Source organism: Methylobacterium sp. CCH7-A2 (assembly GCF_001557075.1).
Lineage (GTDB): Bacteria > Pseudomonadota > Alphaproteobacteria > Rhizobiales > Beijerinckiaceae > Allobosea > Allobosea massiliensis.
This window is the reverse complement of the sequence record NZ_LSKN01000294.1, coordinates 1-54080: the sequence shown is the minus strand read 5'-3', so window position 1 is coordinate 54080 and position 54080 is coordinate 1. Positions and strand designations below refer to the sequence as shown.

General features: G+C 65.1%; 56 protein-coding genes and 1 pseudogene. 34 read left to right on the top strand and 23 right to left on the bottom strand.

Annotated elements, in window-relative coordinates; all coding sequences use genetic code 11:
* The 14 genes from AX750_RS22670 to AX750_RS22605 form a co-directional block, all read left to right on the top strand.
* Positions 1 to 652: TRAP transporter substrate-binding protein (locus AX750_RS22670; protein ID WP_197426587.1), on the top strand; the 652-nt coding region annotated here is incomplete at its 5' end.
* Positions 649 to 1218 carry a TRAP transporter small permease gene (locus tag AX750_RS22665; RefSeq protein WP_082735467.1) on the top strand — a complete coding sequence of 190 codons (570 nt, stop codon included), beginning with the start codon at positions 649 to 651 and terminating at the stop codon, positions 1216 to 1218. The genes AX750_RS22670 and AX750_RS22665, both read left to right, overlap by 4 nt.
* 4 nt (positions 1219 to 1222) lie before the next feature.
* Positions 1223 to 2518 carry a TRAP transporter large permease gene (locus tag AX750_RS22660; protein WP_066719840.1) on the top strand — a complete coding sequence of 432 codons (1296 nt, stop codon included), beginning with the start codon at positions 1223 to 1225 and terminating at the stop codon, positions 2516 to 2518.
* Positions 2519 to 2648: 130 nt separating this feature from the next.
* Positions 2649 to 3173 (top strand): hypothetical protein, encoded by a 525-nt coding sequence (locus AX750_RS22655; protein WP_066719838.1) that lies wholly within the window; start codon positions 2649 to 2651, stop codon positions 3171 to 3173.
* A gap of 113 nt (positions 3174 to 3286) precedes the next feature.
* Positions 3287 to 4774 (top strand): DUF87 domain-containing protein, encoded by a 1488-nt coding sequence (locus AX750_RS22650; protein ID WP_171019684.1) that lies wholly within the window; start codon positions 3287 to 3289, stop codon positions 4772 to 4774.
* A complete protein-coding gene (locus AX750_RS22645; RefSeq protein ID WP_066719834.1) occupies positions 4771 to 5604 on the top strand; it encodes a hypothetical protein in 834 nt (277 codons plus the stop codon). The genes AX750_RS22650 and AX750_RS22645 overlap by 4 nt, the downstream gene beginning before the upstream one ends.
* 190 nt (positions 5605 to 5794) lie before the next feature.
* Positions 5795 to 6181, top strand: a complete 387-nt coding sequence (locus AX750_RS22640; protein ID WP_066719826.1) for a hypothetical protein — start codon at positions 5795 to 5797, stop codon at positions 6179 to 6181.
* Between the two features lie 67 nt (positions 6182 to 6248).
* Positions 6249 to 6503: a hypothetical protein gene (locus AX750_RS22635; RefSeq protein WP_066719824.1), complete on the top strand. Its 255-nt coding sequence runs from the start codon at positions 6249 to 6251 to the stop codon at positions 6501 to 6503.
* A 2-nt stretch (positions 6504 to 6505) separates the two neighbouring features.
* Positions 6506 to 6700, top strand: coding sequence for a hypothetical protein (locus tag AX750_RS22630; protein ID WP_066719846.1), 195 nt, complete (start codon positions 6506 to 6508; stop codon positions 6698 to 6700).
* 102 nt (positions 6701 to 6802) lie between these two features.
* The gene (locus tag AX750_RS22625; RefSeq protein ID WP_066719822.1) at positions 6803 to 7417 is read left to right on the top strand and encodes a DUF1419 domain-containing protein; all 615 of its coding nucleotides are present in this window, start codon (positions 6803 to 6805) and stop codon (positions 7415 to 7417) included.
* 217 nt (positions 7418 to 7634) lie between these two features.
* Positions 7635 to 8036 (top strand): DUF3085 domain-containing protein, encoded by a 402-nt coding sequence (locus AX750_RS22620; protein WP_066719820.1) that lies wholly within the window; start codon positions 7635 to 7637, stop codon positions 8034 to 8036.
* Between the two features lie 75 nt (positions 8037 to 8111).
* A complete protein-coding gene (locus tag AX750_RS22615; RefSeq protein ID WP_066719816.1) occupies positions 8112 to 8522 on the top strand; it encodes a hypothetical protein in 411 nt (136 codons plus the stop codon).
* 67 nt (positions 8523 to 8589) lie between these two features.
* On the top strand, positions 8590 to 9666 hold the full coding sequence (locus AX750_RS22610) for a hypothetical protein (protein WP_066719813.1): 1077 nt from the start codon (positions 8590 to 8592) through the stop codon (positions 9664 to 9666).
* A 29-nt stretch (positions 9667 to 9695) separates the two neighbouring features.
* Complete coding sequence (locus tag AX750_RS22605) at positions 9696 to 9998, top strand: hypothetical protein (protein WP_066719810.1); 303 nt, start codon at positions 9696 to 9698, stop codon at positions 9996 to 9998.
* A 19-nt stretch (positions 9999 to 10017) separates the two neighbouring features.
* On the opposite strand, the pseudogene AX750_RS22600 reads toward AX750_RS22605, so the two are convergent.
* Positions 10018 to 11216: pseudogene (locus tag AX750_RS22600) on the bottom strand (DUF1173 domain-containing protein).
* Positions 11217 to 11469: 253 nt separating this feature from the next.
* Between AX750_RS22600 and AX750_RS22595 the strand changes: the two are divergent.
* Together AX750_RS22595 and AX750_RS22590 are read left to right on the top strand one after the other, a co-directional pair.
* Entirely contained in the window at positions 11470 to 12360 is an 891-nt protein-coding gene (locus tag AX750_RS22595; RefSeq protein WP_066719809.1) for a hypothetical protein, read from the top strand.
* A gap of 135 nt (positions 12361 to 12495) precedes the next feature.
* Entirely contained in the window at positions 12496 to 12894 is a 399-nt protein-coding gene (locus AX750_RS22590) for a hypothetical protein (protein ID WP_066719807.1), read from the top strand.
* Between the two features lie 60 nt (positions 12895 to 12954).
* Here the strand turns inward: AX750_RS22590 and AX750_RS22585 are convergent, their stop codons facing one another.
* Complete coding sequence (locus AX750_RS22585) at positions 12955 to 13236, bottom strand: type II toxin-antitoxin system RelE/ParE family toxin (RefSeq protein ID WP_066719804.1); 282 nt, start codon at positions 13234 to 13236, stop codon at positions 12955 to 12957.
* Positions 13226 to 13474, bottom strand: coding sequence for a plasmid stabilization protein (locus AX750_RS22580; protein WP_066719801.1), 249 nt, complete (start codon positions 13472 to 13474; stop codon positions 13226 to 13228). Before AX750_RS22580 ends, AX750_RS22585 begins: the two co-directional genes overlap by 11 nt.
* Before the next feature lie 178 nt (positions 13475 to 13652).
* Here AX750_RS22580 and AX750_RS22575 point away from each other — a divergent pair, with 178 nt between their 5' ends.
* The 7 genes from AX750_RS22575 to AX750_RS22545 all read left to right on the top strand — a co-directional run bounded on the left by AX750_RS22575 (position 13653) and on the right by AX750_RS22545 (position 20493).
* Complete coding sequence (locus AX750_RS22575; protein WP_082735465.1) at positions 13653 to 14450, top strand: hypothetical protein; 798 nt, start codon at positions 13653 to 13655, stop codon at positions 14448 to 14450.
* 196 nt (positions 14451 to 14646) lie between these two features.
* Positions 14647 to 15840: a hypothetical protein gene (locus AX750_RS22570; protein ID WP_066719798.1), complete on the top strand. Its 1194-nt coding sequence runs from the start codon at positions 14647 to 14649 to the stop codon at positions 15838 to 15840.
* Positions 15841 to 15992: 152 nt separating this feature from the next.
* Positions 15993 to 18161, top strand: a complete 2169-nt coding sequence (locus AX750_RS22565) for a chromosome partitioning protein ParB (protein ID WP_082735470.1) — start codon at positions 15993 to 15995, stop codon at positions 18159 to 18161.
* A gap of 99 nt (positions 18162 to 18260) precedes the next feature.
* Complete coding sequence (locus AX750_RS22560; RefSeq protein ID WP_066719792.1) at positions 18261 to 18734, top strand: hypothetical protein; 474 nt, start codon at positions 18261 to 18263, stop codon at positions 18732 to 18734.
* 274 nt (positions 18735 to 19008) lie between these two features.
* Positions 19009 to 19431: an antirestriction protein gene (locus AX750_RS22555; protein WP_066719789.1), complete on the top strand. Its 423-nt coding sequence runs from the start codon at positions 19009 to 19011 to the stop codon at positions 19429 to 19431.
* 141 nt (positions 19432 to 19572) lie between these two features.
* Positions 19573 to 20124 carry a hypothetical protein gene (locus AX750_RS26305; protein ID WP_156446508.1) on the top strand — a complete coding sequence of 184 codons (552 nt, stop codon included), beginning with the start codon at positions 19573 to 19575 and terminating at the stop codon, positions 20122 to 20124.
* Between the two features lie 108 nt (positions 20125 to 20232).
* Positions 20233 to 20493, top strand: coding sequence for a DUF6117 family protein (locus AX750_RS22545; RefSeq protein ID WP_066719783.1), 261 nt, complete (start codon positions 20233 to 20235; stop codon positions 20491 to 20493).
* On the opposite strand, the gene AX750_RS25710 is transcribed toward AX750_RS22545, so the two are convergent.
* Positions 20433 to 20681, bottom strand: coding sequence for a type II toxin-antitoxin system prevent-host-death family antitoxin (locus tag AX750_RS25710; RefSeq protein ID WP_245282497.1), 249 nt, complete (start codon positions 20679 to 20681; stop codon positions 20433 to 20435). The genes AX750_RS22545 and AX750_RS25710 overlap by 61 nt on opposite strands.
* A gap of 205 nt (positions 20682 to 20886) precedes the next feature.
* Here AX750_RS25710 and AX750_RS22540 point away from each other — a divergent pair, with 205 nt between their 5' ends.
* The 5 genes from AX750_RS22540 (at position 20887) to AX750_RS26645 (ending at position 29484) form a co-directional block, all read left to right on the top strand.
* On the top strand, positions 20887 to 25212 hold the full coding sequence (locus AX750_RS22540; protein WP_066719776.1) for a strawberry notch family protein: 4326 nt from the start codon (positions 20887 to 20889) through the stop codon (positions 25210 to 25212).
* An 89-nt stretch (positions 25213 to 25301) separates the two neighbouring features.
* On the top strand, positions 25302 to 26339 hold the full coding sequence (locus AX750_RS22535; protein ID WP_066719774.1) for a toprim domain-containing protein: 1038 nt from the start codon (positions 25302 to 25304) through the stop codon (positions 26337 to 26339).
* A 251-nt stretch (positions 26340 to 26590) separates the two neighbouring features.
* Complete coding sequence (locus tag AX750_RS22530; RefSeq protein ID WP_066719772.1) at positions 26591 to 27535, top strand: DUF2493 domain-containing protein; 945 nt, start codon at positions 26591 to 26593, stop codon at positions 27533 to 27535.
* 853 nt (positions 27536 to 28388) lie between these two features.
* The gene (locus tag AX750_RS22525; RefSeq protein ID WP_066719770.1) at positions 28389 to 28712 is read left to right on the top strand and encodes a DUF736 family protein; all 324 of its coding nucleotides are present in this window, start codon (positions 28389 to 28391) and stop codon (positions 28710 to 28712) included.
* Positions 28713 to 29319: 607 nt separating this feature from the next.
* Positions 29320 to 29484: a hypothetical protein gene (locus AX750_RS26645; RefSeq protein ID WP_171019669.1), complete on the top strand. Its 165-nt coding sequence runs from the start codon at positions 29320 to 29322 to the stop codon at positions 29482 to 29484.
* A gap of 35 nt (positions 29485 to 29519) precedes the next feature.
* Here the strand turns inward: AX750_RS26645 and AX750_RS22520 are convergent, their stop codons facing one another.
* On the bottom strand, positions 29520 to 29798 hold the full coding sequence (locus AX750_RS22520; protein ID WP_066719767.1) for an HU family DNA-binding protein: 279 nt from the start codon (positions 29796 to 29798) through the stop codon (positions 29520 to 29522).
* Between the two features lie 595 nt (positions 29799 to 30393).
* Here AX750_RS22520 and AX750_RS22515 point away from each other — a divergent pair.
* Positions 30394 to 30771 carry a hypothetical protein gene (locus AX750_RS22515; protein WP_066719763.1) on the top strand — a complete coding sequence of 126 codons (378 nt, stop codon included), beginning with the start codon at positions 30394 to 30396 and terminating at the stop codon, positions 30769 to 30771.
* Between the two features lie 646 nt (positions 30772 to 31417).
* Here the strand turns inward: AX750_RS22515 and AX750_RS22510 are convergent.
* The 4 genes from AX750_RS22510 to AX750_RS22495 form a co-directional block, all read right to left on the bottom strand.
* Positions 31418 to 31780, bottom strand: coding sequence for a transcriptional regulator (locus AX750_RS22510; protein WP_066719761.1), 363 nt, complete (start codon positions 31778 to 31780; stop codon positions 31418 to 31420).
* Between the two features lie 269 nt (positions 31781 to 32049).
* On the bottom strand, positions 32050 to 33246 hold the full coding sequence (locus AX750_RS22505; protein ID WP_066719758.1) for a DUF1173 domain-containing protein: 1197 nt from the start codon (positions 33244 to 33246) through the stop codon (positions 32050 to 32052).
* A gap of 44 nt (positions 33247 to 33290) precedes the next feature.
* Positions 33291 to 33674 carry a hypothetical protein gene (locus tag AX750_RS22500; protein ID WP_066719755.1) on the bottom strand — a complete coding sequence of 128 codons (384 nt, stop codon included), beginning with the start codon at positions 33672 to 33674 and terminating at the stop codon, positions 33291 to 33293.
* Positions 33671 to 34357 carry a ParA family protein gene (locus tag AX750_RS22495; RefSeq protein ID WP_066719744.1) on the bottom strand — a complete coding sequence of 229 codons (687 nt, stop codon included), beginning with the start codon at positions 34355 to 34357 and terminating at the stop codon, positions 33671 to 33673. Before AX750_RS22495 ends, AX750_RS22500 begins: the two co-directional genes overlap by 4 nt.
* 745 nt (positions 34358 to 35102) lie before the next feature.
* On the opposite strand from AX750_RS22495, the gene AX750_RS22490 reads away from it, so the two are divergent.
* The 3 genes from AX750_RS22490 (at position 35103) to AX750_RS22480 (ending at position 39246) form a co-directional block, all read left to right on the top strand.
* Positions 35103 to 35534, top strand: a complete 432-nt coding sequence (locus tag AX750_RS22490) for a hypothetical protein (protein ID WP_066719734.1) — start codon at positions 35103 to 35105, stop codon at positions 35532 to 35534.
* A gap of 11 nt (positions 35535 to 35545) precedes the next feature.
* Entirely contained in the window at positions 35546 to 37825 is a 2280-nt protein-coding gene (locus tag AX750_RS22485) for a relaxase/mobilization nuclease domain-containing protein (RefSeq protein ID WP_346360463.1), read from the top strand.
* A 170-nt stretch (positions 37826 to 37995) separates the two neighbouring features.
* The gene (locus tag AX750_RS22480; protein WP_066719731.1) at positions 37996 to 39246 is read left to right on the top strand and encodes an ATP-binding protein; all 1251 of its coding nucleotides are present in this window, start codon (positions 37996 to 37998) and stop codon (positions 39244 to 39246) included.
* 223 nt (positions 39247 to 39469) lie between these two features.
* Here AX750_RS22480 and AX750_RS22475 read toward each other — a convergent pair whose 3' ends face one another.
* The 14 genes from AX750_RS22475 to AX750_RS22405 form a co-directional block, all read right to left on the bottom strand.
* A complete protein-coding gene (locus AX750_RS22475; protein ID WP_066719729.1) occupies positions 39470 to 39718 on the bottom strand; it encodes a hypothetical protein in 249 nt (82 codons plus the stop codon).
* Positions 39719 to 39773: 55 nt separating this feature from the next.
* Entirely contained in the window at positions 39774 to 41936 is a 2163-nt protein-coding gene (locus AX750_RS22470; RefSeq protein ID WP_066719726.1) for a type IV secretory system conjugative DNA transfer family protein, read from the bottom strand.
* Complete coding sequence (gene virB11 / locus AX750_RS22465) at positions 41914 to 42972, bottom strand: P-type DNA transfer ATPase VirB11 (RefSeq protein ID WP_066719725.1); 1059 nt, start codon at positions 42970 to 42972, stop codon at positions 41914 to 41916. The genes AX750_RS22470 and virB11 overlap by 23 nt, the downstream gene beginning before the upstream one ends.
* Entirely contained in the window at positions 42932 to 44290 is a 1359-nt protein-coding gene (gene virB10 / locus AX750_RS22460; RefSeq protein WP_066719722.1) for a type IV secretion system protein VirB10, read from the bottom strand. The genes virB11 and virB10 overlap by 41 nt, the downstream gene beginning before the upstream one ends.
* A gap of 12 nt (positions 44291 to 44302) precedes the next feature.
* Positions 44303 to 45112, bottom strand: a complete 810-nt coding sequence (virB9, locus tag AX750_RS22455; protein WP_082735463.1) for a P-type conjugative transfer protein VirB9 — start codon at positions 45110 to 45112, stop codon at positions 44303 to 44305.
* Positions 45109 to 45831 carry a virB8 family protein gene (locus tag AX750_RS22450; protein ID WP_066719719.1) on the bottom strand — a complete coding sequence of 241 codons (723 nt, stop codon included), beginning with the start codon at positions 45829 to 45831 and terminating at the stop codon, positions 45109 to 45111. Before AX750_RS22450 ends, virB9 begins: the two co-directional genes overlap by 4 nt.
* On the bottom strand, positions 45828 to 46955 hold the full coding sequence (locus AX750_RS22445; RefSeq protein ID WP_066719716.1) for a type IV secretion system protein: 1128 nt from the start codon (positions 46953 to 46955) through the stop codon (positions 45828 to 45830). The genes AX750_RS22450 and AX750_RS22445 overlap by 4 nt, the downstream gene beginning before the upstream one ends.
* A gap of 197 nt (positions 46956 to 47152) precedes the next feature.
* On the bottom strand, positions 47153 to 47344 hold the full coding sequence (locus AX750_RS22435; RefSeq protein ID WP_066719713.1) for a hypothetical protein: 192 nt from the start codon (positions 47342 to 47344) through the stop codon (positions 47153 to 47155).
* A gap of 14 nt (positions 47345 to 47358) precedes the next feature.
* Positions 47359 to 48069 carry a type IV secretion system protein gene (locus AX750_RS22430; protein ID WP_066719710.1) on the bottom strand — a complete coding sequence of 237 codons (711 nt, stop codon included), beginning with the start codon at positions 48067 to 48069 and terminating at the stop codon, positions 47359 to 47361.
* Positions 48070 to 48078: 9 nt separating this feature from the next.
* The gene (locus AX750_RS22425; RefSeq protein WP_066719707.1) at positions 48079 to 49002 is read right to left on the bottom strand and encodes a hypothetical protein; all 924 of its coding nucleotides are present in this window, start codon (positions 49000 to 49002) and stop codon (positions 48079 to 48081) included.
* Positions 48999 to 51410 (bottom strand): VirB4 family type IV secretion system protein, encoded by a 2412-nt coding sequence (locus tag AX750_RS22420; protein ID WP_066719705.1) that lies wholly within the window; start codon positions 51408 to 51410, stop codon positions 48999 to 49001. The genes AX750_RS22425 and AX750_RS22420 overlap by 4 nt, the downstream gene beginning before the upstream one ends.
* 8 nt (positions 51411 to 51418) lie before the next feature.
* Positions 51419 to 51715 carry a VirB3 family type IV secretion system protein gene (locus AX750_RS22415; RefSeq protein WP_066719702.1) on the bottom strand — a complete coding sequence of 99 codons (297 nt, stop codon included), beginning with the start codon at positions 51713 to 51715 and terminating at the stop codon, positions 51419 to 51421.
* Positions 51712 to 52029: a TrbC/VirB2 family protein gene (locus AX750_RS22410; protein ID WP_171019670.1), complete on the bottom strand. Its 318-nt coding sequence runs from the start codon at positions 52027 to 52029 to the stop codon at positions 51712 to 51714. Before AX750_RS22410 ends, AX750_RS22415 begins: the two co-directional genes overlap by 4 nt.
* Positions 52026 to 52766 (bottom strand): lytic transglycosylase domain-containing protein, encoded by a 741-nt coding sequence (locus AX750_RS22405; protein WP_082735462.1) that lies wholly within the window; start codon positions 52764 to 52766, stop codon positions 52026 to 52028. The genes AX750_RS22410 and AX750_RS22405 overlap by 4 nt, the downstream gene beginning before the upstream one ends.
* Positions 52767 to 53245: 479 nt before the next feature.
* Here AX750_RS22405 and AX750_RS27090 point away from each other — a divergent pair, with 479 nt between their 5' ends.
* Entirely contained in the window at positions 53246 to 53380 is a 135-nt protein-coding gene (locus tag AX750_RS27090; protein ID WP_280939920.1) for a hypothetical protein, read from the top strand.
* A 50-nt stretch (positions 53381 to 53430) separates the two neighbouring features.
* The gene (locus AX750_RS22395) at positions 53431 to 53979 is read left to right on the top strand and encodes a thermonuclease family protein (RefSeq protein WP_245282496.1); all 549 of its coding nucleotides are present in this window, start codon (positions 53431 to 53433) and stop codon (positions 53977 to 53979) included.
* Positions 53980 to 54080 lie beyond the last annotated feature (101 nt).

Here is a 54080-nt window from a genome sequence, read left to right as displayed (position 1 = left end):
CTGGAAATTCTACGACGAGTCCGCCTGGCTCAAGGAGCAGTTCGCCAAGGCGCCGGCGAAGGGCTTCCGCTTCCTCGCCCCCTGGGAGGGCGGTTTCCGTGTCATGACGACGCGCGACCCGCTGAACGGTCCCGAAGACGCCAAAGGCAAGAAGCTGCGCAGCTTCGCCAACGAGATGATGCGCTGGTCGCTCGAAGCGATGGGGTTCGGCGTCCAGATCATGCCGCTGCCGGAGGTCTACATGGCGATCCAGCAGGGCGTCGTCGCGGGCCAGGAAAACCCAATCGACACCGTCAACGCCCAGAAATACTACGAGGTGGCGCCCCATGTGACGCTGACGAACCATGTCTACAGCCCGACCCCGGTCGTGATCGCCGAGAAGACCTGGCAGGGGCTCTCCGAAACGGATCGCGCGCTGATCCTGCGCGCGGCGCAGGAAGTGACCCCCTTCATGCGTGATCTCATCCGCACCCGCGATGCGGATTCGCTGAAGGAGATGGAAGCCAAGGGCGCCAAGGTCAATCGTACACCCCGGATCGACGCGTTTCGCCAATCCGTTGCCTCCGTCTACGACAGGGCGCGCGAGAAATATGGTGCCGACGCCGATGCCTTCATCAAGGAGGCCGAAGCGCTTCGGACGCAGCCGAAATGACGAATCCGCGACCGGCCCATGCTCCCGAGGCGCCCCAGTTCGGACGCGCCGAGCCTGTTGTTGCAGATAGTCGTCGGCTGCCGCTTCCCCTGGAATGGGTGAGCCGGATCGTCGATCTGGCGGTGATCATGATCGGCGCTTCACTGATCACGATCGTCCTGATCAATGTCGTGCTGCATTTGCTGGCGCACGATCTCGCCTGGGTGACCGAGCTCGGCGAGTTCATGATGGTCTGGGTCACCTTTCTGGGCGGCGTCGCCGCCGCCCGGCGCAATGTGCACATGTCGATCACCGAGCTGCTGGACAAGCTTCCGCCGGCCAGGCGCCGCTGGGCGGATGCGGCCGTTCAGACCTTCTGCCTCACGGTGCTCGCGCTGCTGCTGTTTTACGGCTGGCGCATGGTGGAGAGCAGCTGGGGCAGTGTTCTGACCACGCTCGATTGGCCGATGGCCTGGCAGTACATGCCACTGCCGCTGTCGTCCGCGCTGATGATCCTCTTCATCGGCTACGACCTGATCCTGATCCTCCGCGGCATTCCCCGCGACCAGCGTTATCAGGAGAACTGATGCCATGCTGGCCATCGTCATCTTCGGTGTCTTCTTCGCGCTCGCGATAGCGGGCATCCCGCTCATGTTCGCGATGCTCGCGACGACTCTGGGCATCATCGCGCTCTACGGCATGCAGCATCCCTTCGAGACGCTGCTCCTGTCCTTTGTCAGCGGCGTCGAGCCGTTCATGCTCATCGCGGTTCCGCTGTTCGTCTTCACCGGCGAACTCCTCGCCAGCGGAGGTGTCGGCCAGCGCATCGTCGCCTTTGCCTATGTCATGTTCGGCTGGCTTCCGGGCGGGCTGGGAGTCGTCACTGTCGTCTCCTGCCTGATGTTCGGCGGGATCTCCGGCTCGGCCATTGCGGATACGGCCGCGATCGGCTCGCTGATCATCCCGACGATGATCGCGCGCGGCTATTCACGCGGGTTCGCCGCTGCGCTGCTTTCGGTGGCGGGCACGCTGGCGTTGCTGATGCCGCTTTCGGTGCCATTCCTCGTCTATTCCTTCATTTCCGGCACTTCGATGCGGTCGCTGTCGATCGCGGGGCTGATACCGGCGCTCCTGAGCGCGGCGGCGATGATCGCGATCTGCATCTGGCACGGAAAATCGACGGCATGCGACCCCGGCGGCCCCCGCGCGCCGCTGCGCGAAGTTCTCACGGCGGCCTATGCCGCCGGACCGGCGCTACTCCTGCCGATTCTGATCGTCGGGGGTATCTGGAGCGGCTACTTCACCCCGACCGAGGCAGCGGCTGTGGCGGTCTTCTACGGGATCGTCATCTCGATGTTCCTCTACAAGGACCTGCGCTGGAGCCAGATCCCCGACCTCCTCCTCAAGGCCTTCATCACCAGCGCCACCGTGATGCTGGTGATCGGTGCGACGGGCGCTCTGGCCTGGCTGCTGACGGTCGAGCAAGTCGCCTTCCACATGTCGAACTGGGTCGCATCTGTCGCGCAGTCGCCATGGGTGTTCCTGCTCCTTCTGAACGTCGCGCTGCTCTTGCTCGGCCTGTTCATCGAGCCGCTGCCGGCACTGCTGATGGCCGGACCGCTGTTCATTCCCATGGCAGCGGCGTTCGGGATCAATCCCGTCCATCTCGGCGTGGTGATGACCGCCAACCTGGCGATCGCCTTGTATACCCCGCCGGTGGGAGGCACCCTGTTCGTCGCCGCCAAGCTCGCAAAGGCCAGCATCGCCGAAATCACCCGCCATCTCTGGCTGCTGATGGGCGCGACCTTCTTCGTCACGCTCTTGCTGACCTACTATCCGCCGCTCACGCAGTGGCTCCCGCAGCTGGTGATTTCGCTCACCAACTGAACCGGGGTCGGCAGCCGAGACGTCTGGCTGCCGACCTGCACATTCCTCGCTGTCGCGCCGGACGGCGAGCGACCCGGCGATGGCGAGGGTCGCGCAAGGACCGATGGCAAAGCCCCGAGGCGATGGACGAATGGGACGCACGGACATGGTCACGATATCCCTGCGTGGCGAGGACATTCTTCTCGACGGAGTTCCGACCTATCCAGGCAGGTTCTGGAAGGGGCAGCGCGTCGAAGGCCAACTCATATCGATGCGCATGGTCAATGCGATCTTCGATGACCTGAATCCGGAAACCCGGGCGCCCTGGATCTACCCGGACACGAGAACATGGGACCCCGAGCGGAACGTCACCGAGTTCCTCGGCATGCTGCTGGCCTACCGGCGGTTCGGCGTCCTGGGTGTCACGATCAATCTGCAGGGCGGATCGCCGGAAGGCTATTGCGAAATCCAGCCCTGGATCAACACGGCCTTTACGGCCTATGGCGAGTTGCGGGACGCCTATATGGATCGCTTCGATCGCGCGCTGAAGCGGCTCGATGAGCTCGGCATGATCGCGATCGTCGGTCTCTTCTACCACCTCCAGGATCTGCGGCTGGTCGCCAATGAAATGGTTATGCGACACTGGAGTCGATGGGCTCACGCTCCTTCGCCGTGAGGGCTCGCTCAGCCCCGATCGACCCGGGCGGCAGATGCAGCTTCGCAGGTCCAGCCTCGCCGAAACTCGCCACGGTTGGTGCGGAGCATTCCCGTTGCATCTCTTGCGCGCAGTTGGCTGGCGGGCGGCGGGTAGCGGGGCGCGGTGGAGAGGCAGAGGAGGGTGAGAGATCCGCGACGGGTCTGGAGGTCCGGCGGGAGATTCCGGTCCGCCCGTCACGGAGATGCCACCATGGCGAAGACCACGTTCAAGCCTCATCTCAATCCCTCGAAGAACAACCGCGTCGGCTCACCCACTGCGGGAGAGCCGTCATGACTTTCGGAGCAACGGTCACCGACCAGGAGTATTCTCGCCTCGCGCCCATCGAGCGGGAACTGGCGACGGCATTCGCCGCCGAACGTGGATACGCGCAGCCCACGGCCAAGCAGCCGGCATCAGAGCGCAGCGCCGTCGCCATCGACCTCGGACTATCCGATCTCGGTGGCATGATCCGTCTGGATCTCGAGAAGATCCTCGATGGCCGTCTGCTCGTCCAGGGCACATCCGGGGCCGGCAAGAGCTGGACATTGCGACGCATCCTCGAACAGACGCACGGCCACGTGCAGCAGATCGTGATCGATCCCGAGGGTGAGTTCGTCTCGCTGGCGCGGCGTTTCGACTTCCCCGTCCTCGACGGCGCTCGGCTCGACGCCGCAGCTCTTGCGATCGCCGCGACCCGCGCCCGGGAGCATCGCCTGTCGCTGTTGCTCGATCTCTCGCAGATCGACCGGGAAGCCCAGATGCAGCATGTCACGGCGTTCGTCGGTGCGCTGATCGCCGCACCGCGCGAACACTGGCACCCCCTGCTGATCGCAATCGACGAGGCTCATCTGTTCGCTCCATTCGGAGGTGCGGGACTGGCCGCGACCTCTGTCCGGCAAGCGGCGACGCAGACGATCACCGATCTAATGAGCCGCGGCCGCAAGCGCGGTCTCGCCAGCGTCCTTGCTACGCAACGTATCGCCCGGCTCGCGAAATCGGTCTCTTCGGAGGTCCTCAATTTCCTGATCGGCCTCAATACGCTCGACATCGATATTCGACGCGCCGCCGAAACCATCGGGTGGGATGCGAGCAAAGCGTTCGATCGGCTGCCATTGCTTCTGCCCGGCGATTTCGTGGCGTCCGGGCCGGCATTCTCTCGCGCGCCGGCGATGCTGCGCATCGGCCCTGTCGAAACCCGCCACATCGGAGCACGGCCGGAGATCGCGACGCCGTCGCCGATCAGCACCGAGGACGCCGTCCGCCTGCTCGACCTCGACGAACTCCAGGCGGTCTCCGAAGCTGACGGCGAGGCTCGATCCGACATGAGTTTGCCCGCCGGCGCGCGCTCGGTGCGTGCCTTCATCCGGGAGGCCGCTTTCGCCGACGCCGGCCGGGTCTGGGAGGTCCTAGCGCCGCTCGTACCGCAGGGCGCGGCGGTCGCTGACCTCGCCGATTATCTCGGCATCGATTCCGGCCGCGTCAGTGCCGCGCTCGCCCTGCTCGACACCTGCGGCGCCATCGACATCGACGATGTGCACGATGGCCGCGCCGTGCGGATCGCGAAAGGAATGGCGCCGTGAGCCTCAAACCCGTCTCCTTCGCAAAGCCCCGCCGCCACGAACCCCGTCTTTCCGTTCCCTACGTCCCGGGCAAGCGCGACAAGCGCTTCTGGACCGAGACGGAAAACGAAGTCCTCCGGCGCTATTTCCCCGATGGCGGGGCCGCAGCCTGCCTCGCCAGGCTCGCCGAGCACCGCACGCTTGCCGGCGTCTACGGGCAGGCACAGAAGCTCGGCCTGAAAGCGAGCACCTCGCCAGCGGCGCGGCAGCGCCACCGCACCAGTCCGGAACTCGATCAGCTGATCCGCGACGGATGGATCGACATGGATCCCAGCCGAAAGGGCGCCGTTTCGGATCTCGCCACCCGCCTCGATGTTCCCCGCTGGTGGCTGACCAAGCGCTTGACGATCCTCGGCTTGACCGTCCGGCATAAAAAAGAGCCGCGATGGACGGTAGCCGAGGATGCCCTGATGAGCAGTGTCCCGCTTCATCAGCCGGACAAGGCCGCGGCCATCTTCCGTGAGCACGGCTTCCGGCGCTCGCCGACGGCAATCGTCGTCCGGGCGAAGCGGCTTTCTCTCTCCCGGCGAGCGACCCGGCCCGAGCTCTCGGCAACGCAAGCCGCGGCGATCCTCGGCGTCGACGGCAAGTTCGTGACTGCGCGTATTCTCGCGGGCGATCTGCCGGCCGAAAAGCGAGGCGACAGGCGGCTTTCACAGCAGGGCGGCAGTTCCTGGGACATCGAGCCTGTCGCCCTTCGGCGATGGATCATCGACAACCTCGAGGTCGTCGATCTTCGGAAGGTCGACAAGATCCCTTTCGTCCTTCTGATCGCGGGCGAGTGCTCGTGAGACACGTCATCGAGCTGTTGGCCGAGCTCGGAGGCGACCATCGCTCTTCCTGGGCTCCTCGCGACGAACTTGTCCCCGCCCCGATCGCCGAAGGCAGCTCTGCCGCCTGACGTAACCCAACAATTCCTTCAACCCCCGCGCCCGGCATCGCTTCGCGATCGCCGGGCGCATCCGTTTCAGGGAGATCCCGATGTTCGACTGGACGAAATCCTGTTCCTACGACGACGCGCAAAAGCGGCGCTTCCATGCAACCGCCCGTTCGCGCGTGAAGCAGCTCGCCGCCGAGCTGGGCCTGCCCCCCGGCTCCTACGATATCCGCGCCAATAAGGGTGGCATCGCCGTCTCGGGCGAGATCACCCTCCATCATGACGCAGCCTATGTGCAGGTCGCGCAATACGGCCTGTCCTCAGGACACGGCATCCTGATCCGATCCTGCAAGGGCAGGCGCGATTTCATCGGTGGTCCCAACACCTTCGCGCCGCTCGCGCTGCTGGACGATATCCCGGCCCTCGCCGCCAGGGTTCGCAGCATCACCGGCGTCGGCAAGCCGACGCCGACCAACGCGCACGCGGCCTGACGCTTCATCGCGCCAAGGCCGGGCCTGTCCGGACCTTCCTCACCTTCACAAATTGCAAGAGGTCGTCATGCCCACCTATCGGCTTGGCTCCAATGAGCTCGTCCACGCTCCAGGCGTGATCGCCTGGGCCATCAATGGCTACGCCTTCGAACACGATCGAGCGGCTCTGCGCCGCGTCGTCGTCGACGGCTGGCCGGGCGTCCCCGCCGCGGCCGTCGATCAGCTCTTATCCAGGGCGGTTCCTCATAGGATCGACGGCGAAACCGTCGTCTTCACCGTTGCCGAGCCCGCACCACCTCCGTCTCCGGTCGAGGAGGCATGATCATGCTCGGCACCTATCGTCGGCTCAACCTCCACGTCCTCGCGCCGTGGCGCAACGTGGTGCGCGCCGCGCACAACAAGCTCGATCCCGCCTCGCGACGCGATCCCGACAGGCGCGAAGCTCGCAAGAGCTTCTATCGTCAGATGCTGAAGCATCACCGCGACGCACAGCAGATCGTTCATCGCTTTCGGCTCTGACGCCGCAGCACACCCGCCACCTCGCCGATCCAGCTCCATGCCCGCAAGGGCATGGACGGTCGGTGCGCGCCTGCGAGGCAGGCAGACATCCGAGGGCATGCCATGACGACCGATCGACCTTTTCGGAAGATTTTCCCGACTCCCACTGGCGCCCAGCAAATGTATCAGCTCTTGGGCCTTGGAGAGGATCCGCCTATCGAGCAACGCCTCTCCGATGACACCTGTTCAGCAGGGTGGTTCGAGGTAACGGAGGATTGCTACCAGTTCGCGCGCATGATCTGGGGGCCGCTCTTCTCGCGCCCGGGCATGTTCGCCGTCACCAAGCGCGGGACCATTGCCTCGATCTTCTTCGAAATCACCGTCCGCGGACGGCGCCGATGGTTCCACGGCTATTGCGATCTCTCCGACCCCCAGAGCCCGGAGCGCATGCGCGCCGCGATCATCGCCTTCGAGACGCGGGCTTTTGACAGCATGACGCGCGCCGAAAAGCTTGAGGCAATCTGGGCATGGGCACCCGACGATTTCAAAGGGATCGCCGGCGCTGTGGATCCCAAAGCCTGGCCCACTGAACATCTCGGCAAACGCACCATCCTGGTGAACGGTGGAGCCCTCGGCACGGTCCTGAAGCTGCTCGAGCAGCTGACCGACGCCGAAATCGAAGAGAAGCTGGCGCCCCAGGCGAGGTGGAACGCCTCGGATGACGATGCCCCGGCCTGAAGGCCGCAAGGGTCCACGCCTCGGCTGACACCACGAATGGCCCGAGCGTCATGGGTCTGGCGTGCAGGTCGGCTGCGGGCCGGCGTCGCGAGAGGCGGAGGTGGGCTGGGGAGGGGCGGGCGCTGGGCTGGAGAGCGCGCCACTGAGAGATCGTTCGCGATCCCGGCCTCCATGGGACTCCAGCCGAGTCCGACCACCCCAAAATCAGGAGAACTCCATGTTCACGTTCCCGCTTGCCGCGGTGCGCGCGGTCATCGCGCGTGGCGAATCGGATGCTGCCGCCAATGGCGGCTTTCGCGATCCCCATGGCGGTCTCGTGCCCGGAAAGGGCCTACGACCCGGCCTTTGGCTCGTCGGAGATCAGAGTGTGTATCTGATCTCGAATGGTCGTCTTCCGGACGATGGCAAAGCACTGGTCTGCTACGCCGATCAGTGCAATCCAAGCACCAATCCGGATTGGTTCGAATACAAGACTCGCTACTTCGGCGGGGATGACGGCGTCGAGTTCATCGCAGCCGAAGAAATCCTCCCCGTTGCCGATCAGCGAGACGCCGCCACCCATCTGCGCCTCGACCTAGACGAGAACAGCATCGGGATCAGCGTCATCGTCAAGCACTGACACCTTTCTTCAGCTCAATCCGCCGCCCCGCCTTCGCGCGGGGTTTTTGCGTTTTTTCGACCAGGAGAACCGATCATGCCGCACTTCACCATCGAAACCACCTATCTCCTGCCCGTTTACCGCCAGCGAAGCTACGAGGCGCCGAGCCTGGCCGAGGCCTGCCGGCTCTCCATCGAGGACGACGACTGGGACGGCTCGAAGCAGGATCACGAATCCGCCGGCGACACCTATGTCAGCGACATCTGGGCCGGCCCTGACGTCGCGGATCGCGGCGAGCCTGTTCCGATCCCGAGCCAATGCCGCGATACGGTTCAGCGCCAGGTCGAGCATTTCGGCGAGCTCCTGACCCAACTCGCCATTCCCGCGCAGCCCATGGGCATCTCAGCGGTCGACTTCCAGCGCTGGCTACCGAACGCACAGGCCGCCGTCGCCAAGGCCAGAGCCATTCTCGAGGGACGGCGCGATCCAGACGACGTCACCGCCTGAATCCACCTGCGATTGACCCCACAACGCCCGGCCCCGTGCCGGGCTTTCTCATTTTTGGGAGCCAGCCATGGCCGATTACAATTCCCCGACCGTCATCACGCCGACAATCCCCGTCTCAGACATGACGGAGCTCGAGCGCCTCATCCTGACGACCATGTTCGACCATGAATATGACGGGGACCGGATCTATTTTTTCAGCAACATCGGGCCAAGCGAGATCATCTCGATCGATCGCGATGACCTGCTCGGCGCTCTCGAGCGCTCGGTGACGACACCCGGCGGCACTGCTTTGAGCCTCGCGATCGCCGCGCTTCGCCGCGAAGATCGGGAGGTCGATGCGACCTATCTCGACATTGATGTGTCCGAGACGCCGTGGACGTCGATCCTTCACGACATCGTCTGGCGTTCTTCGCTGCTCGACGAGATCGTGGTGACGACCTGCTTCACCTGCACGCGGATGCGCTCGGACGGCTTTGGGGGTTCGGTGACGCGGATCACCCCCGAAGGAATCTCAAGCCGGTCCACCCTTGAGATGCTTGCGGCGTTGCGGGCCGACTGGGAACGCCACGGGGCCGAGAACGTGGCGCATTGCGACCATGACGCGCGCGCCCCTTGGCCCAGTCGCGATCCCATCACGCGCATGGTGCTGGCGATCGACGAGCAGGCGCGGAATCCCAATCCGTTCGCCACCTACCTCCTGGACCGCGGCGACACCAATTCCCTGGCCACGATCAGGCGTTTCGTCGCCTCTTTCCGCGACCCGCGCGATGCACTCCGCGTCGCGACTGGCGCTGAGCTCGAGGCGGCGCTTTGCGTCTGGGAGGCGATGCTGGAGCTGCGCCGCATCCATGAAGACGAGGCCAACCGCGATCCCGTTCATGAGAGCATCCACGAGATGCTGAACGTCTGGGATGCGATCGGCTCCCACCGGATGCGTCGTTTCGCACTCGACATCGCCGGCCTTGCGCTCCAGGTCTTCAGCGACCTCCAGCACGAAATCGCCGACACCGCCTGGGCCTTCGATTCCAACATCGTTCCGGCCGTTGTCGAAAATCTCGACTGGTCGTTCGATGGCCCGGAGCGCCGCGGTGAGCCGGAACTGTTTCTTCATGCCGTACTCGACACCCTTCGCAGAACACCATAGCGTCCGCTGAAGCAGTCAGGGAGCCGTCCATGAACGAGCCGACCCGCGCCGCCTTCGAGCGGCTGCTCAAGGTGGCGCGCAGCGACACGGGACAGGCCCACCGTGTCGCGGACTTCATCTTCGCCTGGTGGAATGCCGAGAGCCTCGGACGGTTCGATCTGGCAGACCTCTTCGCCGTCGACCTCGCCATCTCGCAGGATATGGCGACGGTCTTCTCCTATATGGCGAGCCGCTCCGTGGCCGAATATCCGGACCTCTACCGGGGAGAGATCGAGCAGTTGATCGCCCAATGGCGGCCGGAGATCTGGGCGAGGTCGAAGGAAGTCGCCTGACCGTACCGACGTCTGAGGGCTAGCGCGCCGGCAAGGCCGGCATGTCGCCATGTGCGGTCCGCCAGATCCAGCTGTCCATCTCGGGTCGGCTCGCGATCAGCTCCTCCAGCGCGGCGTCATAGGCGTCGTCGGCGCCGGCCGGCACGACGAACAGCGCCACCGGCCGTGGCCGATGCTGCATCAGGAGCGCGGCGACGATCGGCTGCTCGGCCGGTGCCGCGTAGCGTAATCCCTTGATGCTCTGTTCCCGGACCTTCGCCAGGGCCTCGACCAGGCGCTGCTCATGCGCGGATTCATAGGGAATCCAGTTCTCGGCCACAGCCATCAGCGCGATCTCCTCGACGATGGCGAGGCCGGCCGCGTTCATTCCGAACGTCGCGATCGCCATCAGATGCGAGGCGTCGTTCGCCGCCCACAGCGCGAGCTCGATCTCGAACCGAGTCTGCACCCGCTGCCAACTCTTCTCATCGAGGAGGAACGGGAATCCCGGCATGTGCTTCACGACGAGCCGGTGGCCGCCGCGTCCCGGCTGAAACTCCTTCACCTCGCCGACGACCAGCATCAGCTTGCGTGGCCCCGCCTTCTGCGGCTGGATCTCGCTCAGCTTCGCGGCGCGCCGCTGCTCGATCGCCTCCTTGTTCGCGGCGCGGAACGGCTCCGGCACCAGCAGCATGTCGCTCAGCGGGCCTCCCTTCACGATCATGGTCTGGCCGCCTCGATCAGGTGCCAGCGGATATTCCACCAGTGGCGCTTGTCGGCCCAGGCCGACGTCCATTTGGTCAGGCCCGCTTCGTTCCAGAGAAAATGCAGCAGGGCACGCAGCGACAGCCGACGCGCCTCGCTCTTCACCGAGCTCGTCTCGGCCGTGCCCGGCGTCGGCGCCGCCCGGCTACCCGTGCGCGTCAAGCTGAACTCCAGCCGCAGGGCCGCCATTCCCGTCGCCGGATCGAGCCGGATCGCGCTGCCCATCATCGGGCCAAGACCGGAGAGATCGATCGGCGGCTCGTAGGACTCGCAGGATGGATCATGCTGTCCGCCGGTCAGCGGCATGCGCTTGATGACGAGCTGCTCGCCGAGCGCGGCGACATACATCGGGATGCCCGGATTGCGGCACAGGCACAGTGGCCGCAATCGGTCACGATATGCACTCGAAAGAGCCGCCGGCAGAGCCGGATCGTCCTCATCGAGAATAGTGCCTGCGATCTCGAACCGGCGCATTCCGCTCCGCTCCCCGGAAACGCCGAATCTTCCCCGACCAAGCCCGTCAGGGCAACCGGTCATTTGTGACGGGTTGCGCCGCCCAGCGCGCAAGAGTCGGAGCTGGGTCGGGAAGGGCTCGGCGGCGCGGCAGGAAAGAGGGCGCTCCTGCGCGGCCGGCGGGCAGGCGCCCGCCTGATGGGCCCTCCGCTCCTACGCCTTCGCTGAAGGCTTTTCCCTGCTTCTCGCTCACCTGTTCAGAAAGGTCTGACCCATGCCCGTTTTCACGACGAAGGAAGAATATTTCTACGCCGAATGCCTGCCCATCACGATCTACCGTGAGGGCGAACCCTTCGCGGCCGTCATCGGGGACGGCATTCCTGGCGAGCCTGCAACGGAAACCGACAAGGCGCGCGCCGCGCAGATCCGCGACGCGTTGGCAGCGAGCGAGCCCACGGTCGGCTCCTTCCACGGCGCGAGCATTGCGGAGCAGGTCCGGCTTGCCTCGTCACTCGCCGGAACAGAGGATGAAGGCGGGCGGCAGGATCTGCGCGACATCATCGCCTATTTGGGCCGGCGCGCATCGGTCCAGCAGAACGCGCTCGCCTCGCTCGCCATCGTGGCTGGCGAGATCGTCTTTGGAGACGGTACGGATGCCAGTCAGCAGAGGGCCATCGACCATGCGGTCGCGGCCCTCAAGGTCCACGGCATCACGCGGGACGTCTGGGCGCTGGCGCTGGCGGGCGAGCCACCCAAGCCCGACCCGCTGCGCGACGCCGCCAGGGATATGCTGGCAGCGCTGAAGAAGCGCTCCGCACAAATGGAGCAATTCCACAGGCGGCTTTCGCCCGCTGATAGGCTGGGCGGCTATGGCGTCCTCTTGAAAGCCTGGATGGACGAAGACGGAGCCCTCATCGCCCGCGCCGAAGCCAGCGGGATGGCGGACGCGTCGGAGAAGAATTCCCAGCCGGCCGACTTCGAGCAGCGCCGCGACGGGTGGCTCATCGCCTTCATCCCGATCAGTTCGGCAGCGCGACAATGGAGCATCGATGCCGGTCCGAAAAACGCGCGCTGGGAACACCAGCGCTGGTATGCCGCTCGTCGCGATGCGCCTACGACGCGACGCGAGATCGAAGCCGAAGGCTTCACGGTGCGGGATGCCTGAGGCGATGCCGTTTTTCCACCCCACATGCACCGATGTCGAAAAGATCGTCGCGTTGCCTCGTCCCTGCTTCGGAGCCCAGATAGGGCGAAGACGATCACCATCAGGCGAGACCGTGGTCCCGGAAGGCGAGGAATCATGCCGATAGTCAGCATTGCGTATCGCCGCAAGACGAACGAGATCCGGGAAGGGTCTGTCGAGATCACCGTCGACGAGGAGGTCGCCGATACCCTGCGCCAGGGTAAGAACATGGAAGCCTGGGCCATCTTCACGATGGTCGGGCAGGTCAAAAACTGGCGGACCGTCCCGAGCGCGCTTCAGCCCGATCTCGAATTCGTCGCCAGGATCGATGGCGTCGACGTCAAGGCAGAGGCGCCGCCCAAGCCGATGCGCAGGGAGCCGCGCGAGATCGCGGCTCGCGCATTGTGCCGCCGTGCCGGCCATCCCGAGAACACGAAATTCCAGGGCAAACCGATGTGGATGAGCTTTCTGGCCGATGCCGACGCCGTCATCGCCGCGCTCGACAGCACGGGATGAGACGGCGGAATGCCGACGAAGGAGCTGGCCGCGTCGCCAGTGAGCCAAATCCTGCCTCCGTCACCGGACTTGGGCGGCTTTGTAGACCTCCGAGCGCTCGCGCTTGCCCACGGCGATGACGAGCACGACGACTTCGGCGTCGCGTACCTCGTAAACCAGCCGATAGCCGCTGCTGCGCAGCTTGATCTTGTAGCGATCCTTGCTGCCATGCAGCTTTGCCGACGGGATGCGGGGCGTCTCCAGCCGTTCAGCGAGCTTCTTCTTGAACTGGGAGCGGGTATTGGCGTCGAGCTTGCGCCATTCCTTCTCGGCTTCGACCAGGAATTTGAGCTTATAGCTCATCAAGGCTGACCTCGATCGCCTTCTGTCCCTTGCGGGCATCCGCGATCGCGTTCAGCTCGATATCTTCCAGACGGTCCATCAAGGCCTCAAAAGCGCGGGCCGGCACGCAATAGAACGCCGGTTCATTGCGATTGAGGATCGCGACGGGAAAGCCCTCGCCGGCCGCGACGGTTCCCATGGGATTGCGCTTCAATTCCGAAACGCTGGCCGTGACCTCCGCCAGGATTGTGTGGGGCATCGCGATCTCCTCAAACAGAGCACCATAAATAGCACTCGGAACAGGGCTCTTCAAGGCTCTCTCGTATCGCCGGCCCGCCGCCGGCGCCCTGCTGCTGGATAGAGACCGAGGAGGGTCGATGCGTGAACACGCAGTGCGGACGCGAGAGCTGTCCGGTATCCAACAGGAGATTGTCCCCATGCGCTTCCGCCACTGGCATCGCCCGGAACCCTATGCCGACACATCGCGAAAGCGGGCTGCCTTTCATCGCAAGCAGCGCCTCGAGCGCGAGGCACTGCCACTTTTCGCCGATCAGATCGCCTCGACCCAGCATGATGTTGACGAAGAAATGGCGCGCCGCGCCATCTGGTGGGGCGAGTTCGAGCGCGAGCGCCGCGATGAACGGGCGGCCTGGTGGCGCAAGGGGCGGGCGCGGCTGTTCGCCATGCCGGATGGTTTGCGTGCCCGTGTCCGAACCGTCTGGCGAAGCTGTCCTTATCCCGCCGATCCGGCGAGCTTTGCCGATTTCCTCCATCAGATCGTGATCGGCAGGCTCGATCCCGACAATCCGCCCTGGGCCTTTCGGCCTGCGCTCAACCCCCGCGTCACCCGTGATCCGCAGAGCTTCGAGCAAGCCTTCCGCCAGATCGGCCGCAAGCAGGGTTCCGGCGGGACGACACCACCCGAGGAGCTGCTGTTCTGCGGCAATCTCGGCGCCGGCATCTTGTTTCTGTCGGTCCAGTTGCGGCCGATTGATCAAGCGCGTGGCCTCTGCCCCGATCATCGGCTGCACGGTTCTCATCTCCGGCGGGCAAGCCACTGGCTGGACGTCGAGGTCACCGGCCGCTGCTGCGATGCCGAGCTCGCCTTGATCGAGCGGCTCGCCCAGGCCGGAAACCCACGGCCGGTCATTGCTCGACGAGCAGCTTCATGGGCAGCGCGCTTACCGGAAGATGGCGAGCGCGACGACGTTCGGGACGCTTGCCGGCCGCCATGACGATCCTCCCTAGAAGATCGAGCGACAGATCCGCGCAATCGTCGCGCGCCAGCGCAGATTCAGCGTCGAGCCGGGCGGCTGCGCTCCGTCCGTTCGCGTTGGCGCGCGACGGGGAGCGAGAGGGCGAAAGGGCGTTGCCCGGCGGGTTTTGCGGTTCGGAGAGAGGTCTCCGGCGCCCGTCATGGAGGTTCCAGCCATGAACACGCAGGTTCTCGATGCCCGTCCGCAGACCGGCGGGGGGTACAAGGTCGATGTGTCCCGCGGCGAGCGCATCGGCCGTGTTTCGTCCGAATGGTTCTCGCGCCCGGACGACGAACGCTTCCTGTCGCTCGGCGACCTCGCGCGCATGGTCGGCGCCCGTTCCGAGCGCAGTCGCACGCGCACCGTCGAGAGCGCGCGGATTCATGTCGAAGCCAGCCGCAACGATCCCGAACGCATCACGCTGATGCTGCCGGGGGCCGAGGCTCCGGCAGCGCCGACGCATTGGAGTTTCGGTCAGCTCGCAAGCCTCGTCGGCGCGCCGGCCGCCTATCTGCGTCAGCTCCCCGCGCCGCTTGCCGGCATCAACCTGCAATATGGCCTCACCAACCATCGCGCGGAGCAGGTCAAGACCTTCGAGGCCGACGACGGCCGGGTCGAGCTGCGCGCCGTGACCGGCGTGGACTATGGCCGCATCTTCGACCACGAACTGGTCGAGGCCGTCCAGCGCATCGCCGGGAACGGCACTGGCGACACCCGCTGGAAAGTCCCCGGCGTGCTCGACTGGTCCACCGGCGTCTACAATCCCGGCGTCGACATCACCAAGGACACGACGACGCTCTACGCTTCGGATCGTGATGTTTTCGTGTTCCTCGTCGACGATCTCAACCCGATCGAGGCTGGTCGCCTCCCCGATGGTTCACCCGATCTGTATTTCCGTGGCTTCTACTGCTGGAATTCCGAAGTCGGCGCAAAGACACTCGGGATCGCCAGCTTTTATCTGCGCGCAGTCTGCCAGAATCGCAATCTCTGGGGCGTCGAAGACTTCGAGGAAATCACCATTCGTCACTCGAAATACGCTGCCTCCCGTTTCGCGCACGAGGCCGCGCCTGCGCTGCTCAACTTCGCCAATTCCTCGCCGATGCCCTTCATCAACGGCATCAAGGCGTCCCGCGAGCGGATCGTCGCGCGCAGCGACGAGGACCGGACCGATTTCCTCCGTGCCCGTGGCTTCTCCAAGGCTGAGACGGCGAAGATCATCGACCGGGTGCTGCACGAAGAAGGCCGTCCGCCCGAGTCGATCTTCGACTTCGTCCAGGGCATCACGGCCTTCGCCCGCGACAAGACCCATCAGGATGCCCGCCTCGATCTGGAGAGCAAAGCCAAGAAGCTGCTCGATCGCGCGGCCTGATCTCCGGTGGCGACACCTGTCGCCACCGCATCCTTCCGCTCCGTCCGGCGTGCGGCGCTGCCCCTTCAGAGGAAGAGGGCGGCGCTTCGCGTCGTGACGGTTTTTCGGTCCGGGAGATTGGCTCCCGGACGGCCGTCATGGAGTGGACCACCATGGCGAAAGCTGCTGCCAGAAAGAAGGCCAGGACCACCGCGGTTGCGATGATCGAGTTCTCCCGGTCTCGCGACATCCCTTTCAACCGGATCAGGCTGTCGGACAGCAATGTCCGCGAGATCGACGTCGAGGACGGGCTCGACGAACTCACCCATGATATCGATCACCGGGAAGATCTCGTCATGGGCCTCAACGTCCGCGCGATTCTCGATACCGAAGGCAACGAGACCGGCGACTTCGAGACGCCGGCCGGCGGCCGCCGTTTCCGCGCGATTGCGCGGCTCGTCGAAGCCGGACGCTTCCCCGCCGATGGGCTCGTGCCCTGCCTGGTCAAGAAGGCCAACGCCAAGACCTCGGCGGTCGACGACTCGCTCGCGGAAAACATCGTCCGCCTCGCGCTCCATCCCCTCGACCAGTTCAAGGCGTTCAAGCGCATGGTCGATGACGGCATGTCGAAGGAGGAAATCGCGGACGCGTATCGCACGACGGCGCGCTACGTCACGCAGCGCCTGCGTCTTGCCGCGGTCTCGCCCGCCCTGCTCGAGATCTATGCCCGCAACGATATGACCTTGGCGGAATTGGAGGCCTTCACCGTCAATCCCGACCACGCGCGGCAGGAACAGGTCTGGGATCGGATCAGCGATTCCTGGCGCCGGGAGCCGTGGCAGATCCGCAAGATGCTGACGGAGACGACGGTCCCGGCAAGCGACAAGCGGGCTCGCTTCATCGGCCTCGACGCCTATGAGGCCGCTGGCGGTCCGGTCCTGCGCGACCTGTTCTCGGACGACGACAGCGGCTGGCTGCAGGACGTCGCCCTCCTCGATCGTCTCGTTGGCGAGAAGCTCAAGGTCATGGCCGACGAGGTCGCCGAGCAGGGCTGGAAGTGGATCGCTGCAGCCGTCGAGCTGCCCTATGGCCACGCCAATGGACTTCGCAGGATCGCGGCGCTGACGGAGGAACTCACCGAGCAGGAGCGGGAAGACCGCGAGGCGCTGCGGAGCGAGCATGACGAGCTCGAGGCCGAATATCGTGGCGCGGACGAGTTGCCCGAGGAGGTCGACCAGCGGCTCAGCGAAATCGAAACCCTGCTTTCGACCTTCGAGAATCGGCCGACGACCTACGATCCGGCCGAGATCGCGCGCGCCGGCGTCTTCCTCGGCATCGACCGTGACGGCAAGCTGATCGTCGATCGCGGCTACGTTCGTCCGGAGGACGAGGCACCGGTCGCCGCCGAAACCGAAGACGGCGATGGCGAGACCGAGGAGGACGGCTCCAGCGGCGACGAGGACGGAAGCCCTACCCAGCGCACGGCGATCACGGTCGGCGGTGAACTGGTCGACCCCGAGGACGAAGACGAGGAGGACATCAAGCCGCTGCCCGATCGTCTGATCAGCGAGCTCACCGCGCATCGAACGCTCGCACTGCAGGAAGCGCTGGCCAACAAACCTCATGTCGCCATGACCGCGCTCCTGCATCGGCTGGTGATGCAGCGCTATCACTTCGCAGCGCCGAAGGGCTGCATGGAGATCTCGGTCGGTCAGCAATACTTCTCCGCCCAGGGCGCCGATCTGAAGGACTCGCCTTCGGCGAAGGCGAGAACCGAGCGCAGCGATGCCTGGGAGGCTGATTTCCCGAGAGACGAAGCCGCACTCTGGGACTGGATCGCTGCTCTCGACGAGGTCAGCCGCATGGCGCTTCTCGCCCACTGCGTCAGCTATGGGGTCAATGCGCTTTATGAGCGTCCCAACCCTCAGAGCAGCTCTGGCATCAGTCAGCACACCCTCGATTGCCGGCTCGCCGCAGCCGATCGCCTCGCCCGGGCCACCGGCTTCGACATGGTGCATGACGCCGGCTGGAGGCCGACCGTCGACAATTATCTCGGCCGGGTTACCAAGGCTCGTATTCTTGCCGCCGTCCGTGAAGGCGCCGGCGACCGGGCTGCGCAGCTCATCGAGCACCTGAAGAAGGGCGACATGGCCAAGGAGGCCGAGCGTCTCCTGGCCGGCACCGGCTGGCTGCCCGAGCCGCTGCGCACGCCCGATCTCGATGACGAAGAGGCGCCGGCCGACGCAGATTCCGATGTGGACGCGCTGCCCGAATTCCTCGCCGGCGACGACGAGGACGGCACCACCACGGCCGAGGACCATCCTCTCGCTGCTGCCGAATAGTCCTCGACGGGGCGGCTCAGGTCGCCCCGTCCGTTCCCATCCTCATGCAATCGCCCCGGCCAACTCGGCCGGGGCGTTTTCCATTCTGGAGACACGTTCATGTCCGCATCCCTCATATTCGACATTGCCCCTCTCGGTTCACTGGTCAGCTACAGCGACGGGAGCCCCAAACCGCCGACCCGCTTCACCAAGAAGCTCGCCGCATGGGAACGGCGTAACGGCGTTGGTCGCCTCGTGCGCAAGGTGCCGGAGCGCGAGCGTCCGACCTACACCGCGCCGCCGTGCTTCACCTTGAACGAAGGCAGCTTCGGGCAGGACGGGCTCACCGTTATGACCGTGATCCGGACCTACGGGATCGACAGCGACCTGACCTTCCGCGTCGTGGAGCGTCCCCGCATCGGCCAGATCCGGATTGTCCAGACTCTGGGCGAGAGCGATGAGCTGTTGCATCTAGCCGAAGATCGGGAGGCCGCCGAACTCTGGCTTGCGAAGAACGGCTACCGCAACGCCCGCCTCGAACCGGTTTGTCCGAATGAAGTCGGCGCCGATGTCGTCGAAGGCAGAGCAACATGACAGATCCGATGACGCCGACGCCATGAACAACCTCACATTCTGAAGATGCCCGGCCTCACGACGAGCGCCGGGCATTTTTTTGTCTGCATCGCAGAGATCCGGCCGGCAGGTGGCAGGGCCGGTCGGGCGGCGCTGTTCCGCCGGCTTGGCGTCCGGCGGCCCGTCCCGTCGCGGCCACGCGGAGGAAGAGGAGGGCGCTCCCAAGGCGGCCCGGACGGTGGAAGTGAGAGCGCTTGTCCGGGGCCGATTCCCTCTCTCTTGTTGGAGAACTGCCATGACCCGTCAGAGCAATACGAGGCCCAACGCCACGCTGGTCCCGGATGACCGGCGCTGCGCGTTCCTGCCGACCCTGTTCGGCGTTCCCATGTTCATCATCGCCGAAAACACCGTCTACGCGATGATGGAGCGTCTGAGCCCGCAAGATTATGGCGGCGGGCACTGGGACTTCTACGAGGATCGTGGCCGACCGCTCTTCCTCGCACCGACATCGAAGCCTCGGTTCCGGATTGCCGGCGAGATCACTTGCTTCCAGGGTGAGGTGTCAGCCGGAGCGGCCGGGATCATCGCGACGCTTTTCGCATTTTCACATCTTTCTTTCCAATATCGGTCCGATCGGCTCGCCGACGGCTATAGCCACCTTCATCGCTATGTCGGCGGCCATCCAGAAGCGTCGGAGATCTATCAGGCGATCGATTGAGCCGCGAAAGCGCCCCATCCCCCGAGGGGCGCCATTCGCCTCCCGGCCGGTCGAGGGAGGAGAGAAGGAGCAACGCTGTTCGGCCGTGACGGGCCGTTGTGCGGAGGAGCCACTTCCGCAGCCCGTCGCGGAGCATCCGTGATGAACGCCCATTCTCGACCTGCATGTCCCGTCACGGCGTCGCGAAGGCTCGATTCCAGCCCGATCGCCGTCGGCAGATTCCCGCTGCGGATCGCCTGCCTCGGTGAAGCCCGATATCTCGACGGCGATCCGACGTCTTGCTCTTACGAAGCGCCACGCATCTTCGAACTAGCGCATGCGGATACGCTCGCAGGCGCCATCGCTGCCATCGAACGCTTGGCCCGGCAGGATAGGCTCTTCATCCGTGACGACAGCGCTATCGGCTTCAAAGCGCGGTTGTTCATCGTCCGCGATGATGACGATTGTCAGGTGCTCGCCGGCGAGCCCGATGCCGACGGCATAAGATGGTGCGAGCCGGTTGCGTCCGACGGTGAAGCCCGGTTCGTCGTCGCCCAGGCGTGCCGGCTGCGCGCTGCAGCGACCGGCAAGGCCGAGGCGGACCTTAACGCTGAAGCGCGCGCGCTGCGTTTCAGCGCCAGCGTGCTCGAGGGACGCCTCGTTCACGCCGTCTGGCGCGAGGCCGCAAGAGCTGCGTTGCCGCGCGCCGCATAGCCCTCGTAGCAGTCCTCATCCCATCGCGCCGGATCAGCCCGGTTGATGCCCATTCACCTGGTCCGCCGTCGCGAGGCAGCGGGCCATTTTCGGATTCAGGACAATATCATGGCCATTCCCGATCCCGTTCGCACCAACTTCAACACGCTGCTGCGCGCGGCACGCGAGGGCAAACTCGCGCTCATGGAGTGCCTGGATGCCGTCACCCGCGAGCGTCGCTTTGTCGTCTGTGCCGTCGGCCCCGCTGACGACGGCGCTTTCGTCATGACACCGTTCGGCCACCTCGCCGACGGCAATCCTTACGACGCCTACCTCCCTCCCGATCCCGACGATCCAGGCGGATTCATCGAGAACCCGTCATCGCCATAGAGAAAATCCTGGCTGCGAGCGGCGGCCGGTCCCCGCCATGCCTTGGCTGCTCCCGTCGCTCCGACCTTCTCCATCGGGGCGCGCCGGCCCTCGATACCGGCCACCAGCGCGATCGCGACCAGGCGCACGATCTCTTGGCCACGGCGAGTCAGAATGACTTCGTCCCCGGCTTCGGCACGTCGCACCAGCTCGCTGAGCTACCCCCTGGCCCCGCTGATGGACACGCACATCGCGGTAGCACCTTCGCGGTTTTTTCAGCGCGTTCCGCCGCAAGGGATGGTCCAGGTCATTGGCGAGGCGAGAGGAGGAGAGGGGCCGGGGCGGGCATGAGCCCGTCCGGTCCGAGAGAGCGCCGGCGGGTCCGGCCGTTTCCGCTCTCGCGAGGATCTCCCCATGAACGCTCTGCCTCCCGTGGCCGACGCACGCTCGGCTGCGCCGGTCGACCCTGCCGCGGTTGTCCATGCCGCGGCCATTCTGCTCCTGCCGCACATCGAACGCGGCGCACGCGTCGATGCTGCCATCCTGCGCAGCGCGATGGAAACCGCTTCCGGCGGATCCGATGCAGCCGGTCTCTGGGACTGGAAGGCGGCCTACGAGGCTTGCGAGGCGGCGACGGTCCTGTTTCTGCGAAAGTACGGCAAGGTGCTTTTGCGCAAAGCAGGCTCTCCGGCCGCGGCGCTGCCACTTCTCGGCAGGATCGCAAGGCTCTTGCCCACCCATACCCGCCGCTCCGAAGAGGTCCAGGCGTTCCAGCAGTTCTCGACGCCGATTCCGCTCGGCCTGGTCGCCGCGACGGCGGCCGCAATCACGCCTGCCGACCGCGTCCTGGAGCCATCCGCCGGGACCGGGCTCCTGGCGATCCTCGCCGAGATCGCCGGCGCTTCGCTCCTGCTGAACGAGCTGGCCGACACGCGCGCCGCGCTGCTCTCGAGCCTCTTTCCCGCCATAACCGTCACCCGTTTTGACGCCGCCCAGATCGACGATCATCTCGATCCGGCGGCGGTGCCGTCCGTCGTGCTGATGAACCCGCCATTCTCGGCGATGGCTCATGTCGAGGGGCGCGTGGCCGACGCCGCGTTTCGGCATGTCGCGTCCGCACTGGCTCGGCTGGCTCCCGGCGGGCGTCTCGTCACGATCACCGGCGCGAATCTCGATCCCGAAAGCCCGTCCTGGTCTTCCGCCTTCATCCGATTGCAGGAGCGCGGTCGCGTCGTCTTCTCCGCCGGGATCGATGGCGCGGTCTATGCGAAGCATGGCACGACCTTCCCCACGCGGCTGATCGTCATCGACAAGCTGCCCGCCGATGACCCCGCGGCTTTCCCGGTCTCGCCGGGCTCCGCGCCGGATGTGGCGACGCTGATGACCTGGCTCGGCACACATCTGCCGGCCCGCCCTCCGGTCGATCCATCCGGCCTCGTGCCCGCCTCTCCGCGCACGGTGCCAGGGTATCTCGCTCGCGCCGCCTCGGCCGCGCCGGCGCCCGCCAAGGCCTCGGTGATCGACGGGGTCGAGCTCGCCTATGACACCGTCGATTGGACAGCGCCCGAAGGGGCGCACCTGACCGATGCGATCTACGAGCCATACGCCCTGCAGGCGATCCGTATCCCCGGCGCCCAGGCCCATCCGACCAGGCTCGTGCAGTCGGCCGCGATGGCGTCAGTTGCGCCGCCGAAGCCGACCTATCGTCCGATGCTGCCGGCCAATCTCGTCAGCGACGGCCTTCTTTCCGACGCCCAGCTCGAAACACTCATCTATGCCGGCGAGGCCCATGGCGCGTTCCTCGCCGGCTCCTGGACTGTCGACGATACCTTCGACATCGTGAAGGCGGCCCCCGAAGGGGCTGCCGGCGCCGTAAGCTTCCGCCGCGGCTTCATGCTCGGCGACGGGACCGGCGCCGGCAAAGGCCGGCAGTCCGCCGGCATCATCCTGGATCAGTGGCTGCGCGGCCGCCGCAAGGCGGTGTGGATCTCGAAGTCGGACAAGCTCATCGAGGACGCGCAACGCGACTGGTCCGCGCTCGGCATGGAACGGCTGCTGATCACACCGCTTTCCCGGTTCCCGCAGGGCAAGCCGATCACGCTCACCGAGAGCATCCTGTTCACGACCTATGCCACGCTGCGCTCAGAGGAGCGCGGAGACAAGGCATCGCGCGTCAGGCAGATCGTCGAGTGGCTCGGCCCCGACTTCGACGGCGTCATCATCTTCGACGAGAGCCACGCCATGCAGAATGCTGCCGGCGGCAAAGGCGAGCGCGGCGATGTGGCCGCCTCGCAGCAGGGACGCGCGGGGCTTCGCCTCCAGCATGCCCTGCCGAAGGCACGCATCGTCTACGTCTCGGCGACCGGGGCGACGACGGTCCACAATCTCGCTTATGCCCAACGGCTTGGGCTATGGGGCGGCGAGGATTTCCCCTTCGCCACCCGCGCGGAATTCGTCGAAGCGATCGAGGCCGGCGGTGTTGCCGCGATGGAGGTCCTCGCCCGGGATCTCCGTGCGCTCGGCCTCTATACGGCCCGCAGTCTCTCCTATGACGGCGTCGAATACGAGCTCGTCGAGCATGAGCTGACCGACGAGCAGAGGCGCATCTACGACGCCTATGCCGGGGCTTTCCAGGTCATCCACAATCACCTCGAAGCCGCGATGCAGGCGGCGAACGTCACCGGCTCCTCCGGCACGCTGAACAGGCAGGCAAAATCCGCGGCCCGCTCGGCGTTCGAAAGCGCCAAGCAGCGCTTCTTCGGCCATCTGCTCACCAGCATGAAGACGCCGACGCTGATCCGCTCGATCGAGCGCGATCTCGAGGCGGGCCATGCCGCCGTCATCCAGATCGTCTCGACGGGAGAGGCGCTGATGGAGCGTCGCCTCGCCGAGATCCCGACCGAGGAATGGTCGGATGTGCGCGTCGACATCACCCCGCGGGAATATGTGCTCGACTATCTCGCCCATTCCTTCCCGGTCCAGCTCTACGAGCCCTACAGCAACGGTGACGGCAACATCTTCTCTCGTGCCGTGTTCCGCGATGGGCAGCCCGTCGAGAGCCGCGAGGCCGTGGCGCGCCGCGATGGCCTCATCGAGCATCTGGCCAGCCTGCCGCCGGTCCCCGGAGCGCTCGATCAGGTCGTTCAGCGCTTCGGCTCCGATCGCGTCGCCGAGGTCACGGGCCGCTCGCGCCGCATCGTCTGCAAACCGACCGCCGACGGACGGGGCCAGCGCTTCGTCGTCGAAAGCCGTGCCGGCTCAGCCAATCTCGCCGAGACGCAAGCCTTCATGGATGACCTGAAGAGCATCCTCATATTCTCGGACGCCGGGGGCACGGGCCGGAGTTATCATGCGGATCTCGCCGCCAGGAACCAGCGCCTGCGCGTCCATTATCTGCTTGAGCCCGGCTGGAAGGCCGACGCCGCGATCCAGGGGCTCGGCCGGACCAACCGCACCAACCAGGCGCAGCCGCCGCTGTTTCGGCCGATCGCGACCAATGTGAAGGCTGAGAAGCGCTTCCTCAGCACGATCGCCCGCCGTCTCGACACGCTCGGCGCTATCACGCGCGGCCAACGCCAGACGGGCGGCCAGGGCCTGTTTCGCCCCGAGGATAATCTGGAATCGCACTACGCACGCGATGCGCTGCGCCAGTTCTACCTCGTTCTCGTGCGCGGCAAGATCGAAGGCTGCTCGCTCGAGCGCTTCGAGGATTCGACCGGCCTGAAGCTGATGGACGAGACCGGCATCAAGGACGAACTGCCGCCCATCACGACCTTCCTGAATCGCCTTCTCGCCCTCACCATCGACTTGCAGGATACCTTGTTCTCGGCCTTCGAGCAGTTGCTGGCCGCCAAAGTCGCCGGCGCCATCGCCGCCGGGGTCTACGATCTCGGCCTCGAAACGCTCAAGGCCGAAAGCTTCGTCGTGAAGGACCGCCGCACGATCTACACCCATCCGGGGACGGGGGCCGCGACGCAGCTCCTCACCATCGCACAGCGCGAGAGGAACCGGCCGTTCTCCCTCGAAAAGGCGCTCGCGCTGCTCGACGATCCCCGCGCCATCCTTCTCGTCAACGAGCGCTCCGGCCGGGCGGCGGTGCAGCTCACTGCACCGTCGTTCATGCTCGACGATGGCGAGATCGAGCGCCGCGCGACGCTCGTGCGGCCGTTGGAGCAGCACTACGCGACGATGAAGACAATGGCGGAGAGCCATTGGCGCGAGGCCGATCGTGCGACCTTCTCCCAGGCCTGGGACGCCGAACTGGCCGATATCCCGACGTTCTCGGAATCGACGATCCACGTCGTCGCCGGCCTCCTTCTCCCGATCTGGAAGCGGCTGCCGAATGAATCCACACGCGTCTATCGGCTTCAGACCGATGACGGCGAGCGGATCATCGGCCGCAGGGCCTCGCCCGCCTGGGTCGCCAAGGCGATGGCGACCGGAACGACGTCCTTGTCGGCCGACGACGCCTTTACCGCCCTGATGGACGGCCGCACCATTCTCGACCTGGCCGAGGGCCTCCAGCTGCGCCGCGTCCGCGTCATGGGCGCAAACCGCATCGAGCTCACCGGCTTCACCGATCCCATGCGCGAGCGGCTCAGCGCCTATGGCCTGTTCCACGAGATCATCTCCTGGAAGCTGAGGATGTTCGTTCCGACCAACGGGAATGGGCCGGCCGTGCTCGCAAAGCTTCTGGATCGCTGGTCCATCGAGCGCATCGGCGAGAAGGAGGCGGCGTGATGGCTTGCTTCCATGCTGCTGCCCGGCCCCTTCACAGAACGGGACCGGACGGCGCCAGCCGCGTCGTCGTCGTGTGATGGGGCGCGACGATGGCTCGGGAAACATTCACGGACCTGGCACGCAGCCTCGCCGACCGGGCGGAGGCCGTGTGCCGCCGCTATCTCTCCGCGGGGCGCAGAAGTGGCGACTACTGGACTGTCGGGGACCTCAGTAACAACAAAGGTAAATCGCTCTACGTGCGCCTCGAGGGGACGCGCAAGGGGCGATGGACCGATTCCGCTACGGGGGAGTTCGGCGATCTGCTCGACGTCATCCGGGAAACCCGCGATCTGCGTGAGCCGCGCGACCTCGCCGACGAGGTGCGACACTTCCTGGCGCTGCCGCTCGACGACCCGGCTGACCTGCGCGAAGCGCAACCCTATCAGTCCGCCCGCAGGGCGCCCGGCGCGCCGCGCCGGCTCTTCGCCATGGCTCGGCCGATCGCCGGCACGCTGGCCGAATCCTATCTCCGTTCGCGCGGCATCCTCTGCGGAGCCAGCGAACGCTGGCTGCGCTTCCACCCGGGCTGCTACTACCGGGATCACGACGGCGGGCGCACGCTGGTCCTGCCGGCCTTGCTGGCGGCGATCACCTCGCCCGACGGCACGATCACCGGCGTGCATCGTACCTGGCTCGATCCCAACGGTGCCGGCAAGGCGCTTCTCGCCGAGCCGCGCCGGTCGATGGGCTCCCTTCTCGGCCGTGGCGTGCGCCTCGGCGGCACGGCTGGTATGGCCGCCCCTGCTCTTGTCGCCGGCGAGGGTGTCGAGACGCTGCTGTCACTGCGCATGGTAATGCCGGCCATGCCCGCCATCGCGGCGACCTCTGCCAATCACCTCTCGGCGCTTGCGCTCCCGCCCGGCTGCGAGCGCCTCTATATCGCGACCGATGCCGACGCGGCCGGGCGGCGCGGCGGCGCCGCTCTCGGCCGGCGCGCCCGTGCGGCCGGGCTCGTCGTCCTGCCGCTCGCGCCGCGCCTCGGCGATTTCAACGAGGATCTCCGGCAGAGCGGCCCAGCCCCGCTCGCGGCATGGCTGCGGCTCCAGCTCGCCTCCGAGGACGTCGGCCTGCTCCTGCTCGACGGATGAGCGGCCGGCAACGGGGGGCGGCCGGAGCGCGGCGCCGGCGGCGCGGCGGGCCCGGGCGGTCATGCGCCGGGGCCGCGCCCGCGGCCTGCCTGAGAGCCGCCCGCTACCACGCGGGCTCCGGACCTTCGGCGGCTGAAGCCGCTCGGCGCTGCGCTGGCCCGCGCGCTGCGCGCGCGGCTCCGGCCGGAACCCGCGTGGAGAGGGTCGCCGTCAGGCCGCGAGGGTCGCGGCCACAACCGACGGAGACTCTTATGGACCCGTTCCTTCCGCACGACGACGCATCCGAGCCCGATCATACCACCTCGCCGACCGAGAGCTTCATCCGTGCGGCGCAGCTCTATGGCTACCGGCCCCATGAGGACGAGCCGGACCAGCGCCCCATGCCCGACGAGACGACCGTCGCGACCGCGCTCGCCGGGATCTTCGAAGCGCTCAGCAGCGCGCTCGTCGACACACGCCTCGAATCCGACCTCGAAGGCCTGCTCTGGGCGACCGTCAATCTCTTCCACCGCGCCGCCGACCGCCTGCAGCGGGATCTCGACCGCAACGAGGACGCCCAGCGCGTCAGCCAGCAGGAGCAGGACGGCTCCGAGGTGAAGTCGGTCGAGCTCGAACGGCTCACGGCACAGGGGATCGCCTTGATCGACCGTCGCGACGTTCTCGAGGACATGCGCGACGAGGCCTGCGGCTTGTTCGAGGCCCATACCGGATCGAGTTGGCGCCCGCGCAGCGGCTCGAAGGTCAACCATGGCCGCCTCACCTCCGCGGTGATCGACTCGCGCGACTTCCTCGCGGCGCGGCGGCGCGCCGAGACGCAGGTCCTGCTCCCGCCCGGCACGAAGATCGCGGTCTCCGGTGGGCTCGACTTCAACGACCACCAGCTGATCTGGGACGTCCTCGACAAGGCGCTGGCCCGCCACCCGGACATGGTGCTCGTCCATGGCGGCAGCCCGACTGGCACGGAGCGCATCGCCGCCTGCTGGGCCGAGAATCGCGGCATCACCGAGATTCCGTTCAAGCCGGACTGGAAACGGCACAACCGCGCAGCGCCCTTCCGCCGCAATGACGAGATGCTCTCGATCGTGCCCGCCGGCGTCATCGCCTTCCCGGGGTCCGGCATCACCGACAACCTTTGCGATAAGGCTCGAAGCCTCGGCATCCCGGTCTGGCGTCCTCGCGAGGGCAGCGGCGCGTAAGCGCCGCCTTTCTTCTTCCCGGCGCGCAGCGCCACGCGCGCCGATATCGGGCCCGTCCGGATTCCAGAATCCGGGCGGGCGGATTTGCTGCATCCGCGGAGGGCCCGCGCACGGCGAGGAGCGCCGAAATGGGGCCGGCTTTGCGCCGGCGCGCTATCCTCGTGGCGCCGGTGTTGGAGAATGAGATGGCGCTTCGAAGCGTCCGTCCCCGGGGCGCCGCGCTGGCGCGGCCCGAGAGGGGGCCGGAGCCCCCGACGAACAGGTTCGGGATCACCTCTGGAAGGCGCCGCGGGCGCGAGGCGGCAGGGCGGGCGATCGCCGCTGGGTGCAGCGCCGTTTGGACGGGGTTTCCGCAGCGCTCGGCCGCGAGGCGGTTATCGGCGGCGAACGAAGGCCGGGCAGTCGCGATCGAGCAGGCCGGGACGGTGGCGCTGTCCGTCATATTGGCGGGGATGGCACAGGGGGCGTTGCGCGAGCGCGCCGTCATGCCGCACGGATCAAGCGGTCCGCCTCGGCGATCAGGTCCGGCGATGGTGGCCTCAGGGCCCCTCGCGGCCGGATGCGTTCAGACCATTCCCCCTTTGTGTCGCCTGTGTAGAGGACCGCTTGCCTATTGCGGTCAACCCCTGCGGGGTAAGCCCGGCCAAATATTCTGAAAAATTCGATTTCGGTCTGTTCGTGCGGGCCCAGGCGCTTTCCCGATCCTCGCCGCGCGCGGCTCGGGGAAAGCGCGGACCCGCCTGCTGCGGAAAATAGGATTTTTCAGAATTTTTGTCCGAGCTGACCGCGGCAGGACGGCCCTCTTCAGCGGCGCCATCGGGAATGGTCCCGACGCAACCGACGGAGAAGTACCATGGCCACCACGATCGCAAACCTGACCGTCAAGCAGGACGGCACCCTCGAAGGCATGCTGACCACCCTCAACGTCAACGTCCCGATCGCCCTCGTTCCCAACGCGATGCGGAACAACGAAGACTCGCCCGTGATCCGCGTCATCGCCCGCCGCAACGGCTTCGAGATCGGCGCCGGCTGGAACCGGACCTCGAAGCAGACCGGCGAGGAATACCTCTCGATCAAGCTGGCGGCCCCCGAGTTCGGCGTGATCTTCGGCAATCTGGCGCCGGCCCCGGGCAACGACCCCGACAAGAAGGTGATCCTCTGGAACCCGCCCGGTTGACGGGAAACAAGGCCGGCCCCGATCCGGGGCCGGCTTCTTTCGTGTCGCGTCGTAACGCTGGCGGCGGGCCTCGAACCCGCCGCCAGCGTCGTGGACGTCGACCATCGATAAACGGTCTGCTGTCGTCGGCGTAGGGCAGATGTGCTGATGCCGGATGGACTGGTCGACATGCCGACGGCACAGCGCGGGTCGCCGAGCGCGGCATCCTCGACGAGAACGATTGACCGAAACCGCGCCGACGCGCGCGCCGACGCGGCGGCAATCCTGCCCCCGCGGGGCTGGCCGGTGGGTCGCTGCCGCGCCACGGACCGCACCAACATCTCATGATCCAGCGGGGTCAAAGCCGGAACCCGGCATCGAGCCGGCTTCCGCCTTGCTGGAGCCGACCGGAGCCTGGAAAGCCTGCTCAGATCGTCCGAGGGTGCCATAGTAGTGCGGAGGGCTCAAGGACGAGCGGTACCCCCAATTTTCCCGCCGAACGCTGCGCGCCCGACGACAAAATCGGCTCCCCCGCTCGCCGCCTGTCGGCGGTCGCTGCGCGATCCTTGACCCCTCCGCACCACCATGACCGCCGGCGTCGTCTTTCACACGAATTCAGGAGACGACGATGCCGATCGAACAGCACATCGAGGAACTGCGCGCGGAACTCAGAAACTGCTGCGATGCCGACGAGCTCCGCCAGATCGCGGAGGAGCTGGAGATGGCCCTGGCCGAGCAAGAGGCGATGCTGGCCGAAGCCGAAGGCCCCTACACGAGCGCGCCGCCCTTCTAGGGGGCGGCGTCGCGTTGCGGACGCGCTCGGCGGCCTCAGCCGTTGAGCGCGTCTTTGACCGCCTTCGCCGGCGCAAAGCTCAGCTTGCGCGACGCGGCAACCTTGATCGTCGCACCCGTCGCCGGATTGCGCGCCTCGCGCGCGGGCACGTCCTTGACCTTGAATTTGCCGAAGCCGGCGATGCTCGTCTCCGTCCCGCTCTTCGCTGCCGCGGCGATCTCCCTGAACACGCCGTCGACGATGGCCTTCGCCTGCGTCTTGCTCAGGCTGTGCTCGGCGGCGATCTTCTCGGCGATCTCGGCTGCAGTCGTCATGGACGATATCTCCTGTCGGGTTGATGACATCATTCGGTATCGCATCGGGTTTGTGGCGGCGAAAGGGCAGCCAATCGCAGATCGCCGGAATCCACCGGAAATCGCTGATTTCGCGATTGCCGCGGTGCGGCCGTTGCCAGCACCCATTTCTCGATGGTGTGGAGATTGCGGCGGAAAAGGTCGGGCGAGGCCCCTGCGGGGCACGGCTCTACTCGCCCCCTGCGGGGGCTCCCGGAGCCCACAAGCGGTCTCCGCCCTTCGGGTGACGATCCTCTCGCGCGGTGGCGATGGCTACGTGCTTTCCGAGAACGATGAGAAGTCGAACCGGCGGTATAGTCGGCTGCCGCCGGCGGCGGACACGACCCCTGATCGGGGTCGTGGTTTTCTCTCTCTCTCTCTCTCTCTCTCTGACGTCCGAGTGTACACCCGCCACTCCGGCGTCAAGGACTTCGCGGTGCCCCCAATTTTCCGACGCCCCTTGGGCGCCAGAAAATCGGTACCTCCGCTCGCCGCCGCTGGCGGTCGCTACGCGATCCCTGACGCCTCGCGCCTACGGTGCAGCCTCCTTCCGTCAGTTCGACGAAAGGAGACAGTCATGACATCCAGGAATATCCGCACCATCGATAGCGGCAGTGCGCAATACTGGCGCGACCGGACGGAAGGCTTTCGGCTCATCCGTGACGCCGAAGAGGCCGCCGTGCAGCTCGCGCGCGAGCCGCTGTACATCGCAGGTCGGTGGAACGAGGCGTACGGCGAATACGAGCCTGTCGAGAACCTCGAACCTTTCGGCACAATGGAGGAGGCAATCGCGGCCATCGAAGCCAATGAGACGGCGGTGAGCATCCTGGTTGCGCAAGGTCGCACCCGCATCGGACGCTACGACATCTGGGCGGTGATCAAGGCGTTGAACCCCGATGGTGAACACATCGACGACCCGGCCTTCAACTCGCCCTTGAGTCTCGGCATCGCTTGAGATCCACTTGAGAGGCGGCAGAAGCCGCCTCTCACCTTTTCTGTCTCGCCGGCAGCCAGGTCAGCCGGATCGACCGGCTGGCCTGGCTTGTGACAGTCCGGCATTTCCCGCGATGGCAGCCTCATTTGCGCCTCGTGCAAGCCGGGCGCCGGCTTCGTGCGGGCTTTGGTCTTGCTGGAGCGGAGCCAGCTGAGCCTGATCAGGTCGTCCAGGATGCCATGGCGATCCCGAGGCGGACGATGTTGGGCGAGGTCCCTTCGGGACACGGCTCTACTCGCCCCCTGCGGGGGCTCCCGGAGCCCGCGAGCGGTCTCCGCCCTCCGGGTGACGATCCTCTCGCAAGATCGAGGCGGCCGGATCGACCGGCCGCCTCGATGGCGAGGGTTCCCCTCGCGCTCCCGCCGGCATCCGATGGAGGCATGCGGTCCGTCGCAGCGCGAGGTGAGCGAGCGCGAGCTCTGCGGGCTGCGCGAGATCATCGAGCAGATCGAGACGTAGACGGTCGTGGGCTTCTCTGCCTATCGCGTCGTCTATGACGACGAGGCCGTGCCGCTCTGAGCGGCACGGCTCAAAGCCGCTGGCCTGACGTCTTTGGTGTCGGGTCGGCTTTTCGCGGGCAGTCGGTCCTGGTCAACCTGGGGGCTGATTACTTTCGCAGGCGCGCTTGGGTCGCGATCCGGAGGTCGGCCTTGCTCTTTTCGGCCAGCGCCGATGACAGCTCGTCGTAGTCGACCCCATTGCGTTTGAGCGCGCGGCGAGCGTCAGCCTCGCTGAACCCCAGCAGCTCGAACACGCTCATGTCCAACCGGGCCGCGATCCGTTCAATCGTGCGCAGGGTCGGGTTCCCCTTGGCCCGGGCGATCGAATAATAGGTTCCCTTGCCGATACCGAGCTTGCTGATGAACCCGGGTGTGTCGTTGCTCTTCGCTTCCAGCTCCTGCAGGCGCATCGCCAGCATCTCGTTCAAAATGGATTGCTCGCCCTCGCGGGGACGGCGCTGGTTGACCATGGTGATGACCTGACCTCTGGGGCAGGACGAAATTTCCCCGTGCAGCCCCCCACACAGTGTCATCAAACTATTATACTGACCATTAGGTATCAATAGATCGAATTGTAATAGTTCGTTGTGAAGCGACGATCACAGGTTGCGAGTATGGGCTATCTCGCATGAGGGCGCTTCCGGCGAAAGGCCGGACGGGATACCGTGCACCATGGGTTTCGACCGAGGGGACGATCCCTTGCCCGCAAATGCTGATGGCGGGACGTATGATCTGTCGGCTATGCCGGCAGCGCCGGTATCGACTCGTCGCCGGGCGACCAGATCCAGGCCGGAATATTGCTGGACTCGATCAGTGCATCGAGCGCCACGCGATAAGCGGCATCGGCCTCGTTTGGGATGATGAACATCGCCAGGGGCGTCGCCGCTTCTTCGTGCAGCACGACGCTCGCCAACGGCTGGCTCACTGGGAGATTGTAACGCAATCCCTTCAGGAAGCTGATCTTGCGCCGGGTCAAAGCCTCGAGCAGGCCTGCCTCCGCAACGCTTTCGAACGGGATCCAGTTGTCGGTCACCACCATCAGCGCGACGGCTTCGACCGTCGCGACGCCGGCGTTGTCCAGGCCAAAGGTCGCGATCGCGACGAGATGCGTGTCGGTACTCGCATTCCAGAGCGAAAGCTCATCGGCGAACACGACGCTCAGGCGCCGGTGGATATCCGCGTTCAGCATGAAAGGGAATCTCGGCGCATGCTTGATCACCAGACGATGCCCCGAACGGGCAGGGGCAAGCTCTTTCACCTCCCCGACGACGATGAGAAGCGGACGTCCCTTGCCCGCATTCGACGTCGCACGCGCCATGAAGCCGGCGCGGCGCTGCGCGATCTCGGCCTCACGCTCCGAATGGAATATTTCGGGCACGTAGAGGATGTCGTCGAGGGCCTTGCCCTTGCTCGACTTGCCCTCGGCGGCCTCCAGCAGAAATTTCCGGATGACGGCCCAATTGCGCTTGCCGGCCATCCCGGGACGCCAGCGATTGAAGCCCGCCTGATCCCAGAGGTAATGCAGCAGGGCGCGTAGCGTCAGCTTGGTCCCGTCACTGCGGACCTCGCCTTTCTCGGGTGTGGCGCTCGGAGCTGGAAGAGCACGGCCCGCCGACTTCGTCAGGCTGAAGTCGAGCTTGAGCAGCGTGGTCCCGGTCTCCAGATCTTCCCGGATGGCCGAGCCCGCGACCGAGCCCAGCCCCGACAATTCATAGGGTGGCTCGTAGGAGGCGCAAGCCGGGTCGTGCTGCGCGCCCGTGCCCGGCATGCGTTTCAGGATCAGACGGCCGCCAACCCGCGAGATGTAGAGCGGCAGCCCCGGATCGCGGCACAGGCACAGGGGCCTGACCTGCCGCGACTGAGCTTCCGCCAGCCTCGTCTGGAAATCCGCGCTGTCCGCCGCGATGACCTCGCCGTCGATTGCGATCTGTCTCATCTAGCAGGCATCACCCCGCCTCCCTGGCGACTGCGGCCCGGCGATCATGCACCGGGGGGATCGGGCAGGCGACCGAGTTTCTCGAGGAACTCACGCACGGCCTGGTCGATCAGACGCAGCGGCTGGACCTGGCGTTCAGCTGCGATCTGCCGGATCGCCAGATCGATCGGACGCGGCAGACGCAGCGCCAGCGGCCGAGACGACAGCCGATCGCCAAAGCCCTCGAATGGATCGCGCTGTCGGGCCGGCATCGTCCGCCGGGCCGGTCCAACCGTGTGCTCGGCAGCCCCCTCGCGCGTCGTGGGAGAGGGCGTGACCGGCCGCAGCGGCTCTGCGCCATAGTCGGGGGTGACCACCATCGGGCGCGGCCCCGTGGTCTCGACCATCGCCTTGCGCGGCAGGGCCAGGCGCGGCTTCGTCTCGGTCACGTCGCCTCCTCCTGACTGGCGGCAAGAAGCTCCCGCACGACCTGGTCGGCATTGTAGCGCGCTTTGCGCACGGCCTCGTCCTTGTCGTTCATCTGATAGAGCGTGCCATGGCCGTTCGTCATGGTCCGGTAGGTGACCCGGCGATAGAGCGCATTCTGGCAGAGTTTGATGCCCTCGCCGTCGAAGTACCCCAGCACCTCGCGGATCGGCACGGTGTTGCGATCGAGGCTGTCATATTCGTTGATCACGACGCGGTAGGGCGGTTCGGCAACCCCCAGCTCGGCCGCGCGCTTCTTCATGAATCCGATGGTTCGGACGATCTGCGAGGCGTCGAACATCGAGACTTTGCAGGGCAGGATCACGAGGTCGGCCCGAAAGGCGGTCTCCGTGATCCGTGTGTCGGCAAAGCCCGGCGTATCGACGATGATCGCATCGCGCTCGTCGAGTTCGGCCAAGCGGTGCAGCACGGCGGCTTCGGTCGTGGCATGGACGATCTCGATCCCCGAAGGATCGTGGCCGCGCGCTTTCGAGGATGCGTGCCACTGATAGGCCGAACCCTGCGGGTCTGCGTCGATCAGACCGATCGCGTAGCCCTGCTGTGCCAGTTCGCCGGCGAGCAGGATCGACATCGTCGTCTTGCCGCTGCCGCCCTTGGGCGTCGCCACCGCGAATATGCTCGCCATGATAGGGCCCTCGATCGCTCGCGAGATGGAATGCGCTGCCGATGAGCTGACGCATTGGCGCGGTCATTAGTCCGTATATTGACCGACTGTGTCAAGGCGCCACTGCCGTGATCCGCCACTGCCAAAGTGCCAGATGAATGCAATCCGTCTTTGCGTGGATGCTTCGGCCACGGCGTACGGCAGTCACGGAACGCGGCGGTGCGAGCGTCCCGGAATCAGACAGCGATGGAAGTCGGTAGCAGCGCTCTTGTGGAATGCCATTATCAACAAGTGCGACGCCGCGCGAGTGCCATATCCGTGAGATGTGTCAGTGACGGAGGATCGCAGTGGGGTTGCCCGCTTCTGAGAGATTAAGTGGGTGCATGACACTGCTACCGTGGCAGTCACGGCATCATGATCTCATGGACCGATGCGGCTCGCGATTGAGCGAGTGGCGAAGTGCGGCTTCGCCGAGCGTGTGCATGGCACGAGTATTGGACTACGTTAATTCGGTATCGCCACAGGTGCGAATGTCGTCGGCCTCCTACGATGTCGTCGCTGCTCCAAAGCAGATTCTCGACCTCGACATTCACATTGCCCGAGCCGGGAGCGGGGCGGCGAGGGGGGTGGAAAGGAGGTCGCCAAACCATTGGTCAGTATTCTGACTATTGCTTGACAAGATATCGGTTTGTGGGCCAAACCAGGGGGGGGCGGCTGCGGGACGCAGCCGGTGCGCTGAAGCGCTGTCGACCGGGAAGGGGAGGAGATGGCCCGTTTTGCTGCTGCGACGAAACGTAAGCCCAGGCTCCGGACGGAGCTGTCCGAGGCGGATGAGGGGCGCCTGCAGGAGGCTGTGGCGCTATTCGGTTTGCCGAAGGCGGAGGTCGTGCGGCGTCTGATCCGGGCCTCCGTTCTGGCCGGGCCGGCGCTTTCGGCAGAGAATATGGAGGCCGTCGTGGCTCTGGCGGCTGAAGTCCGGCAGGCTGGTCGCACACTGGCGCAGATGCTCAGGATGATGCGGCAGGGAAGGGGGGCCGAGCTCGCGGCGGCCGAGCAGGTCTGGAGCGAGCTCCACGGCGCGATCACCGCCATCGATGAAGAGTTGACCGAGATGACGGTGGCGTACGGCGCGCGGCTCAGAGGGCTTGCGCGACTGTCCGCTGTCGAGCCGGTGAGAACTGAGGGCACCGCATCGTGAGCGGGAGCGCCGTGATCGAACGTTGGACGGAAACGTTTCGCGGAGCTCGCGAGATTGTTGCCCGTGGGCAGGCGCAGCGCCGACAGTCGGCCCTGATGCCGAGGCAGGCGAGCGATCGCGGCCAGGATTTTGGCCGGACGCCGGCATCAGCGATGATCGGTGCTCACACCACCCTGCACGGCGTCACGATCACCGGAGGGCGCGATGCCGAGCGTGCGCGTCGCCTCGACAGTGTCCGGCCGAAGGGTGGCAATAGCGGATCATCGGCCCGGCAAGCGCGGCCGGCCCGGATCGACGGCGACGTGCTCGGCCGGGCGCGTCGCCTGGCGGCCGGGTATCAGCCCGCGGTCGTGAAGGTGATCTCCTACGCCCATGGGACAGCGCGCGCGACCGCGACCGGGCAATACGTTCAGCGCGAGGACGTGGCGCTCGAAACCCATGATGGGCGCATTCTGGCCGATCGCGAAGCGGTGGCCGATGAGATCAAGGAGTGGTCCAAGACCTTCGAGACCCGGAAGGAGAGCCAGGATGTGGTCTCGATCAGGCTGCGGCTGCATGGTGTGCGCGACACGCCGGCGGGACGAGAGACCTATGAGGCGGCGATCACCTCGGGCTTCGCCGGTCACCGGCATGCTGTTCGGCTCGAGCCGACATCCGAGGGCGAATTGGACGCGCGGCTGGTGGTCGTCATGGCGGGCGCCGCCAGGGAACGCTTCAGGCTTCGCGACGAGCAGATCGGCAGCGAGCAAGAGGGTTTCGTCCAGAAGCGTCTCGACGCCCGATCGGAGGCGGCCATCAAGGCCCGGATCGAAGCGGCGATCGGTCATCCTCAACATGCGATGAGCATTGAACCGGGCGCGTCGCGACATGGGCGCGATGGCGTTGCCTATCAACTCAGGCAGCACCTCTCCCGATACGGCGAACTCGTCGACGAGCGGGGAAAGTCGATCTCGGATGCATCGGGCGCACGCGAGACCGCGCGGGATTGGGGGCCGTCCCTGCGCTCGCAAGCGCCGCGCGATACGATGCATCTGATGATCTCGGCCAAGGCCGGGACAGATGTCACAGCGTTGACGAACGCGGCGCGCGAGTTCCTGCATGACCGATTCGCCGACCACAAGTTCATGTTCGGCATCCATACCGACAAGGCGGCGGCAGGGCATATTCACGTCCACGCCGTCATCACGGTGAAGAACGAGGCCGGCCAGAAGATCCATCCGAACAAGGATGATTTTCTGACCTGGCGCGAGGTTTATGCCGAACATGCCCGCGCCCAGGGCCTCAAGATCGTCGCGACCTCGGCGATGGAGCGCGCCTCGTCGCAGAGCTATGGTGCCAAGGACAAGGCGATCGTCGAGGTGGCCGAGCGACCGCGCCCGGCACGGGAGGCGCGTGATCGCGCCTATGCTGGTGATTCCGGGAATCATGGGCTCATCGAGAAGGCTCGCCAGCGCATTGCGGTGGCGCGGGAGAACCCGGTCAAGATACCGCTCCGCGAGGCGGATCGGCAGGCGGTCTGTGAGGGTCTGAAGGCATGGTCGGCGGTATTGAAGGAGGACTTGCTGAGCGTCATCGCGTCGGAAATGGTCCAGCGCCTGACGATGGCGCAGATGCTGGGCGGCGTCATCCAAGCCATCGAGAAACGCATGCAGCATTGGTTGAGCAAGGAGGACAAGCCTGTGGCGATCACATCAGAGCAGATGGCGAAGGATCTCCGCGCGATGAACGACGCGGTGTCGCGCACCACCGATCTTCTGGACGGGGCGACACGGGAGCAGTTCCGTGAGACATCGGCTCGCTACCTTGAGACGCTGGCGATGCGGGTGGATCTTCAGCGGATGCAGGAGCGAGGGGTTCAGGAGCTGTCGCGCGCCGATATCGAACGATTGGCCGGCGCTTCTGCCGATCGGTTGATTGAGCGCGCCGAGGCGGTCAGGCTGAAGGAGGAGCGCGAGGCTGCGGACGCGCAGCGGCTCTCCGATCGCGCGATCGAGGTCGAACGCCGCCAGGAGGGACGGACGGGCCTGAATCCGCAATCGGAGCGCGATCTGGTCTCGGAGCGCGCCATCGTTGCCGGCACGCAGCAAGCGGCCGCAAGGGAGGCGCGGGAGGCCGCAGCGGCTGTTGAAGCAGCTCGGGCCCTCGCCGAGGCTCCTGGCCAGCCTCTGCCGGGCGCTCTGATCCAGACTGATGCTCTGGCGAAGTTGAAGGCTGAGCAGGAAAAGCTACTGCGTGAGGTCGATGCAGACCGTGCAGTGTCAGAAGGCGTCAAAGGGCAACGGATCAAGTAGCGTGCTTGGGAAGAGCGCCGATTTGCACGATCGCTGCTGCTGGAGTTGGACTCGATGATCGTTTAGGCTCCGCAGCAACGAGCGCCGCCTGAAATCGCCGCGACCAGCTGTCTGCAACTGGACGTTCAATATCTTTCAATTGGTCGGCGTCTGAGTTACGATTGGTCGAGATGACCACCGTGCCCTTATCGCATGTTCACATCACGCGGCGCGCCGAGGCGCGGGTTGCCATCGCTATCGAGGACACGCGCGTCGTTCTCATCGTCGGACCAAGGCAGGCAGGAAAAACAACCCTTGTCCGCCGGTTCGTGACCGAGGCCAGGCCCTATATAACCTTGGACGATGCACAAACGCTGAATGCCGCCCGGGCCGATCCGGTGGGGTTCGTTCGCTCGCTCCCATCTGCCATTATCGACGAAGTGCAGCGCGCGCCAGCGCTGATGCTTGCGATCAAGGAGACGGTCGATCGCGACACGTCGCCCGGCCGCTATCTTCTGACGGGCTCCGCGAACGTCATGGCGTTGCCGAGCATCGGTGACTCGCTTGCCGGTCGTATCGAGATCATACAGCTCCTGCCGCTGTCGCAGGCCGAGTTGACCGGCAGTTCGGGCAGCTTCCTCGATCGCATGTTTGCTGGCGATCAGCCCGTCGCGGGCCCAGCGCCGGCTTACGGCAAGGCGCTCATCGATCGTGTCCTGGCCGGCGGTTATCCCGAGCCGCTTCGACGGAGCGCCGCACGGCAGAGGATATGGTTTCGAGACTATCTCAAGCTGGTGCTCGATCGCGATGTCCGGGACACCGCGGATATCGAGCAACTCGGAAAACTGCCGACTCTGGTGGCGATGCTGGCCGAGCATTCGGGCCAGCTCGTCAATCTCCAAACATTGTCGATGCCACTCGAACTATCGCGGCCGACGATCCAGAAATACGTCACTATCCTGGAGCGCCTTTTTCTGCTGCAGACGATCCGACCCTGGTACTCGAACCGCCTGTCTCGCCTGATCAAGACACCTAAGCTGCATTTTCTCGACAGCGGACTGTTGAGCGCGCTGCGAGACGCCAATGCGGAGGCGTTCCAGCTCGATCGGACAGCTTTCGGTCCTTTGCTCGAGACGTTCGTAACGTCGGAAATCCTGAAGCTTTTATCGTGGAGCGATCGATCGATCCGGCTTTCGCATTTCCGGACCAAGGATTTCGACGAGGTGGATCTCGTACTTGAGGACAATCTTGGGCGGATCGTCGGGATCGAGGTCAAGGCTTCGGCAACCTTGCGATCGAAGGATTTTTCCGGCCTCGTGAAACTTCAGAGCGCGGCCGGTGACAAGTTCATCCGCGGGCTGGTTCTCCACGACCATGACCGGGTCACGCCGCACAGCGAAAAAATCCAGGGGGCGCCGGTATCCGTGCTCTGGGAGATGTGACTCGCATAAGGAAGATTATGGAACTTGCCGGCAGTTTGGAGGACGTTGCATGCCGCCGCCGGGTTCCACGAGGGTGTTCCCATCGATCCGGAACGCGCGTGCCGACATCCTCGCTCCATGCGCGCGGCGTTCCGCACCAATCTACCAATACCAGCGTCGGAGCATCGAGCATGCCCGCAAGAACAAGATCGTCTGGCGACGATGAGGTCGGCCAATCATGGCCCTATTTTCCCCGCGAGTAGAACCAGCTAGCGAACATGAGCGCGACGGCAATCGCCATAGCCGTCGTGCCGACGATCGTGGCCTCATATCGCCAACTTGGCGCGAACAAATTAGCGAAAAAACTGAGGATGGCGCCGGCAGCCGTCAGCCCGACTTCGAAGTTGAGCACGAGCGCGTTCTCTCCGCGGCGCGCCTCCTCGAGACGGGCTATGAAATTGGCCTTCAAATCTCGCTTCGCTTGACTTGTCATGCTCAGCCTCCTTTCGAACACTGTGTGAAACGTTATGCGCCACCCCTGCTTGAGTTCAAGTGGTCGATCTTGCTTCATCCTCGCCAAACCAATGCTGCAGTCCTTTGAGCGTACTGGCAGCTTGAGCGACTGAATTCTCCAACGCGGGTGTTTCGCCAAGAGTCCGGACCATGTCCGTAAACGCTGCATCCTGCTCGGCCCCAACCGACGCGATGATCGTCCGCAGGTCACAATTTTCATCCACCGGCACCGGCGGCGGACCCAGGCTTAGATTACGGCGTGATCGTTCCGTTGAACGAGATTCGGGTGGCTGAACTCCCGAGGGTGGTATGGGTGCAGTCCCACTACCACCTGTAGATGCCACCTTTGATCGCGGTGGCTTTGGAGCTTTCGAGACTAACATTCGCTTCTCGCCCTGAGGATCTGATGAGGTCTGGGAAGGCTGCGATGCTTCGCCAAACTGGGACGCAACCACCGGCTGCATCGCCCCACCGAGGTCCTCGTCCCGCCACTCACGCAAGTGCGGCAGTGCTGGTGGGAATCCTTTTGCAGCCTCGTAAAGCCGCCGATAGGGCTTGTCCCGATAGTGGCGAATCTTGACGAGCTCGAATGACGGTGAGTTCTTCACCATCAGGACCGAAAGCCGCGCCGACATCTCGCGCAGCTCGAGCGGGCTGCGCAGCGGCCGCGCCGTGTAATGCGGTGCCCAGACGCGCGGCGCGAAGATTCCCTGCCCCGGCCGCATCACCGGCGTCTTGTAAACCTGCGTCGTTTCGCCGAGCATCTCCGAGACAAATTCCGAGGTCTCCAGATCGTTGATCTGAATGAAGAGCTTGATCTGTGAACCCGAGACGGTCGTGATGCGCCGACTCTTGCCATAGAGCTCGTCGAGCTGGGCAATGTCCTGCATGACGATTGCCATGCGGAAGCCATAGCCGGCGCTGATCGTGATCTTCGAGATCAGGGAATCCATCCGCCCGACATGGTAGAATTCGTCGAGCATGAGCAGGACCTGGTGCGGCTCGTCCGGACCCGGGATCTTTTCCATGAGAAGATCGTGGATTTGCTGAAACAGGATGCGGATCAGCGGCCGGAAGATCGAGAGCTCAGCGATGGTGCAGCCGATGAAGATCGTCATCGGTCGGCGCCGCAATTCTCGGACATCGAAATCCGACGTCTCGGTCGCGGCCGAGATCAGCCCGTTGTTCCACAGGCTCATCGCCATGTTCACGTTGAAGACGGCGCTGTTGCGGGTCTCCGGCTCCAGGGCGATGTACTGATTGAAGCTGTCGATGACCCAGGTCGGGAGGTGCTCGCTTTCAGTCTTCACGATGGCGCGCAGAACAGTCGAGATGTCCTTCCCCGTCGTCGTCATGCGCGCAACGGTGCGCATATGCTGCGCGCTCGCCGTCAGCGGTGAGGCGAGCACATAGCCGATCAGGGCGGAGAGCAGCAGGCGCCCTGCCCCGGCCCAGGTATCGTCAGCCTTTTCCGGGATAACGAAGCTCGCGACGACAAGGCAGTCCGTCGCCATCCGCTGATCGCGCCGCACAAAATCGAGCGGATTATAGCGATGGGTGTCGGGCGAGCCCGGCGAGAACATGAAAACCTTATTCCCCATGGCCGTGCGATGGCTTGCCAAAGCCGCGAAATTCTCCCGCTTCGGATCGAAGAAAACCGCCGATCCCTTCCACATGTATCCGTTGGGCAGGACAAAGCCGGTGCCCTTTCCGGATCGTGACGGCCCGACCACGAGGATATGCGCCGGCTCGTCGGAACGGATCGTGACGCCGCCCATCGTGCCAAGAATGATGCCCTGCTTTCCGGTCAGGCCCTGCTTCGCGGCTTCGAGCAATGTCCCAAAACGAGCGGCGCCAAAAGGCATCTGGCGGCGGTTGACATAACCGAAGAGCCAGCCGCCCAGTCCGAGCGCTATAACGCCGCCAGCGGCGATCCCGGCACGGATCAGCGCCTCGGCCTGCGTGGCCGGGAAGTTCAGCCGCGCTTGAAAATGATTCCAGGCGATCAGGACGAAACCAGGCGAACGATCGGCGTTCTGCATCCGAAACAGCGCCCAGCGGTCGGCTCCTTCGCTCGGGAACTTTGTTGGCGCCCAGCGCCAAGCGACGACGAGTTCGTAGGCCAGGCTCCAGAGCAGGAAGAATGCGAGGAGCGCGAAAGCAACGATGCCCGCTCTATAGAGATGGACGCGCAGCACGGCCGCCTCCTCGCCGCTTGGGCCTCGCCTGCCATTCAGCCATCCGCGAAAAATAAATCGCCGAGGTGCCGCGCCAGCCACCGATCTTGGTCTGCTGGATGACGATCGGCAGCACGGACTGGATGTAGGCGACGATTTCGTCCCGCCTCAAACCCAGCCCCGCCTGCATCACCATCAGCGCGAGCTGCTCGAAGGCACCTTGCGGGCTATCGGCATGGACGGTGCTGATCGAACCGGGATGGCCGGTATTGATTGCGCGCAGGAACGGATAGGCTTCGGGTCCGCGGATCTCGCCGAGGAAAATACGATCGGGCCGCAGTCGCATCGAGGCCTGCAGCAATGTCTCGACCGTGACCCGGGCCTCGCCCTGGTCGCCCTTGGACGCGACGAGCGCCAGGTGGTTGGACTGGATCGGCCGGACCTCGCGCGTATCCTCGATGGTGATGATCCGTTCGTCGACCGGGACCTCTTTCAGGATCGCATTCAGGAAGGTGGTCTTGCCCGAGGAGGTGCCCCCTGCGAGCAGAATCGAATAGCGGCTCACGACGGCGAGCCGGATGAAATCCTCGATCCTGCCGGCATCGAGATGGGCGCAGAGCTCACGGTCGACCTCAGAGAATTCGTTGGCCTTCGCGATCTTCACCCGGTCGAACGAGCCGAGCTTGCGGTAATCACCAAGCTTCATCTCCTTGATCACCTGCTTGCGGATGGCGAATGCTCCGCCGCCCGTCGTTGCCGGTGGCAGGACGCCCTGGAACCGCTCGCCTGTTGCCAGCGCAGCCGAGAGCAACGGATGCTCCTCATTGACGCTCTGGCCCGAATGGCCGGCGACGCGCTCATTGAGATGGCGGATTGCGGCAGTGGTCAGTTCGGGAAGGTCGTGGCGCTCCATCGCGGCTTGCCCGAAGCGCTCGACGAAGATCTCGCCCGGACCGTTGGCGCAGATCTCGACGACCTGATCGTCATCGAGCCAGGGCCGCAATGGCGTGAGCGCTCTATCGAGAAAGACCGGTCGCTGCAGGCTGATTGCGCTCACGCCGAAGCTCCCTCAGTGCTTCCTTGACCGGGTCGGGATAGAGAGCGGAGAAATCGAGATCGCGCCGCACGAACACCGTGATCCGGGTGCCCTGGTCGAGATGGATCGTGGGCGGGATATTGATCGAGTTCTTCAGCGCCTCCTGGGCGATGTTGGTCAGGGTTTGCGAGACGTTCTGGGCCGCGATCTGGCGCGCCTGCAGCACCTGGTTGGTGCCGTTTGCCCCGATCTGCGTGGTTGTGGTGACGCCCGTCACAGGATCCGTCGTCGTGATCGTCGAGCCATCGCGATTGGTATCGGACTGGCCGTAGCCGCTGAGGAACTGCGACACACCGCCGACGAGGCTCAACACGACTGCCGCACCGAACCGCTCGAGATAGTGGTTGTCGACATAGCCGGTGTTGCCGGCGTGGCCGAGCTCGTCTGCGCCGTTGGAGCCGAGCTGCACGGAGACGCCGTCCGAGCGGAGCAGACGGGTCCAGACGACAAAGACGCGGGTCTGGCCCTGTGCCAGTCCTGACCTGTATTCACCGACGAGCCGGCTGCCAGCCGGGATCAGGACACGGCGACCATCGAACGACCAGACATTCTCCGCGGTCACTGCGCGCACCATGCCAGGGAGGTCACTCTGAACGGCGGTCTCCAGCACGCCGCGAATGGTCGTCCCCTGCGCGATCAGGGCATCGATCCGGTCATTTTTCGTCGCCTTCGCAATTTCGACGCCAGCGCTGGCGACCGACGCGAGAAAGCGCCGGTTGGGGTCGGTTTCCTGATCGCCACTCGCGCGTCCCGCATTGCCGTCACTTGCTGGACCGGAGGCCGTATTCCCACTTGAATCCGTGATGACCTGCGGGGCGCGCAGGCGTTCCCATCTGCGGCGTTCCTCCTCGAGTCGCTGGCGCTCAAGCTCCGCGAGGCGGCGGGCCTCGTCGTCATTAGCGATCGCAGGCGGGGGAAGGAACTCGGGCGCCGGTGGTGCCGGCAGCGCCTGAGGCGGGGCGATCGGCGGCGGCGGAACCGTGGGTTCCGGTGTCTCTGGCGTCGGCGGGATCACGATCGTGCCCTGCTCCGTTCGAGGCTGCGGCGTCTCGAGCGACGGGGCTGGGAATTGCGTCGTCCGGAACTCCTCAGTATCCGGTGACGTCATGTTCCTCGGCCCCTGCCGGAGCGAGGAGGAAATCATCCAAGCGGCCAGCAGCAGCGCGCCGACCGGGATACCGATCTTGAGCAGATTGCCGACCGCGGTCGGAGACCGGGCCACGGCGGTCGCCGCTGCAGCCTCCAGTTCCAGCGAGCGATAGTCTTCCGGTCTCGGCATCTCCCCTCCCCTTCAGCGTCTGGCCTGACCGACGCGTTGCGGTACGAAGGGCTCTAGCCCGGTCGGCTCGCGAAGGTTGCTGGTCCGGCGGTTGAAGAGGCAGGTCGACTCCTGGCCGTTGCGCAGAGTCCATTGTGCGGCGACCTTGTCGACGACGACGAAAGGGCCCTCGGTGCGATGGTTGACCAGGGCCTCGTTGCGTTCGCCATCGACGCTGTAGATCGCCGGCGTCTCGCCCTCGAACCGGAACCAGGTCTTCGTGCCGTCGTCGAAAACGGCGAGCGGCTTGTTCGCCGACGACCCCTTGTAGGCATAGTCGTTGTTGGCGTTTGCGATGTTGAGATCCTTGAGGTTGGGATTTGCGGCGCGCTCCCGTGCTGCCGCGAGCAGGCGCGCATCGGCCTCGTCGTCGGGAAAGCGGAACCGCACCGTGTAGAGCTGGCCCTTCGGGGGGCGCTCGTTCGACCGTAGCACGAAGGAATAGACCCGCTTGTCGGTGACGATGTTGAGGTTCGATTGGGCGTTCTTCTCGACCGGTTTCAGGAAGATGATGTTTCCCTTACGGTTGGGCTCGACCTTCCAGGCGATCGAGTCGCCGATCGCAAGCGTCTCGATCTTCTCGCTGTCCTGGAAGACGATCATGGTCGAGGTGCCATAGGTCGCATCGATCGCCGTGACGTTGTCGCGGTTGTAGACGATATCGCGGATGCGGGGATCGGTTCGGCCGGGCGCCGGCACCGCCTCGGACCAGGCAGGCACAAGCGATGCTGCGAGCCAGACCGCCGCCAGGAGGCTTCGGGAGATCAGACGCGAACCCCTCATGATCGCGGCGATCCGACCGTTCCGGGCGACGGCGCGGTTTCCTGATCGCGGCGATATTCGAGCACCTGGAAGCCAAGGGGATTGTCGAAGCGATATTCGTTGCGCATCGGCGATGCCGTGTAGCGGAATCGCAGCAGCGAGACCCAGTTGCGCGTCGTGATCGAGGTGGCCGACTTCTCCTCCGTCGAAAAGCGCACCAAGGCCGTCCGATTGTTGGGGAACGTCACCGACTTGATCGCGACCGAGATCACGGTGCTCGCGCCGAGCAGCCGGACCGGATTCTGGGGATTGGCCGGGGAATAGATTTCAGTGAGCTCGCGTGCTGCGTCCGCGGTCGCCAGCAGCTGGGCCAGGTCAAAATTATCCTTCAGGGCCTTTGGGTCATAGGTCTCGCGCGCCTTCACATATCGCACGACATTGAAGGTGGTGACGGCCTCGTCCTGGCTCAGTGGGCCTTCCGCCATGGGCCGCTTGACCTCGACGAAGCCGGTCGTCTTGTCGACCACGACCATATAGGGCTCGTAGGTCTTGAGCGGCACCAGTAGCGCCAGCGTCCCGAGCGAGGCGAGCGCGACGACCGTCATGATCGCAGCGACGATCCAGGCGATCGCGCGGGAATTACGGTTGCGGCGCGCGAGATCCTGCTCCCAGGTGAGGCCATCCGCGAAATAGCGCCGATCGAGGGCTGGTTGTTCGGGCGGTGCCGCGGCATCGCTCATCCGTTCGCCCTCGTGTTCGGTCGGGCGTTGCCCTCGGGATTGCTGATCTGGGCAGCCAGGCGCTGGAACTCAGGCGATTGCGCCCATTGGTTCGCGCGCAGTCCGACACGGGCGCGCTGGCGGGCCGCGAGTTCCTCGCGGCGTGATAGCGAGGCGGGGTTGAGCGGGTTGCGAACCGCGGCACCCCTCGCATAGGCCGCACGCGCGGCGCGATAGCCTGTGGCATTGGCATAGAAGGCGCCGATCCGGGTCGCTCCTATCGGGAAACCGCCGGCGATCGCAGCCGCGACATTGTTGATCTGGGCAAGCAGCAAAATGCCGATGATGGCGAGAAGCACGACGGGCCCAATCGTCGCCCAGGTCGCGTTGCGCGAGGCGGCGACGCCGTTCAAGGCGTCGATGGATTGCTGGATCAGCGAGACGTAGAAGGCCAGAAAGGCGTAGACCAGCACCTGCACCACGAAATACTGCGCGAGCGCGCTCATCCAGCCGCTGAAAAATCGGCTCGTGACCCCGAACAGCAGCAGCAGGATGAAGACCGGCGCCAGCGCGAGCAGCAGCCACATGAACATTTTCGAGAGAACGATCAGGAAGAGCGCGAAGCCGATCAGGATCGCCATCGCCACGTAGAAGACGGCGGCGAAGATGTACGGCCCCCAATTGGTGATGCCGGCATTCTGCAGGAAGGCCTCGGTGGCATTGTTCGTGGTGTTCCACATATTCTGCAGCGCGTTCTGAACGCCGTTTACCGAGGTGAGGTTGGCGGACAGCCCCGTGCTGTTGGCGGACGTCATCGCGCTGAGCAAAGCATTGCCGATCGCGGATGGGCCATCGTTTATCAGCCGATAAGCAAGGGCCTGGAAGTCGCTCCAGCTCGTTGCCATGGCGTAGATCAGGAAGGCGCGAAACAGCCGAAACGCATGGTCGGCCGGACCGCCACTTGCGGTGCCCTGCCAGATGCCGACGCCCCATAGGATGACATAGAGCGTCAGAAGGAGGCCTGCGACGCTGGTCGTCCCGCCCTGCGTCGCGGCATTCGACAGGGCCTGATAGGCGGTCGAAACGTAGTTCTGGCCGATCTGATCGACCTGCGACAGCAGGGTTGTGATCGAGAAATTGCCCATGCCACAGACTCAAATCGGCCGCATTGGACCGCATGGGTCGTTCGCGGCAAAGGGTTCCGGCAGGGAGGATCCCGCCGTGTAGGCCAGCGGCTGACCGCCCTCGTCCGGGCCGCACGGCGCCTTCAAGGGCTTGTAGGCGCAGCCCGAGAGAGCGAGGCCCAGCACGATCGTGCCCAGGATGATGAGCCGATGCCGCCTCACGGCGAACCATCCTTCGGAGGTGAGAACGTCATGGCACGCGAAGCCGCCTCGGCATCGGTCTGCGGTGGGACCTGCACGGCCGGCTGCTGCGGCGTGACGATCCGACCAATGATGAGCAGACCGGCCAGGGCGATGGCCGCCAGGCTCGAGGCCACGACGAAGGAGAAGACCGCTCGACGCCGGAACATGCGGCTTCTCCTGCTCATCGCTGCGAAAAGACCATCGCGCGGGCGGCAGCCGATTCCGATGCGATCCGGTCGAGATTTTGCTGGTTCGCGGCGGCGGCTGCGTTGTTCACCACGCCGGTGAGCTCGTTGATGGTCTGTCCGGTCTGGATCTGAATCTGCGTGTTCTGATCGACGCTGCCCTTCAGATCCTTGGCCTGACCGATCTGCTGGCCGCCCTGGACGAAGGCGCTTGAGCGCGTCTGGATCGCGCCCTGGGTTGAGTCGATCAGGCCGGAGAGGGTCGCTGCGACATTGACTGCGTTGGAATAGGCCTTGTCCGAAGGGTGGGATTGGCCGCCGGTCAGGCCGGTGATCGTCTTGACCAATTGCAAGCCATTGATCAGGCCCGAGACGATATTCTGCGAGGTCGATCCCATTCCAGCGAAGGACAGCGCCCCGCCGGAAATCACCGTGCCGAGCGAGGGGGCCTTTGCCATCGAGAATCCGCCCCCGAGTGCCATCTGGGCGAGGCTGCCTTGAGCATCCGATGACCGATTGCCAGTGACCGCTTCCAGCGTCTTCTTGGTGTGCTGAAGGATGTCGCGATCGGCCTGCAGGATCTGCTGGGTATTGGTCGCGATCTCCTGGGCCTTGGCGAGGTTCGCATTGTCGATGACGGGCACGCCCTGGGCATGGCTCAGGTTCGTGCCGAGCGTCACGATGCCCGCAAGAACGACGATCCGCATGGCAGACTCCTACCGGTTAGAGGAAGCGGCGGCTTCGAGTGCCGCCGCGACGTCGGTCGTCGAGAGTGACGAGCCCACAGATCCTGTTGCGCTCAGAGCTACGGAACCGGCTGCGGCGCCCGTAGCGTTCTGTTGTTGCATCTGCGTGAGGTAGAACAGGACATTTTCGCTGCTATCGATAATGCGCGCGCTGGCGCAGGCGGGATCTGGCGTCGTTCCGAGCGGTGTCGTCGAGCAGGTCGAGGCGCTGCGGCAGGGATCCGCTATGGTGCCGTTGCCGATCATGCCTTGAGGGCAGGTCGAGCCATCTGACCCGGGGCCGCCGCCCATCCTCAAGCCACTGGCGCCGCGGCTGCGGTCGCTGGTGCGTGCCAAATTCAGCGCATTGATCGCCGTGACCCAGAGGTTTGTGGCATTGGTTGCACCCGTCCAGGCAAGGCCGTTCTGGATACGCGCCGCGCTATTCATGTCGAGTGCGGCCATGACGGTCGTGGCCGTCCCGACCTCCTGGCCGGCGCTGCGAAAGGCGCTTTGGGCGCTCTCAAGGCTGGTCCGACTGGCCTCCAGCCCACCAACGACGTCACCCGTAGTCTTGAAATGGTTCTGGCTCGCCAATGTCGAGCCCTTGGCGTCGGCGGCCGGTGTCGCCGGCATCGTCGGCGAATAGGCCTGGATCGTCTTCGCTCCCGAGCCCGCCTGCGCCTTGGTCGCTGGATCCTTGACCTCGGCCTTCTTGCCCGTGGTGACGGCGCATTTGACGCCATCGTTGGCGCTTTTGCGCTGGGTCGTGATCGGTACGAGCTTGATGGTCGTGCCCGAGGTGGCGGCTTTCTGATCGAGCTGCCTGGCGTCATTGGTGGGAATCGCGGCGAAAGCCGGCGCGAAGGCCAACAGACTGCCGACGATGAGGAATGGTCGAAGCACCCAGTTCATACGTCGCCCCTTCCCATGAAAACCGGCAGCCAGTCGGCAGGATCGTCACCGAGGCGGGCTCGCAGTGCCGTGAGTTCTGCAACGGTCTCGGTTCGGCCCGACAGCACCTTGATCAGGTCGGGCATGCCCGCGAGGTTCAGTTTCGCGATGACGCTGTCGCGGCCATGCTTGATCAGGAAAGAGCGGCTTTCCGGAACCGTGTTGCGGATCCAAGCGACCTCCCGGTCGGTGAGACGGAAGGCCTGGGCATAGCTCTCGTCGTCGGCTTTCGGATTCGGGAAGAAGATGTTGGTCGCGGTCTGCTCGATCAGCGTGTTGGCGGATCTGGAGCGGACGATATCGGCGGCCGATTGCGTGCCGAAGCCAATGATGCCGTTCTGCTTGCGGATTGTCTTGAGCTTGTCCTTGATGAAGAAGGCGAAGACCTCGTCGTCGAGAAGCCGCCAGCCCTCATCAAGGAAGATCATCACCGGATCGCCGCCGAGCAATTCCTCGGTGCGGTGAAAGATGTACATCAGCGCGGCCGTTCGGATGACTGGGTCGTCGAGCACCCGGGTCATGTCGAAGCCGAAGATCGATGACAGCGAGAACTGATCTTCCTCATTGTTGAAGAGCCAGCCGCGTTGATCCGACCGCATCCAGCTCTCCAGCCGTGCCAGCAGATCCCCTTCCCCTGCCCTGATGCGGCCGCGCAGCAGCGTCGAGAAGGCCTGCAGCGTCCGGCCCTCCGGTCCCGCTGCCAGCGCCGAGCCGATCGCGTTGCGGATCACCTGTTCTTCCGACGCGCTCAACAATCCACCACTGGTCGGCCGGAGCATGAAGGCGAAGAGCTGGAACAGGAATTCCCGGTTCGGCGCCGTGTCCGGCAGGGACAAGGGATTGAAACCGGTCGGCTCCCCTGGCGTCAGTACCTCGTACTGTCCGCCAAGCGCACGGATGAAGATCTCGGCGCCGCGGTCCTTGTCGACGAAAAGCAGCTTTGGCCGCGGCTCGATGCGCTGGGATTGCGCCGAAATGAACGACAGGAACACCGTCTTGCCGGAGCCCGAGGGCCCGACGACGGTGAAATTGCCGAGGTCGCGGATATGGTGGTTGTAGTAGTAGGCAGTCTGTGAGGTCGTCTCGAAAACCGAGATCGCCGGTCCCCAGTGATTGCCGCTCGGCCGGCCGCTCGGATAGTTGTGCAGCGAGACGAAGCCCGCGAAATTCTTCGACGAGATGATCGACTTCCGCGCGATATAGGAGAAGTTTCCCGGCAGCTGGGCCCAGAAGGCGGGCTCGCAGTTGAGGTCCTCGCGGGTCCAGATCACCGAGCGATCGGTCAGGGCCGCACCAACGGCGGTGACCGTCGCGCCGACCTCGGCCATGTCGCGCCCGAGGCACATCACGGTCATATGGTGCTCGCCATAGATCGCCTCGGAGGCGAGCAACTCGTCGCGGGCATCGTCGAGCTGTTCGGCGACGATCGAGCCGGCTTCGTCGGACATGTCGACCTGGCGCGAGACCCGATCGATCTGCTTGGCGGCTTCTGGCCGATCGACGATCGCGAAGCTCTGTGTCGCGATGAACTCGTGGGGAACGCGCAGCAGGTTGTCGAAGGAGCCGGGCCCTGTCTGGGCAGGGTATTCGCGGATCGAGATCATCGCCCCGAACCGCGTATCGCCAGCGGAGGCGCCACGAATTTCGACGGCATTTCGGCCAAAGAAGATGCGTTTCTGCGCAAGAGCGTCCGCGAGTGCCATCCTCGGCAGATGCATCGGGCGCGGCAGGCCACCGTTGACGAGCTGGACGAGAAACTCCAACGGCTCCGAGTACCAGACCCCATCGCGCGATATGACGCTGAGAGGGCGGGCGCCGTAGACCGTGAGTGTCTCCCGGACGGCTGTCGCCGCATCGCGCAACTCGCTGAGCGCGGTCTGCATCGCCACGGATTCCCCGCCAGCCTCCCTTCGGCCGATCAAGCGTGACAGCGAACTCTCGAAGGTCCCGGCCTGGCCCTGGAGTGGCCGGCGCACAATCGTGAGGTAAAGCTCGTTGACGAACATCCGCCGCGTCGAGAGCGCAGCCTGGTAACGCTCGTCGATCTCCCGGCAGAGCGCATTGTCGAAGGTTGACGGGATCGAAGGCTCGACCTCGCGGCGGATGATGTGGCTGACGAGCGCAAAGCGCGAATTGGCGAGCGTGCGCACGACGTCGTTGCGCGCCAGCAGCCGCGAATTGACGGCGCTCATATCGGCAGTCTCGAAGGAATAACCCTCGAGCTTCAGGATCGTCAGGACCAGCCCGTCGCGCGTCCTGATGACTGTGTCGTCGACATGGCGGGTAAAGGGGATGTGCGAGGCGACAGGTCGCTCCCGTCGCGAGACCGCGCCATAGGTTAGTTCGTCGAGAAGGGCGCGCGCGATCATGATCGCCCTCAGACGCGATAGCTGTCGGCGCCCCAGAAGGCGCGAGAGCGCGGCGGGCAGCGCGACGATTTGACGAAGAGGATCTCGAAGATCCGATCGTCGCGCAGCGTCAGCACATAGCCGAAGAGATGCAGCGGGATCGCGACGAGCAGCATCAAGAGGTTGTGCGAGACCAGAAAGCACACTGACGAGGCGACGCCATTGAACATGAAATAGAGATACGGCACGCCCATCAAGGTCGGCGCCCGCGTCAACGCCTTGACCAGAGGCGTGATCAGTGGCTGCTCCGGGTCTTGCACGCTCATTGCCCGACCGCCGACTGGAAGAACTGAACGATCTGCGCCGATCCGAACACCAGGACGATGCCGAAGATGACCGAGCCGGCCACACCCCAGGTCAGACGGCCGGCCCAGGCGAAGAAACCGCAGGCAATGACGGCAAGCGTCGCGAGCGCCGTCGAGATCGGACCGGTCAGTGCCTGCACGAGCTGGTTCAAGGTCGATTGAACCGGCTGTAACGTGCCGGACTGCGCCTTCGCGTCAATGGCAGCCAGCGTCAGCAATGTCGCGCCGGCCGCGCGGAAAAAATGTCTCGAAAGCAGCATCTGCAGCATCCTCATTCGATATGCATGACAAAATCGGCCGTCGAGGCTGGCTGGGTGCCGGCCGGGCGATGTCTCGGAGTGGTCAAAGCCTGTGCGGTCCGTCTATCGGGTACGCCGCTGGAGCTTGGACCAAATTCGATCCCTTCGAGCCCAGGCCAACCCGCGAGGTCGTTCACGACGGTGGCGACGAATCGCACGGTTTCGGGAAACGGCGGCACGCCGCGATGCGCGATCAGCGTCTCTTCGCCTGCGTTGTAGGCGGCGAGCACATAGAACGGATTGCCATGGCGGGACTGGAGATGGCGCAGGAAGCGCACGCCGCCGCGGACATTTTCGCCGGGATCGCAGAGGTCGACCTTGAAGCGCTCGGCCGTTTCTGGGGTGAGCTGCATCAGCCCGTAGGCACCCTTCTCGGATTGCGCCGTCGAGATCAGGCGGCTTTCCGCCTTGGCGACGGCCAATGCGAAAGCTGTGTCGAACCGCTCCTCGACCGCGACCCGTCGCACGAGCGCCTCGGCCTCGCCGGCCGCCAGCTGCGTTCGTGGATCGCAGACGGGGCGAGAGGTGTCCGAGCCGATCACGTCGACGCTGGTCGGAGTCTGGGAGATCGGCACGAGGCGACCGGATGCGTCGAGCGCCGCTGTTGGCTCAGGCAACTTGTCCTGAAATTTAACTGGCGCCGTCGCCTCCTCCCCCCAAACCGGTCCTGCCAGAACTGCGATCACTATGCTCGTCGAAAGCGTCAGCCGCATCGTGGATTCGCCTCTCGCCAAATCGGTCAGTAGTCAGTATATTGACGTTCTGACAGTTGGCAACAGCCGGAAACACGATGCCCCTATCAGAACGCTGCTGCGCAGCATCGAGGGCTGCGAGGATGATAAAGGCCGCCAGCCTGGCGTTGGGCATGAGCATCGCGCCGGCGGTCGCGCCTGCCCAGGAGGCCTCCTTTGGTTGCAAGGTCCTGCTCTGTGCGGCCGCTACCGCTCCGAGCTGGTCGGGGATTCCGTATTGTATACCGGTCATGCAGCAGCTTTTCCGACAGCTTGCCCGGGGCGGGGGCTGGCCTGCATGCCCAGAAGGGCAAACAAGCAGTCTCGGACACGAGCCTTATCTCCCCTGCCCCGCCGGCTGGACGCCCGCCGAAAGTGCAGCCAGTCACGAGCAGGCGCCTGCCCTATCGTCTCCGAATGGTAGCCTCTGCATCAACCTGTCCAAGCCGTCGACCGACTGCATGGCCAGCTCGGAGGGCGGCTGCCAAACCAGCTATCCGAGCCAGCCGCGGCAGGCGCGGGAGGAGCCGTATTACGTCGACATCACCACCACGAACGGTCAGCAGCGCTTCTATTTCGCGCTGAAGGGCTACTGAGGATGCGCCTCGTCAGGGTCCTTGTTGCAGGCCTCGCCGGTGCTTGCGCCATGGCTGCCACTGCGCAGGAGCCGGCCTCGCCGCGTTGGTTCGCGATCGGGCCGACTGCGATCTTCGAGACCGGAGACAGCTGGGCGGATGGCGGCGTGGACTATCGCCTCTACGGCGTTCAGTCCTGCCTGCGCGGGACGAGCTTCACCAACGGCGCGGGCGTCAGGCGCGATTGCGGCGAGGCATCACTGGCTATGTTGGTCGCGCTGATCCGGGACCTACAACCGCAGTGCCATCAGGCTGGCGCGCAGCCGAATTCGCGCATTGTCTTGGTGTTCTGCGTCGCTACACGAGCCGCGGGCGCAGGTGCTGGCTCTCGCATCGATCTCGGCACGGCCCTGATCTCGTCGGGCTTCGGCTTTGCCTCGCTCGCGCCCGATGGCCGGCCCGTCCATTCGCCTTATTTCGTCGCGCAGCAGGTTGCGTCGCGCGCGAGGGCCGGCCTTTGGGCGTTTCCCGATCTGCCCGAGCCGAATGCCATCATCCTGCGTGCGTTGCGTGAGGGCCGGCCACATGCGGGGTTCGAGAATCCGCCGGGGCAACAATGAACGATCGCGACCCCATCGTTCGAGTCTGCTCCAAAGGGCGTCTGAGTGCGGATTCCGATTCCGACCGGCCATCATTCCGATAATTGACCGGCCGGGATTCC

What these genes read in the sequence shown, in the direction of transcription:
- AX750_RS22490 (WP_066719734.1), top strand. Translation starts at nt 35,103, where the DNA reads ATGGCCCGTTTTGCTGCTGCGACGAAACGTAAGCCCAGGCTCCGGACG.
- AX750_RS22585 (WP_066719804.1), bottom strand. Translation starts at nt 13,236, where the DNA reads ATGAGCTATAAGCTCAAATTCCTGGTCGAAGCCGAGAAGGAATGGCGC.
- AX750_RS22575 (WP_082735465.1), top strand. Translation starts at nt 13,653, where the DNA reads ATGCGCTTCCGCCACTGGCATCGCCCGGAACCCTATGCCGACACATCG.
- AX750_RS26305 (WP_156446508.1), top strand. Translation starts at nt 19,573, where the DNA reads ATGAACGCCCATTCTCGACCTGCATGTCCCGTCACGGCGTCGCGAAGG.
- AX750_RS22635 (WP_066719824.1), top strand. Translation starts at nt 6,249, where the DNA reads ATGCCCACCTATCGGCTTGGCTCCAATGAGCTCGTCCACGCTCCAGGC.
- AX750_RS22655 (WP_066719838.1), top strand. Translation starts at nt 2,649, where the DNA reads ATGGGACGCACGGACATGGTCACGATATCCCTGCGTGGCGAGGACATT.
- AX750_RS22405 (WP_082735462.1), bottom strand. Translation starts at nt 52,766, where the DNA reads ATGCGGCTGACGCTTTCGACGAGCATAGTGATCGCAGTTCTGGCAGGA.
- AX750_RS22605 (WP_066719810.1), top strand. Translation starts at nt 9,696, where the DNA reads ATGAACGAGCCGACCCGCGCCGCCTTCGAGCGGCTGCTCAAGGTGGCG.
- AX750_RS22510 (WP_066719761.1), bottom strand. Translation starts at nt 31,780, where the DNA reads ATGGTCAACCAGCGCCGTCCCCGCGAGGGCGAGCAATCCATTTTGAAC.
- AX750_RS22525 (WP_066719770.1), top strand. Translation starts at nt 28,389, where the DNA reads ATGGCCACCACGATCGCAAACCTGACCGTCAAGCAGGACGGCACCCTC.
- AX750_RS22590 (WP_066719807.1), top strand. Translation starts at nt 12,496, where the DNA reads ATGCCGATAGTCAGCATTGCGTATCGCCGCAAGACGAACGAGATCCGG.
- AX750_RS22505 (WP_066719758.1), bottom strand. Translation starts at nt 33,246, where the DNA reads ATGAGACAGATCGCAATCGACGGCGAGGTCATCGCGGCGGACAGCGCG.
- AX750_RS22535 (WP_066719774.1), top strand. Translation starts at nt 25,302, where the DNA reads ATGGCTCGGGAAACATTCACGGACCTGGCACGCAGCCTCGCCGACCGG.
- AX750_RS22395 (WP_245282496.1), top strand. Translation starts at nt 53,431, where the DNA reads ATGGCTGCCACTGCGCAGGAGCCGGCCTCGCCGCGTTGGTTCGCGATC.
- virB10 (WP_066719722.1), bottom strand. Translation starts at nt 44,290, where the DNA reads ATGCCGAGACCGGAAGACTATCGCTCGCTGGAACTGGAGGCTGCAGCG.
- AX750_RS22630 (WP_066719846.1), top strand. Translation starts at nt 6,506, where the DNA reads ATGCTCGGCACCTATCGTCGGCTCAACCTCCACGTCCTCGCGCCGTGG.
- AX750_RS22435 (WP_066719713.1), bottom strand. Translation starts at nt 47,344, where the DNA reads ATGTTCCGGCGTCGAGCGGTCTTCTCCTTCGTCGTGGCCTCGAGCCTG.
- virB9 (WP_082735463.1), bottom strand. Translation starts at nt 45,112, where the DNA reads ATGAGGGGTTCGCGTCTGATCTCCCGAAGCCTCCTGGCGGCGGTCTGG.
- AX750_RS22660 (WP_066719840.1), top strand. Translation starts at nt 1,223, where the DNA reads ATGCTGGCCATCGTCATCTTCGGTGTCTTCTTCGCGCTCGCGATAGCG.
- AX750_RS22610 (WP_066719813.1), top strand. Translation starts at nt 8,590, where the DNA reads ATGGCCGATTACAATTCCCCGACCGTCATCACGCCGACAATCCCCGTC.
- AX750_RS22545 (WP_066719783.1), top strand. Translation starts at nt 20,233, where the DNA reads ATGGCCATTCCCGATCCCGTTCGCACCAACTTCAACACGCTGCTGCGC.
- AX750_RS22565 (WP_082735470.1), top strand. Translation starts at nt 15,993, where the DNA reads ATGGCGAAAGCTGCTGCCAGAAAGAAGGCCAGGACCACCGCGGTTGCG.
- AX750_RS22425 (WP_066719707.1), bottom strand. Translation starts at nt 49,002, where the DNA reads ATGAACTGGGTGCTTCGACCATTCCTCATCGTCGGCAGTCTGTTGGCC.
- AX750_RS22625 (WP_066719822.1), top strand. Translation starts at nt 6,803, where the DNA reads ATGACGACCGATCGACCTTTTCGGAAGATTTTCCCGACTCCCACTGGC.
- AX750_RS22480 (WP_066719731.1), top strand. Translation starts at nt 37,996, where the DNA reads ATGACCACCGTGCCCTTATCGCATGTTCACATCACGCGGCGCGCCGAG.
- AX750_RS22415 (WP_066719702.1), bottom strand. Translation starts at nt 51,715, where the DNA reads ATGAGCGTGCAAGACCCGGAGCAGCCACTGATCACGCCTCTGGTCAAG.
- AX750_RS22410 (WP_171019670.1), bottom strand. Translation starts at nt 52,029, where the DNA reads ATGAGGATGCTGCAGATGCTGCTTTCGAGACATTTTTTCCGCGCGGCC.
- AX750_RS22560 (WP_066719792.1), top strand. Translation starts at nt 18,261, where the DNA reads ATGTCCGCATCCCTCATATTCGACATTGCCCCTCTCGGTTCACTGGTC.
- AX750_RS22665 (WP_082735467.1), top strand. Translation starts at nt 649, where the DNA reads ATGACGAATCCGCGACCGGCCCATGCTCCCGAGGCGCCCCAGTTCGGA.
- AX750_RS22620 (WP_066719820.1), top strand. Translation starts at nt 7,635, where the DNA reads ATGTTCACGTTCCCGCTTGCCGCGGTGCGCGCGGTCATCGCGCGTGGC.
- AX750_RS22540 (WP_066719776.1), top strand. Translation starts at nt 20,887, where the DNA reads ATGAACGCTCTGCCTCCCGTGGCCGACGCACGCTCGGCTGCGCCGGTC.
- AX750_RS22495 (WP_066719744.1), bottom strand. Translation starts at nt 34,357, where the DNA reads ATGGCGAGCATATTCGCGGTGGCGACGCCCAAGGGCGGCAGCGGCAAG.
- AX750_RS22475 (WP_066719729.1), bottom strand. Translation starts at nt 39,718, where the DNA reads ATGACAAGTCAAGCGAAGCGAGATTTGAAGGCCAATTTCATAGCCCGT.
- AX750_RS22430 (WP_066719710.1), bottom strand. Translation starts at nt 48,069, where the DNA reads ATGCGGATCGTCGTTCTTGCGGGCATCGTGACGCTCGGCACGAACCTG.
- AX750_RS22520 (WP_066719767.1), bottom strand. Translation starts at nt 29,798, where the DNA reads ATGACGACTGCAGCCGAGATCGCCGAGAAGATCGCCGCCGAGCACAGC.
- AX750_RS26645 (WP_171019669.1), top strand. Translation starts at nt 29,320, where the DNA reads ATGCCGATCGAACAGCACATCGAGGAACTGCGCGCGGAACTCAGAAAC.
- AX750_RS22420 (WP_066719705.1), bottom strand. Translation starts at nt 51,410, where the DNA reads ATGATCGCGCGCGCCCTTCTCGACGAACTAACCTATGGCGCGGTCTCG.
- AX750_RS22570 (WP_066719798.1), top strand. Translation starts at nt 14,647, where the DNA reads ATGAACACGCAGGTTCTCGATGCCCGTCCGCAGACCGGCGGGGGGTAC.
- AX750_RS22445 (WP_066719716.1), bottom strand. Translation starts at nt 46,955, where the DNA reads ATGGGCAATTTCTCGATCACAACCCTGCTGTCGCAGGTCGATCAGATC.
- AX750_RS22640 (WP_066719826.1), top strand. Translation starts at nt 5,795, where the DNA reads ATGTTCGACTGGACGAAATCCTGTTCCTACGACGACGCGCAAAAGCGG.
- AX750_RS22595 (WP_066719809.1), top strand. Translation starts at nt 11,470, where the DNA reads ATGCCCGTTTTCACGACGAAGGAAGAATATTTCTACGCCGAATGCCTG.
- AX750_RS22555 (WP_066719789.1), top strand. Translation starts at nt 19,009, where the DNA reads ATGACCCGTCAGAGCAATACGAGGCCCAACGCCACGCTGGTCCCGGAT.
- AX750_RS22450 (WP_066719719.1), bottom strand. Translation starts at nt 45,831, where the DNA reads ATGAGCGATGCCGCGGCACCGCCCGAACAACCAGCCCTCGATCGGCGC.
- AX750_RS22615 (WP_066719816.1), top strand. Translation starts at nt 8,112, where the DNA reads ATGCCGCACTTCACCATCGAAACCACCTATCTCCTGCCCGTTTACCGC.
- AX750_RS27090 (WP_280939920.1), top strand. Translation starts at nt 53,246, where the DNA reads ATGGCCAGCTCGGAGGGCGGCTGCCAAACCAGCTATCCGAGCCAGCCG.
- AX750_RS22515 (WP_066719763.1), top strand. Translation starts at nt 30,394, where the DNA reads ATGACATCCAGGAATATCCGCACCATCGATAGCGGCAGTGCGCAATAC.
- AX750_RS22580 (WP_066719801.1), bottom strand. Translation starts at nt 13,474, where the DNA reads ATGCCCCACACAATCCTGGCGGAGGTCACGGCCAGCGTTTCGGAATTG.
- AX750_RS22530 (WP_066719772.1), top strand. Translation starts at nt 26,591, where the DNA reads ATGGACCCGTTCCTTCCGCACGACGACGCATCCGAGCCCGATCATACC.